The sequence below is a fragment of the Nocardiopsis sp. NRRL B-16309 genome (genome assembly GCF_001279585.1).
In the GTDB taxonomy this organism is placed as follows: Bacteria; Actinomycetota; Actinomycetes; order Streptosporangiales; family Streptosporangiaceae; genus Nocardiopsis.
The window spans coordinates 172602-230028 of sequence record NZ_LGEC01000080.1 but is presented as its reverse complement, the minus strand read 5'-3'; the positions used below and the strand labels follow the sequence as shown (position 1 = coordinate 230028).

The following is a 57427-nucleotide window of genomic DNA, read 5'->3' as shown; positions in this document are numbered from 1 at the left end:
CAGCGCGCCGGAGGCCGCGAAGCCGACGGACGGTCCGGTCAGGGCGAGGGGCCGCCGCGGGTGCTCGCCGTCCTGACCGGAGTCACCAGTGTGGCCGCCGCTTAGGAGATCCAGGTCGCCCTGGCCGAGGTCGGACCCATCGGTCCGGTCGCCCGGTCCGACCCGCGACATGGGTCCGAACGACGGAGAGGGGCGGGGTGACGGCCCGGACGACGCCGACGACTCGTCGAGCGGGTCCACGGAGCCCCTCGGGTCCGACCGTGGCGCGTGCTCCGGCTGTGGGTCCGGTTGTGGCGCCGCGTTCGACTGCGGTGCCGGGGCCGGGTCCGATGGTTCGGGCCCGGACGGCTCGGGCGGCCCAGAGGACACCGGCGACCGCGGAGGCTCGGACGGCTCCGGCGCTTCGGGAGCCCCTAGGGACCCCGACGACTCAGGTCGCACAGGCGATTCAGGCGGCTCGGACGTCCCGGAGGCCCCCGGCTTCTCCGACTCCCCCGCGGTGCGCGGTTCCGTGCCGTCGCAGACCACGCTGTGCGTGACGGTGTACGTGTCGCCCCGCCCGGTCAGCGTCACGTCCACGGGCAGCGGCTCGTCGACCTTCTCCCCGTTGGCCTCGGTCAGGCGCGCGGTGGTGACCACACACCCCTCGTGACCCTCGTGGCCGACGGGCACCGACGCGTCGATGGTCACCGTGTCACCGTGTTCGTAACCCTCGCGGTCCGAATCCGAGTCCGCGTCCCCGTCCTGGTCCGCGGCACCCGCGCCACCGGGACCGGTGAGCGTCAGCCGCACGTCGAGGCCGCCCCTCGGCGACCCGGGTACGGCCTCCTCGCCCTCTTTGCCCAGAGGAACGACCTCCTGGACGATCGTCAGAGAACCCGTGTCCGGCCGGTCCGCACCCGTGGCGCTCGCGGCGCCGGGGAGCGAGAGCGCGGCCACGGCCGTCAGCGTGGCCGCCGATGCCCCGGACACGAGTGCCCGCCATCGGGGACGCACAGGACCCGCGCGTTCGCGCATGCGGCTGATCGAAGACATGTCCACCTTCATGTCACTCATAGTAGTTATCGACTACCAAAAGTGATGGAAGTGGACGTTGGCGGGGTGTGGGACGGCCGAAGGCGACTCCGTCAGTCGAGTTCGCGGAGCAGGGCGGCGACCGGGGCCGGGTCCTCCAGCGGTCCGAGATGCCCCAAGCCCTCCATGGTGTGGACCTCGGCGCCCAGCAGCCGGTAGGCGGGACCGTGCAGCCGGGCGGGCGAGAACAGCGTGTCCTCGGAACCGGTCGCGACGGTGATCGGGGTCTCGCGCCAGGGGCGCAGGCACTCCATCGGCAGCGGCGCCGGAGCCAGACTGGTGCGACAGTAGCGACCCACCAGCGTCATCCAGGGGGCCAGCGGATGCACACCCTGGGCGATGTGGGCACGGCCGCTCATCGCGTTGAGCAGCCGGGTGCTCTTGCTGTCACGCGGCCCGATCATCCACGGCAGCGCCGCGCGCAGCAGCTCAGGAGTCGTCCCGGCCGCGGTCAGTCCGGCCGGGGACACCAGCACCAGCGCCTTGACCAGCGGTGACGGGTGGGCCGCCAGGGCGACCATGGCACCGAGGGAGTGGCCGAGCACGAGGGAGGGCCGGTCGGTCACCTGCGGCAGGACCTGGTCGAGCCAGGCGCCGTAGGCCTTGACGCGCGCCCCGCGCGGACGCACATCGCAGCTCAGGCCGGGCTGGCCGGGCAGGTCGAGCGAGATGACGGGGCGGTCGACGGCCAGGGCACGGATCAGCTCGACGGAGGTGGCGGTGTTGAAGTTGGTACCGCTGAGCAGCACCACCGGGTCTCCGTCACCCCCTGGAGCACGGAACGCCCGGGTCGTGCCGAGTTCGGTCTCCAGGGCCGCCAGGGCGGTGAGCTCCGGGCAGGCGGCGATCTCCCGCTCGCACCACTCGCGCACCACCCGCGCACCGTCCCGTGAACGGTAGACGTGCGCACCGCGCACTTGGGAGTCGAGCATCAGCAGCCTTGTTTCCGGTAGGGGAAGCCAGTGTCGACCATTCTCCCTCCCGCCACCCACCATCGCCGACGGGGAGGCGGTGAACCGCCAAGATCGGCTACCACCCTCAACCGAGACACTCCGCGCCCAGCCCCACTCCCCGCCACCCACCATCGCCGACGGGGAGGCGGCCAACCGCCAGAGTCGGCCACCACCCTCAACCGAGACACTCCGCGCCCAGCCCCACTCCCCGCCACCCACCATCGCCGACGGGGAGGCGGCAAACCGCCAGAGTCGGCCACCACCCCAAGACCTCCGCGCCCCACCCGCTCAACCGACCGTCCGGAGTCCCAGAGGCCACTCGGGCCACTCGGCTCGACGGCCAGGATGGGGCGGATGTGTCCCGTGTGTCGGATGGGCGGCCACCCGGCACCGCGCGCCGGGGTTTCGCAGTCCGGACATCCCATTCCAGGACCCGAACATGAACGCCGAACTTTCAGGGTAGGAGACGGCTTGTGTCAGGGCCGATCCCCGACACACCGCCGCGAATCAGACGACAGTGAGACATGTCACGCGCACGCGCCAACACAGCGTGACCGTTTCATTGACTTAATATGTGCTTTGCCCGTTTTCACGGGGGGCACTGTCCGTCCTACGAGCACACACACGCTCCTACGTCACCAGCCGTCGTCACGCGGCACGCCCGTTGGCATGGGCACAACGCGCCACTTCCACCCGCTCCGCAGCGGTAAACATCGCATCTGGGTGACGGCGGCGCCGACAGGGTTCCAGCACCGCGTCCAGCGCGGGTCCCGCATGGGACACAAGCCCTCTGGACTGGACATTTCTCCATGCGTCCGTGACCATGGGCGAGGCGCGAGCGCCTGAGGTGTGCCGGGAAGACTGGTCGGCGAGGTCCCTGACGTCTCACGCCCTGGAAAGTTCATATGAGTATCGACCCGCTCGAGCACCCCGCGCATCCGGGGCCCATCGCGAAGTTCGCCGACTCCCTGCGCAGCGACACAGTGGGGGGCTTCCTCCTCATCGGTGCCGCCGTTCTGGCACTCGTGTGGATCAACTCGCCCCTCGGCCACATCTACGAGTCGATACGGTCGTTCAGCTTCGGCCCGGAGTCCCTCCACCTGAACCTGTCGCTGGAGACCTGGGCCGCGGACGGTCTTCTCGCCGTCTTCTTCTTCGTGGTCGGCAACGAGCTCAAGCAGGAGTTCGTCCACGGTGAACTCCGCAACCCCCGGCGCGCGATGCTCCCGATCATCGCCGCGATCTGCGGCATGGTGGTCCCCGCCGCCTTCTACGCCGCCATCAACTTCACCTCCCCGGAGACCCTGGGCGGCTGGGGCATCCCGATGGCCACGGACATCGCGTTCGCGCTCGCCATCCTCGCCGTCGTCGGCCGCGGCCTGCCGCCCGCGCTGCGCACCTTCCTGCTGACCCTCGCGATCGTCGACGACCTCGGCGCGGTCATCGTCATCGCCGTCTTCTACACCGCCGACATCAACTTCGTCGCCCTGGGCGTCGCCGTCCTCGGCCTGGCGGTCTTCGGCTACCTGCAGCGCGGTCGCGGTCTGGCGGCCAAGCTCAACTCCTCCCCGGTCCCGAACTGGCTGGTCTACCTGCCGCTGGCGGTCGTGATCTGGGTCCTCGTGCACGAGAGCGGCGTGCACGCCACCATCGCCGGTGTGGCCATGGGTCTGCTCATGCGCACCCACAAGCACGAGGGCGAGCACCACGACCCCAGCCACGGCGTGGAGCAGCTGCTGCGCCCCTGGTCGGCCGGGCTGGCGCTGCCGATCTTCGCGTTCTTCTCCGCCGGCGTCGTCTTCGACGGCTTCGGCGAGGTCATCACCGACACGGCGGCGCTCGGCATCATCGCCGGCCTGGTCCTGGGCAAGGTGGTCGGCATCGTGGGCGGTTCGTGGCTCACCACGAAGCTCACCCGCGCCGAGCTCAACCCCAGCCTCCAGTGGATCGACCTGGTCGGGATGTCGCAGCTGGCGGGCATCGGCTTCACGGTGTCGCTGCTGATCACCGAACTGTCCTTCGTCGGCGCCGAGCACCACCTGGCGCACGCCAAGACCGGTGTCCTCGTCGCGTCGCTGATCGCCGCACTGCTGTCCGTCTTCATCCTGGGCGCCCGCTCCCGGCACTACCGCCGCCTGGCCGCCGCCGGCCAGGGCCCCACGGCTCCGTCCGACGACAGCCCGGCCCGCTGAGGGCCCCAGGCCACGGACACCCCCGCACACCGGCTCCGCGCCGGAGACCGACCAGTGAACGACGGCCCCCTCCCCACCGTGGGAGGGGGCCGTCGCCGTTCCGTACGTTCCGCTCTCGGGGCGCCCCTTCCTCAGCCTCCGTGCCCGGCAACTCCGCGCAGGGTCAGGCACAGGGCTTCCAGCGCCCCCGAGAAGGCGTGCTCGGACGGCGTTCCGTACCCGATGACCAGCCCGTCCCGTCGGGGCATGCCGCTGTCGGGGTGCCGGTAGGCGCCGAGCCCGTCCAGGGCCAGCCCGTGGCGCCGGGCGGCGCGCAACGCGACCGGTTCGCTCCCGGGAGGCAGGTCGAGAACGGCGTGCAGTCCCGCGGCGATCCCCCGCACCCGGACACGGGGCGCGCGCCCGGCCAGCGTGGCGGTGAGCCGGTCCCGCCGCCGGCGGTAGACCCTCCGCATCCGGCGCAGGTGCCGGTCGTAGGAACCGCGGGCGACGAAGTCGGCGAGTGTCAATTGGTCGACGACCCCCGACCAGGTCTCCCGCTCGCCCTTGGCCCGGAGGACGTCGTCGAGGAGCCATCCGGGCAGGACCATCCAGCCCACCCTCAGCGCCGGGGACAGGCTCTTGCTGACCGAGCCGAGATAGACCACCCGCTCCGGGTCCAGCCCCTGGACGGCTCCCACCGGTTCGCGGTCGTAGCGGAACTCCCCGTCATAGTCGTCCTCCAGCAGCACGCCTCCGGTCGACCGCGCCCAGTCCACGACCGCGCTCCGCCGGTCGCGGTGCAACGGCCCGCCGGTGGGGAACTGGTGGGCAGGGGTCAACAGGACGCTTCCGGCGTCGAGGGCGGAGAGCTCGCCGACCCTCGCCCCGTGCCCGTCGACGGCCAGTGGGACGGTGCCGCCCCCGGAGCGGGTCAGGACGTCCCGGTGGAACGCCAGGCCGTAGGACTCGACCGCCACCGGTCCGCGCGTCAGCCCGCCCAGCAGGCCCAGTCCGTGGGCGACACCGGAGCACACGACGATCCGGTCGGGCGTCGTGCGCACTCCCCTGGCACGCGCCAGGTACTCCGCGAGCGCCCTGCGCAGCTCGATCCGCCCCCGCGGGTCCCCCACACCGAAGGCGTCGTTGGGCGCCACCGCCAGGGCGCGGCGGGCCGAGGCCAGCCAGGGCGCGCGCGGGAAGGCGGCGGCGTCCGGAGAACTGGGCTTGAGGTCGTACGAGGGCGGCCGGGGTTCTGGGCGGATCGGCGACCGCGCCCGGTCGGTCTCCAGCGGACGGGCACGTCGGGCGACGCGGGTCCCGGAACCCTGGCGAGCCGTCAGCCACCCCTCCTCCACCAGCTCCGCGTAGGCGTCGGCGACGGTGTTGCGGGCGATGCCGAGATCGGCCGCCAGGACGCGGTGGGAGGGGAGCCGGGTGTCGGGCGCCAGGCGGCCCGAGTCGATCGCCTCCCTCAGCGCCCGCATCAGCCGTACCCGGATGCCCCCCGGCCCCACGAGCGGGAGGTGGAGGTCGGTCCCCGCGCCCGGTTCGTCAGCCGTCTCCGCCGAAGTGCCCCATGAATCCGTCACGGAAATGCACCATACCTTGGGGCAGTTCGGCTTCTAGCGTCGTCGGTATGACAACTTTCCAGGTTCCCGAACGCATGGACTTCGCCCGGGTCTCCCCCAGGGTCTTCAAGGCCGTCCTGGCCCTGGACGCCGCCGCCCGCGACGGCGTCGACCCGGTGGTCCTCGAACTCGTCCAGATCCGTGTCTCGCAGGTCAACGGGTGCGCGTACTGCGTCGACTACCACGTCGGCGACGCCCGCAAGGCCGGGGAGGGCGACGACCGCCTCCATCAGCTCTCCGTCTGGCGGGAGTCGAGCCTCTACACCGCGCGGGAGCGGGCCGCGCTCGCGCTGGCCGAAGCGGTGACCCTGCTCCCCCACGGTGTGTCGGACGAGGTGTACGCCGCTGCCGAGCGGCACTTCGGGGAGCGGGAGCTGGCCCAGCTCATCGCGGTGGTCCTCACGGTCAACGCGTGGAACCGCATGAACGCCACCACCCGCAAGACCCCCGGCACGGCGTAGTCGCGCTCTCCCCGTCCCCCGTCCTCCCTCCGCCACGTGTGCGGGGCGGTGGCCGCCCGCCACCGCCCCGCCCATCCGATCTCCCGAAGGGTCCGTGTCATGACCAGCCTCGACCCGTCCGCCCCCGTCTCCGGAACCGCTCCCTCCCCCGTCAGGGGCTGGCTCGCCGTCCTGGCCGTGACGCTCGGCATCTTCGCCCTGATGACCTCCGAACTGCTGCCCGTGGGCCTGCTCACCCCCATCGGCACCGGCCTGGACGTCTCCGAGGGCGCCGTCGGCCTGATGGTGACCGTGCCCGGCATCGTCGCGGCCGTCTCCGCACCGCTGGTGACCGTGGCCACCGGGAGGGTGGACCGGCGCCTGGTGCTCATCGTGCTGATCGGCCTGGTCGGTGCGGCCAACCTCGCTTCGGCCTTCGCGACGTCCTTCGCGGTCGTGCTCGTGGCCCGGTTCCTGATCGGTGTCAGCGTGGGCGGCTTCTGGTCCCTGGCCGGGGGGATCGCCCTGCGGCTGGTACCGGAACGGCACGTGGTCGGCGCCACCGCCGTCATCTTCGGCGGCGTCGAGACCGCCTCCGTCCTCGGGGTGCCCGCGGGCACCCTGCTGGGGGACGCCGGAGGCTGGCGGTCCGCGTTCGCCGCCGTGGGCGTCCTCGGGCTGGTCTCCATGGTGTGCATGGTCCTGCTGATGCCGAAGGTGGAGCCTCGACGGACGATCACACTCGGCGCTCTTCCGGAGGTCCTCAGGACCAGTGCCGGAGTGCGGATGGGCATCGCCATGACCGTCCTGGTCATCACGGGCCACTTCGCGGCCTACACCTTCGTCCGGCCGATCCTCCTGGCCGACGGTGTCGACGGCGGGATGGTCGGGACGCTGCTGCTCGTCTTCGGCGCGGCCGGCCTCTGCGGAAACTTCGCCGCGGGCGCGCTGATCGCCAAGCGCCTACGACTGACCGCGGTCGGCGTGATCGTGATCCTCAGCGGGTCCATGGTGCTTCTCGCCGTGAGCGACGGAACGCCCGTGTCGGCCGGCGCGATCCTCGCCCTGTGGGGGCTCGGCTACGGAGCCGTCCCCGTCACCTTCATGACCTGGGTCATCGACGCCGCGGGCGACGCGACCGACGCCGCCTCCTCGCTGTACGTCTCGGCCTTCAACCTGTCCATCGCGCTCGGCGCCCTCCTCGGCGGCCTGGCGGTCGACGGCATCGCCACCGGCAGTGTCCTGTGGATCGGCGGCGGCCTGGTCCTGCTGGCGCTCCTCTTCCTCGGCGGCGCACGGCGATCCGCGCCCACGGGAACGACCTGACCTGTCGCGGGTCCCGCGGCGGGCCCGCCGGGTCAGCCGCGGGCGAAGGCGGCGAGCGCCGCGGTGAGTTCGGCGGGCGCGTCCTCCTGGACCAGGTGGCCCGCGCCCTCGATGAGCCGGACCTCGGCGCCCGGGATCAGCGACCCGAGCTCGTGCGCCTTGGCGGCCGGGATCCAGCTGTCCTCCGTGCCCCAGCACACGAGCACCGGCATGTCGATCGTGCCGAGCCGGTCGTGGAACGCGTCGGTGTCCTCCGGGGTCGCCTGCGCGATCTGGCGGTAGAAGGCGGCCTGCCCGGCGGCCCCGGTCCACGGCGCCACCACCTCGCGCAGCACCTCCGGGTGCAGCCCGCGCGGGCTCACCGAGGAGACGTACTCCTGGACCAGCGCGCGGTGCAGCCCCTCGGGCAGGGCCGCGAACACCTCGGCGTGCTCGCCCAGGTGCCGGAACGACGGCGAGCCCCACGGGCGCAGCGCCACCACGTCCACGAGCGCGAGCCGCCGGTACGGCACGCCGTGCAGCAGGTGGGCGCGCAGGGAGACCGCGCCGCCGAAGTCGTGGGCGAACACGGTGGGCCGGTCCAGGCCCCAGTGCGCGAGGAGTTCGGTGAACACGCGGCCCTGGGCGGCGAGCGAGACGTCCTGGCCCTCGAACTTGTCCGAGGTCCCGTAGCCCGGCATGTCCCAGACGTAGACCTCGTGCGTCTGGGCGAGGGCCCGCGCCACCGACCGCCACACGTACGACGAGAACGGCGTGCCGTGGCAGAGCACGATCGGTGCGCCGACGCCGAGCCGGTCCCAGCGCACCCGGCCGGACGACGACTCGAACGACTCCGCCGGCTTCCAGTCCGTCAACGGCTCTTCCCCTCCGTCGGTCCCACCGGTCTCGTCCCGCCATCCTCCCGGGTGCCGGTGACACTTCGCGAGCACCGGGCCCCGACCGGTGTCCACGGTGCCCGCCTACGCGGCGCGGCCCCTCGTGGCGCCCGCGCCCTCGCCCACGGCGCGCCATTCGGAGGCCAGCACCGACCAGATCTGCTTGTCGTAGCGCCTTCCCCCATAGGGCCAGACCTCGCGCAGCACGCCCTCCAGGGTCATGCCGAGCCGTTCGGCCACCGCGCCGCTGCGCGCGTTGTCCGCACGGCACTGCCATTCGGCCCGGTGCAGGCCCCGATCGACGAGCGCCCAGTCCAGGAGCGCGCGGCACGCCCCGGTGACCAGGCCGCGGCCCTCGGCGTCCGGCTGCAACCAGCAACCGACCTCGCACGAGCCCGCCTCGGCGTCGAAGGCCGCGAACAGTACGCCACCGACCAGCACACCGTCGAGCCAGATGCCGTGGAGGCGGGCGCCGTCGGCGGCCTGGCGGTCGGCGTACCGGCGCAGCGTGGCCCGCGCCCCGTCGAGGTCGTCGGTCACGAACGCCGGTCCGACCCACGGCCGGATGTGCTCGCGCGCCCGGTCCATGTGCGCGGCGAACTCCTCGGCGTGCCGGACCTCCAGCGGTCGGAGGTCGGCGTCGTCCGCCAACGGGAGAGAGAACACGAGGGCCCCACATTCACATAACGAGTGTTACGTCAATGTACCGTCATGGCATGCCACGCACCAAGGGGGACCACGAGGCCCGCCGCCGCGACGTCTCCGAGGCGGTCTGGCGGGTACTGGCCGCGCGGGGCTTCGGCGGGCTGAGCCTGCGCGCCGTCGCGGCCGAGCTCGACGCGACCACCGGCCTGCTCACGCACTACTTCCCCACCAAGCGCGACCTCGTCAAACACGCCCTCGACCTGCTCGAGGAGCGCAGCGCCGCCCGCCCCCGGCGGGCGGCCGCGGAAGGGCTGCCCGCCGTCCGTGCCGCCCTGCTCGACATCCTGCCGATCACGGACGCGGCCGCCGACGGCAACCGGGTCTGGGTGTCGTCCTGGGACGCCGCCCTCGCCGATCCGGAACTGCGCGGCGACCACGCCCGCCGGTACGGCCGCAGCCGCGAGCGGCTGCGCGACCTGGTCGCCACGGCCCAACGGCTCGGCGACCTGCCCGCCGCGGACCCGGCGCGCATGGCGGCCGGGGCGCAGTCCTTCGTCCTCGGCCTCGTGGTGCAGGCCCTGTTCGACCCCGCGGCGTTCCCGCCCCGATACCAGGTCGAACTGCTCGACGACTACCTCTCCGCCCTGGCCTGCCCTCCTCCGGTAGGCGGCGGACCACCGACGCCCTCACGGGACTCCAGGTAGGCCGACCAGCCGCCGTGCTCGGTGATGTCCTCGGCGCCCTCGGCGGCGGAGGCCTGGCAGCCGAACCCGACCACCGTGCGGCCGTCGGCGAGCGTCACCGGACCCAGCATCATCGGCGCTGGCAGGTGGACCAGGAACGTGCCCAGCTCCGCCCGTGAGATCGCCCAGACCTCGCAGCGCAGCGCCCGTCCCCCGTGCTCGACCCGGAGCACACCCGGCTTCGGCGGCGTGGTGGGCAGCGCCACCATCCGGTAGTCGGCGGTGGTCGTCGTCGCCTCCTCGAAGCGCGCTCCCAACCGGGTGAGCTGGCCGTTGAGCGGCTGCCCGCGCAGGTGCGCGCCGAACACCGCCAGCCGCACCCCCTGCTCCGCGTCCATCCCCTGCTCCGAGACGGGCTCGCCCGGGGCCTCCCCGGTCAGGGTCGCCGCCAGGTCCAGGAGCACCTGGTCCTCGAAGGCCTCGCCGATGAGGCTGACCCCGAACGTGTGCCCGTCCGCCTCGCCCGCGGGCACCGCCACGGCCGCCATGTCCAACAGGTTCACGAAGTTCGTGTACGTGCCCAGGCGCGAGTTCTCCCCCACCGGGTCGGCCGCGACCTCCGCCAGCGTCGGATGCCCGACCGTCGTGGGCAGCAGGAGGGCGTCGAACCCGGTGAGCAGCGAGCGCGCGTCGGCCCTGTACCGCGCCAACCGGTGCTGGTCGGCGGCCAGTGCGTGGGCGGGAATCCTGCCGGCGGGCACGATGATCCCGCTGACCGTCGGGTCCGCCGACTCCGCGCCGCTCTCCAGGAACTCCCCCACGGCGGCGTAGCGCTCGGCCACCAGGGCCCCGTCGTACAGCAGCCGCGCCGCCTCCAGCAGCGGGGCCACGTCCACTTCCATGGTCCGCGCCCCGGCGTCCCGGAGAAGGTCGGCGGCCGCGTGGAACGCGGCCCGCTCCGCAGCGCTGAGCGGTTCCAGCCCCGCCGCCGTCGGCACGGCCACCGTGGCCGGGAAACGGGGCCCCAGCCGCACGTCGGCGGGCCAGTCCCGGCTGTAGGCGTCCTTGCGGTCGGGACCGATCATCTCCGCCAGCGCCTCGCGGCCGGTCTCCAGATCCGCCGCGAACACCGTCACGCAGTCGTAGGGGCGCGCCGCCGGAACCACGCCGGTCGCCGGGACCAGCCCCAGCGTGGGCTTGAGCCCGACGATGCCGTGCAGGGCGGCCGGGACCCGGCCCGACCCGGCGGTGTCGGTCCCGACGCCGATGTCGGCGATGCCCAGCGCCACCGCGACCGCCGACCCCGCGCTGGAGCCGCCGGAGATCCGCTCCGGGTCCAGGGCGTTGCGGACGGCGCCGTACGGGCTGCGCGTGCCCACGAGACCGGTGGCGAACTGGTCGAGGTTGGTCTTGCCCAGGACGAGCGCGCCGGCGTCCACGAGCCGTTGGACGGCCGTCGCGGTGGTGTCGGGGGTGTAGGCGAACTCCGGGCACCCAGCCGTGGTGGGCAGTCCGGCCACGTCGATGTTGTCCTTGACCGCCACGAGGGTTCCGGCGAGCGGCATGTTCGACCCGGCGGCGATCCAGCCCTCCATGGCCTTGGCCTCGTTGGCCAGCTCCTGTTCGGGGCGCAGGTGGGTCCACACCTCGGGGCGGTCGACTTCGGCGATCCTCCGGTAGGCGGCCCGGACGCGGTCGGTGGGGGTGGGCATCAGGCGGACTCTCCTTGCGTGATGACGGCCAGGGCGCGCCCCGGTTCGAGGTGCTGTCCCGGCGCGACGAGGATGTCGGAGACCGTACCCGCGACGGGCGCGCGGACCACGACCTCCAGCTTCATGGCTTCCAGCCGGACCACCGGCTGCCCCTCCTCCACCGTGTCGCCCGGCGCCACGTCCACCTTCCACACGGAGGCGGACAACGGGGCCTCGACCAGGCTCGCACCCGGCGGGAGGTCGAGTGCGCCGGTGTCGGGCGCGGGCTCGGGCTCGGGCTCGGGCTTGTCGTCGAACTCGCCCGCGGCCTCCCACGCCTGGCGCTCGGTCTCGAACGCCGCCGCCTGGCGCTCGCGGAAGGCTTCGATGGACTGGGCGTTCTCCGCGAGGAAGCGCTCGTGGTCGGCGAGCACGAACTCGCCCTCGCCGATGGCCGGTGCGTACCGGCCGGCCAGGAGGTCGGCCCGGATGTCGAGCAGTTCCTCGTGCTCGACGGGGTACCAGCTGATGCGGTCGAAGAACCGGAGCAGCCACGGGGTCCCGGGTTCGAAGGGCCCGTACTGGCGCAGGCCCGACCAGATCGGCACCGTCCGGCCGATGAGCTGGTAGCCGCCGGGGCTCTCCATGCCGTACACGCACAGGTAGGCGCCGCCGATGCCCACCCCGGCCTCCGGGGTCCAGGTGCGGGCGGGGCTGTACTTGGTGGTAACCAGCCGGTGCCGGGGGTCGAGCGGCGTCGCGGCGGGCGCCCCCAGGTAGACGTCGCCCAGCCCCAGCACCAGGTAGGAGGCGTCGAAGACGATGTCGCGCACCTGCTCGACCGAGTCCAGGCCGTTGATCCGGCGGATGAACTCGATGTTGTCCGGGTTCCAGGGGGCGTCGTCGCGCACGGCGACCCCGTAGCGGGCGATGGCCTCGTGGATGGAGGGGTCGTCGAAGGACATCGGCAGGTGCAGCGTCCGGCTCGGCACGCTCAGCCGGGAGGTGGGCGGCAGCTGCGCCTCGATCTCCTGGAGCAGGCCGAGCAGGGTGCGCAGAGGCAGGACGTCCGGATCGATGTGCAGGTGCAGCGACCGCACGCCGGGTGTGGTGTCGACGATGCCCGCGGGCGCCGCCTCGTCCAGCGCCGCCATGAGGGCGTGGACGCGCATGCGCAGTCCCAGGTCGAGCACCATCGGACCGTACTCGACCAGGACGTTGTCGTGTCCGCTGCGCCGGTAGGTGACCTCGGGGGTGCCATCGCCCGCGAGGATCCGGGCGAGCACGCCGTCGTCGCCGTCGGACCCGGTGCCGCGCAGCAGCGGGGCGGCGGTGGGGTTCGCGTGCAGCTTCTCGGCGGCGGCCTCGGTGACCGGGTGGAACCGGACGGTGTCGCCGGGCCTGAGCTGGCCGACCTTCCACCGTGAGCCGGTGACGACCGTGACGGGGCAGACGAACCCGCCCAGGCTGGGGCCGTCGGGGCCGAGGAGCACGGGGGTGTCGCCGGAGAGGTTGACCGCGCCGATGGAGTAGGCGGTGTCGTGGACGTTGGAGGGGTGCAGCCCGGCCTGGCCGCCGTCCGGGCGGGCCCAGGTCTGCTTGGGCCCGGACAGGCGGACGCCGTTGCGGGCGGACTGGGGGTGCACCTTCCACGCGGTGGCGTAGAAGTCGGCCAGGCCCTCACGGGTGAGGAACTCCGGGGCCGCGTGCGGGCCCTCGGACACCTCGATGTCCCAGTGAACCGCGGCCGAAGGCCGTCCGTCGAGGGTGTCCCCACTCCCACTCTGTGCCCCAGGGGCGGTGGCGGGCGACGGGACGGCTGCCGCGCCCGCCTCGACGGGGGCGCCGAAGTCGGGCCGGTCCGCCTCCGGCACGGGCCCCGCCCCGGGCGCGGGCGCGTCGGCGTTCGCCGCGCCAGGGCGCAGCACGTCGCCCAGGCGCAGGGCGCGGCCGCTGTGGCCCCCGTACTCGCCCGCGGTGAACGTGGCCGCGCTCCCCAGGTACTCCGGAACGTCCAGGCCCCCGCGCACCAGCACGTACGTGCGCATACCGGGGCCGAGGGCGGCGCCGACGTCGAGCAGGCCGCCCGCCGGCACCTCGACCGGCTCCCACTGGGGCACGGCCGCGCCGTCCACGGTGACGTCGGCCGGGGCACCGGTGACGCACACCGTCATGGCGGCGGAGAACCGCAGCGCGGGACCCTCCATCGTGCACTCCAGGCCGGGGGCGCCCTCGGGGTTGCCCAGGGCCCGGTTGCCCAGCCGCAGGGACAGGTCGTCCATGGCGCCCGACGGCGGCACGCCCACCTGCCAGTAGCCTGTGCGCCCGGGCCAGTCCTGGACGGTGGTGAGCGTTCCGGCGCGCTCCACCTCCACGCGCGGCTCCGGGTCGCCCACCCCCGCGCAGGTCGCGGTGGTGTGGGCGACCGCGCGCACGTCGTCGTGCGCGGCCAGCGCCCGCAGCAGTCCCAGGTTGGTCTGGAGGCCGTCCACCCGGACCTCGGACAGGGCGCGGCCGAGCCGGTCGAGGGCGTCGTCGCGGTCCTCGCCGCGCACGATCACCTTGGCCAGCATGGGGTCGTAGTCGCTGGTGACGCGCTGGCCGGTCTCCACCCAGGCGTCGACGCGCGCGTCGGAGGGGAACTCGACCCGGGTGAGCAGGCCGGAGCTGGGCCGGAAGTCGTGCGCGGGGTCCTCGGCGTACACGCGGGCCTCGACGGCGTGGCCGGTGAGCGCGGGGCCCTCCGGAGGCACGTCGGCCAGCACGTCCTCGCCGCGGGCCAGGCGCAGCATCCAGGCGACCAGGTCGATCCCCGTGACCTCCTCCGTCACCGGGTGCTCCACCTGCAGGCGGGTGTTGACCTCCAGGAACGAGGCCTCACCGCGGTCGGCGTCGAAGACGAACTCCACCGTGCCCGCGCTGCGGTAGGACACACCGGCGCACAGTTCGCGGGCGGTGCGGTGGAGTTCGGCGCGCAGCGCGTCGGGCAGGCCGGGGGCGGGCGCCTCCTCCACGACCTTCTGGTTGCGGCGCTGGAGGGAGCAGTCGCGGTCGCCGACGGTGACCACGCCGCCCCGGCCGTCGCCGAAGACCTGGACCTCCACGTGGCGCGCCCGGGACACGAAGCGCTCGACGAAGACGCCGCCCCCGCCGAAGTGGGTCTGCGCCATCCGGCTGACCTGGTCGAAGGCGGCACGCAGCTCGTCGGGATCAGCACAGGCGCGCAGCCCGATCCCGCCCCCGCCGGACGTGGACTTCACGATCACCGGATAGCCGATGGCCTCGGCGGCGGCCACGGCCGCGTCGGCGTCGGGCAGGGTCTCGCTGCCCGCGACCATGGGGAGCCCGGCCGCCGCCGCGGCCTTGCGCGCGGTGTGCTTGTCGCCGAACTGCTCCAGGTGACGGGGTTCGGGGCCGACGAACACCATCCCGGCGTCCTCGACCGCGCGGGCGAAGGCCGCGCTCTCGGACAGGAACCCGTAGCCGGGGTGGACGGCGCCCGCGCCGGAGGCCGCGGCCGCGGCCAGCACGCGTTCGATGTGCAGGTAGCTCTCGGCGGCGGGCGCGGGCCCGAGCCGGACCGCCGCGTCGGCGAGCCGGGTGTGCGGGGCTCCCGCGTCGGCGTCGGAGTAGACCGCGACGGTGCGCAGACCGAGTTCTCGGGCGGAGCGGATGACGCGGCAGGCGATCTCGCCGCGGTTGGCGATGAGCACGGTGTCGAACACGGTGGCTCTCCTTCTGTCCCAGGACGGAGCCCCGGGGGCAGGGCGGCGGTCAGGTCAGTGGGTGTCGGAGTGCAGGGCCATCTGGGTGAGGGCGCGTTGCGCGCGTTCCAGGACGACCTCCATGGACGCTCCGACGTGCTCGTGCATGGCGCGGTAGGCGGAGTCGAGTTCGCCGTCGAGGAGGTGCTCGACGATCTGGATGTGCTCGTCGATGGTGGAGGTGATCCGGTCCCCGGTGAGGAAGTCGTACATGCGCACGCGCCGGATGCGCTGGTTGACGGAGACGAGGGAGTCGGTCAGCGCGCGGTTGCCGGACGCGGTGGACAGGGCCGCGTGGAACTCCTCGTCCAGGAGGACGAAGGAGGGGTCGGGCTCCGGGGGCTGGGCGCGCAGCTTCTCCCAGCGGTCGAGTTCACCGAGGAGGATCCGGCGGTCGTGGCGGATGGAGGGGTCCTCGATGGCGCGGGCGATTCCGCGCAGTTCGAGGGCCACGCGCAGCTCGTAGAGGTCGCGCAGCTCGGGGAGGTTGGGGACGGTGACGTAGAAGCCGTTCTCCCGCCGTTCGACGAGGCCGTCGGAGTGCAGGCGGGCGAGGGCCTCGCGCACGGGCGTGCGCGAGACGCCGAAGCGTTCGGCGAGTCTGACCTCGCCCAGGCGGGTGCGGGGAGTGACCCGTCCGCTGAGGACCTCCTCGCGCAGCAGGCCGTAGACCCGGTCCCGGCGGGAGGTGGCCGTGGGGTCGGAGGCCGGGCCAGGACGTGTATACATCGGTGTGTCCATGACCCAAGACGCTAGGAAGCGCGTGTTTCCAGGGCCCTGTCAGTCCGTGAAGCCGGTGTTTCCCCGTGTTTCGCCGCGTTAAATGATGTGCCGCCTCTGGTTCCGTTCTGATAGGAAACGTGGATGCTGAGAGGTGGAAGGGTCGGGCTTCGGGCCCGGCATACGGAAGACGTCCCGGTGCTGCGGGCGGAGCTCTACGACGACGTGGTGACCGGTTCCCGGGCCGAGGGGCGGCCGTGGCGGCCGATGCGGCCCGGGGCGGAGGACTCTCGGCTGCTGGTGGACGACACCGTGGAGAGTGTCGTCTCCTTCTCCGTGGTGGAACTGGACGGCGGCACGCTGGTCGGCACCGCGAACCTGTGGGGCATCGACAACCACAGCCGTTCCGCGCACATCGGGCTGGGGGTGCTGCCGTCCTGCCGCGGCCGGGGCTACGGGACCGATGTGGTCGCGGTGCTGTGCCACTACGGATTCATCGTGCGCGGGCTGCGGCGGCTCCAGATCGAGACACTGGCGGACAACGCCGGGATGCTGCGCGCCGCCGAACGCAACGGATTCGTCCGCGAGGGCGTCACGCGCTCCTCTGCGTGGGTGCTGGGCGAGTTCATGGACGAGGTGGTGCTCGGCCTGCTCGCCGAGGAATGGCAGCCGGAGAGCGGGGCGTAGCCCGGCGGCCGAGGGCGGTGGTACCGGGGCCGCCGTGCCCCGGGCCGACTCGGGGCGTGGCGGCACCGAGGCCCGTCCGGGAGCGGGGACGTCGATGCCGGGGCCGCGCGGGGCGCGGGAGTGCCAGAGTGTGCCTAAGCTGCGTCTATGCGAGTGAGTGGACCGGGTCGGCGCGCCGTTCTCCTGGGCGCGGCGGCCGCCGCGCTCGGCGGCCCCGTGGTCGGCTGCGACCGGGGCGGCATCCGCGGCCTGCCCGAACTCGTGGTGGCGACGGGGCCGCCGGGCGCGGTCTACCGCCAGATCGGCGGGAAGATCGCCGAGATCCTGGACGAACGGTTCCCGGACACCGACGTGCGTGCCGTCGAGACCGGCGCCTCGCACGCGAACCTGGCCCTGCTGGCCTCCGGTGAGGCCCACCTGGGGCTGGCGGCGCTCGACTCGATCCTCGCCTCCGACACGGGCGGCGACGGCGACGCCCTCGTGGCGATCGGCCGCCTCTACGACGCGTTCGTGCACCTGGTCGTGCTGGTCGGCTCCCCCGTGTGGCGGGCGTCCGACCTGGAGGGCCTGCGCGTCTCGGTCGGCGCGGCCGACTCCGGGACGGAGTTCACGGTGGCGCAGATCGTCGCCGAGACCGGCCTGGACTTCGAGGCGGTCCGCCTCAACCAGTCCGAGTCCGCCACGGCCCTGGCCGACGGCGAGATCGACGCGATGTTCTCGCTGACGGGGCTGCCCACTCCGGCGATCGCCGACCTCGCCGAGGAGCGCTCCGTGCGGCTCATCGACCTGTCGGACACCGCCGACGCGCTGGCCGACGCGCACCCCGACTCCTATCTTCCGGCGAACATCCCCGCCACCACGTACGAGGACGTGCCGTCCACGCCGACGGCGGCCATCCCGAACCTGCTGCTGTGCCGGGAGGATCTGCCCCGCGACGCCGCCTACGCGGTGACCGACTCCGTGTTCACCAGCGCAGCGCGGCTGGCCGCCGGGAGCCCCGTGGCGGCGCAGATCAACGTGCGGACCGGCATCTCCACGGGGGTCGTTCCGCTCCATCCGGGCGCGACCGCCTGGTACCGGGAGAACAAGCCGACCTGAGCCCGGCCGGTGGCGCGGTGGGGGCGCGGTGGGGGTGCTGGGGCCTCCCAGAGCGGCCAGGGTCAGCTGGGCAGCGGGACGGCTGGTCGGTGGGACAGCGGGTCGGCGGGTCGGCGGGTCGGTGGGTCCACACTCTCACCGCTGTGTGCCGCGTTCTCCGGACCCGTCGTCGAATCCGTCGCGCTCCTCCTCGCGCCGATCGCCGCCCGCATCCGCGCCCTCGTCCCCACCGTGCCCGCCGTCGTGTCCCACCGGGTCATCGTCACGGGACTCGGCCCGCGGCAGGGTGATCACCACGCCGAATCCCGGTCGGTTCCCGGACCTCAGCCCCTCCTCCAGCTCCAGCCGGCCCCCCGCCTGGCGGACCAGGTCGGCGACGATCGCCAGCCCCAGACCGGTCCCCTCGGTGTTCTGGTGCCGCGAGGACCGCCAGAACCGGGCCAGCGCCGCCTCCCGCTCCTCCTCGGGCAGTCCCTCGCCGTCGTCGAGGACCATGAGCCTGACGCGCTCCGCCCCCTCCGGCCGCAGCCGGACCTCGACGCGGGAGCCGCGCGACAGCCGGAGGGCGTTGCTGAACAGCTCGTCCAGGATGCTGCCCAAGCCGCCCGCGGGGGCCTGCGCCCACACCCCGGCGGGGACGTCGGTCGCCACGGTGAAGCCGCGCGTGCCGCCCAGGGCGCGCCAGCGCGACACCCGGGTGTCGACGACGGCCGCCACCTCCACCGCGTCCGTGCCGGTGATGCTCTCCAGGCGCGTGGCCGCCAGGAGCGAGTTCAGCATCCGGTGCATCACCATGGTCTCGTCGACGGCGATGGCGTGCGCCTCCCGGGCCGAGTCCGTCGTCAGGTGCGGCGCGAGGTTCTCCACGGCCAGCCGCAGGCTCGCCAGCGGGTTGCGCAGCTGGTGGGAGGCCTCCGACACGAACGACCTCTGGCGTTCGAGGGCGCCGCGCACGACCTCGACCATCGTGTTGAACGAGTCCGTGAGCCGCCGCAGCTCCGGCGGGCCGCGCTCGGCGTCCACGTGGACCTCCAGGTCACCGGAGGTCACCGCGGTGGTCGCCGCGTCCAGGCGGCCGATGGGGCGCAGCACCCACCGGGACAGCGGCATGGCGGCAGCGGTCAGCAGCACGAGCGGCGCCAGGCTGATGAGCGCGAGCCACCCCCACGAGCGCAGGACGGACGCGCCTAGGCCGTCCGGGGGGACGGCCACCACGATCGCGCCCTCGACCTCGCTGTCCCGGCCGATGGGCTCGGCGACCACGAGCGCCTCGGTCGTCCACGGCCACACGGTCGCGGGCGCCCCGGGCCGCTCCCCGGCCAGGGCGAGCCGCACGGCGCTGATCTCCCCGGCCGACTCCACGATCTCCCGCAGCCGCCCGGGCGGCTCGGACCCGACGACCAGTTCCTCGGCGGGCGAGACCACCGCGACCGGGGTGTCGTAGAGCTCCCGGTAGCGTTCGAGCTCCTGGGCGAGGGTGTCCTCGCGCCCGGTCTCCAGGGCGGTGCGGGCCAGCGAGGCGAAGCGGCTCGCGTCGGCCAGGCGGTCGACGTACACGTCCTGGGTGCGCTGGTGCGCGATGACGGTACCGATCGGCACCGCGACCGCCGCCACCAGGACGAAAGCCACGGGCAGCAGGAGGGCGAGCAGCCGCCGGATCACGGGCTACACCCGATCCAGGACATAGCCGACCCCGCGCACGGTCCGGATCCGCACGTCCTGGCCGATCTTGGCCCGCAGCGACGCGACGTGCGTGTCGAGTGTCCGCGAGGACGCCTCCCAGGCCGCGCCCCAGACCTGGTCGAGGATCTGGTCGCGTGCCACCACGGCGGGCGACCGCTGGGCGAGCAGCACCAGCAGGTCGAACTCCTTGCGGGTCAGCCTGAGCGCCCGGTCCCCCACCCGCGCCTCGCGCGCGTCGACCTCCAGGGTGAGCGGTCCCACCGTCACCGGGGGCTCGCCCTCGTCCACTTCGGCCCGCGCGGACCGCGTCCGCCGCAGGACGGCGTCGATCCGGGCCAGGAGTTCGGCCACGCCGAACGGCTTGACGACGTAGTCGTCGGCCCCGGCGCGCAGCCCGCGCACCCGCTCGCGCTCCTCACCCCGCGCGGTGACCGCGATGATCGCGGTCTGCGGGCGGTCGCGGAGCCTGCGCAGGAGGTCGATCCCGTCCAGGTCGGGCAGCCCCAGGTCGAGGAGGACGACGTCCGCCGGAGGCGCCTCCAGGGCCCGCTCGGCGGTGGCCACCCGCTGCACGTCGTAGGACGCCGACCGCAGCGCGGTCACCAGCCCGCGCGCGACCCGGTCATCGTCCTCGACCACGAGTATCCGCATGCCAAGCATCGTAGGCAGAGTTCACCCGCGCCCGCGCCCCCACCTCCCGCCACGTCCTGCCGGGCGTCCCGGGCAGGCTCGGGCCGACCCTTCTGGAAGGGGCTGCCCTGCACCGGGCGGGCGGCGGGTGGAGCGGGTCGCGCCCGGAGGTCAGGAGACCCGGGCGGGCGCGGCCTCGGCGGTGGCGCGGGTGCGGCCCCAGGGCAGGAGGCGGTCCACGGAGAAGCGCCCGCCGGCGAAGCCGAGGGCCAGGGCGGTGGCGCCGAGGACCAGCGGAAGCTCGTAGCCGCCCACGAAGGGCTGGCCGACGTGGACGAACGCGATGGCGACCACCATCTGTGCGGCGAGGACCGGGCCGACTGCGGGCAGTCCGAGGCCGATGACGAGCAGCGCGCCCCCGACGACCTCGACTCCCGTGCCGAGCAGGGCACTGTACTCGGGGAAGGGGATCCCGGCCGAGCCGAAGAACCCGGCGGTTCCCTCCAGGTCGGCGGCCTTCTCCAGACCGTGGAGGACGAAGGTGACGCCGACGACGACCCTGGCGAGCAGGGCCGTGACGTCGCTGATCCTGAGTGACCGGTCGGCCATCGTGGTTTCCGTTCCATGAGCGGGGTGTCGTGGGTCGGCCCTCAGATTTGATTGAGAGCGAAATCGTTTCCTAGGAAACTACACACCGAAGCGGATGTCACGGACACTCAGCGTGTTCCTCGCCACGATGGACACCCCGCGCCCCGCCTCACGAGTCAGGCGTCAGGCGTTCCACGGCGTGCTGGACTCCGCGCCGAGTGCGCCGAGCATGGCCGCCGAGATCTCCCGCAGCCGGTCCACCTGCTCTTCGGTGAGCGGATCGAACACCACCCGCCGCACCTCGTCCACGTGCCCGGGCGCCGCCTCGCGCAGGGCCGCCAGCCCGGCCTCGGTCAGCGCGGCGATGGTGGTCCGCCGGTCGCCCGGGCGCTTGTACCGGCGGACCAGCCCGTCGGACTCCATCCGGGAGACCGCGTGCGAGAGCCGACTCGGCGAGGACAGCAGCCGCTCCGCCAGCGCGCTCATCGTCATCTCGCGGTCCGGTGCCTCCGACAGCACCACGAGCGCGTGGAAGTAGGCGTGCGGCAGCCCCGAATCCCGCCTGAGCTGGCGATCCAGCGCGCTCTCCATCAGTCGGACGGCGGCCATGAAGGTGCGCCAGGTCTCCTGCTCGCTGTCGCTGAGCCACCTCGTGTCGGCCATCGGGCCCGGCTCCTCCGAAATAATTGAGCGTTCAATAATGTTCTGGTCAGACATCAAGCGATCCTCGTCCTGGAGGCTCCCATGGAGACCCGTCCACGGCTCATGCCGACCCTCTACCTCAGCCATGGCGCGCCGCCGTTGGCCGACGACGCCCAGTGGACCCGCGAACTCGCCGCCTGGGCCGCCGACCTGCCGCGGCCCCGCGCGATCCTCATGGTCTCTGCGCACTGGGAGGACGCCCCGCTCACGGTGGGGGCCACGGCGGACGCGACCCCGCTGACCTACGACTTCTGGGGCTTTCCGCAACGTTACTACGCGGTCACCTACGCCCACCCCGGAGCGCCGGAACTCGCCCGGCGTGTCAGCGCCCTCGTCTCCGGGCCGGGTCGGCACGTCCGCCAGGACCCGTCCCGCGGCCTGGACCACGGCGCGTACGTCCCGCTCAAGGAGATGTACCCGGACGCCGACGTCCCGGTCCTCCAGGTCTCCATGCCGACCCTGGACCCCGCCGCGCTGCTCGACCTGGGCCGTCGCCTGGCGCCGCTGCGCGAGGAGGGCGTCCTCATCGTCGGCAGCGGGTTCACCACGCACAACCTGCGCGAGATGTCGCCCGTGACGCACGGGGACGTGCCCGCGTGGTCGTCGGAGTTCGACGACTGGACGCACCGCACGGTCCTCGACCACGACGTGGACGCGCTCCTGGACTTCGAGCACAAGGCGCCCGCCGCCTCGCTCGCACACCCGCGCAGCGACCACTTCGCCCCGCTGTTCGTCGCGCTCGGGGCGAGCCTGGACGCGCACGACCGCTCCACCTCCACCGTGGACGGGTACTGGCACGGCATGGCCAAGCGCTCGTTCCAGTTCGACTGACCGCGCCCGAGAACCCGTGTCGTAACGTCGGGGCCTCCTGCCAGGATCGCGGCATGTCCTCCAGCATCCATCCCACAGACGCCCGGTCGGTGGCCGACCTCCTGCTGGCGCGCGAGCGCCCCAAGTTCCTGCTCTTCTGGGGCCACCGGCCCCCGGCGTCCGGCGGTGTGTCGGCCTCCTGCCTCTCCCAGTGGTGGCCCGCCGGTTTCACCGTGGACGGGGTCGACTACGCCACGGCGGAGCACTACATGATGGCGGGCAAGGCCCGCCTGTTCGGCGACGCCGAGACGGCCGAGCGGATCGTCGCGGCGGGCCATCCCCGCGACGCCAAGACCCTCGGCCGCCAGGTCCGCGGCTTCGACCAGCGGACCTGGGAGGACGCCCGGTTCGAGATCGTGGTGCGCGGCAGTGTCGCCAAGTTCGGTCAGAACCCGGAGCTGTGCGACTTCCTGCTCGGCACCGCACGGCGGGTCCTGGTCGAGGCCAGCCCACGCGACAGGGTGTGGGGGATCGGCCTGAGCGCGCGCGACGAGAACGCCGAGAAGCCCGAGGCGTGGCGGGGGTCGAACCTGCTCGGCTTCGCCCTCATGGAGGCCCGCCGACGCCTCGCCAAGGCCTGACCGGGGCCCCGAACGAGGCGTCGGATTTCCGCCAGCACGGGGATTCCGGCTCCGCCAATCTGGAGCACATGAACGAACTGGAAAGCAAGACGGCACTGGTCACCGGCGGCAGCCGCGGCATCGGAGCGGCGGTCGCCCTGCGGCTCGCCGAGGCCGGAGCCGACGTCGCCCTCACCTACGTCAGCAACGAAGCGGCCGCGAACGAGGTCGTGGAGAAGATCCGGGCGACCGGGCGGCGGGCCCTCGCCCTGCGGGCCGACAACGGGGACGCCGCCGAGGCGGCCGGCGCGGTCGACCGCGTGGTGCAGGAGTTCGGCCGACTGGACGTCCTGGTCAACAACGCCGCCTCCTTCCCCTTCGTGGCCACCGACGACGTCACTCCCGAGCAGCTCGACCAGGTCCTGGCCGTGAACGTCCAGGGGCCCTTCCTCACCACCCGGGCCGCGCTACGCCACATGGGAGAGGGCGCCAGCGTGGTCACCATCGGCAGCAACGTCATCGAGCACGTGCCCTTCCCGGGGCTCACCCTGTACGCGACGAGCAAGGCGGCCCTGGTGGGCATGACGCGCGGTCTGGCGCGTGAACTGGGCCCGCGGGGCATCACCGTCACCCTCCTCAGCCCGGGGCCGATCGACACCGACGCCAACCCGGCCGACGGACCGAACGCCGACGGCATCCGCTCCCTGATCCCGCTCGGCCGATTCGGACGCGCCGAGGAGATCGCCGACACCGTGGTCCACCTGGCCGGTCCGGGCGGCCGTTTCGTCACCGGCACGGAGATCCACGTCGACGGCGGTATCAACGCCTGACCGAGCACGGGCGGCCCTGACCGCGTGTGCAGTGCCCCCGCGGCGGTACCGCCGCGGGGGCACTGCCCTACGGGAGCACTGCGGGGGCACTGTGCACGGAATCAAGGGCGTGTTCCGTGCACACTCGCGCTAGAGGCAGGAACCGGGGACCGGCCGGTCCGACATCCCGTCCACGACGCGTCGGAGCAGGGCGCGGAACTGCCGCCGCTCGTCCGGCGCGAGGTCGGCGAGGAGGTCGTGCCCGACCTCGGCGACCGTCTGGCCGTACGCGGACCGGCCTCCGCTTCGGGTGCTTCCCGACCCGATCACACGGGAAAGTCCCAGAGAAACTCGAAATCACCCGACTCGCGTGGAACGGCAACAGAATTCCCGTGACGTACACCCGGATTTCGCACCCGGCGACCCCCTGGCAGGAGTAGAGTCCGAATTCGCGGACAGCACGGTGCCCCAGCACCACAGGCACTCGCGCGCCCCGACCGACGGCAGCGCGCGTCCCGGAAAACCGTTCCTTCGAGCGCGGAATTCACGCTGATCGACGTGCCGGGCACCGTCCTTCCTTTCGACAGGACGAGACCACCAGGGGATTCCCATGGCCTATTACCGCATTCAGCTCAGCGACGGTTCCTCCCACACTCTCCAGGCAGTGCGCATGCGCACCGACGCACGCAGCCTCTACCTGGAGGAGCACAGCGCCGGGCAGTGGCAGGAGGTGTTCGCCAACCCGCTGACGGACGTCGAGCGCGTGCAGCGGCGCTTCACCGAGAACGACGGCACCTGGACCTGGCTCAACGAGCGCCTGCCCGCCCCCATCGGCGGTGTGCGCGCCTGGTGACCGGGTCCTCGTGACCCCGGCGCTCCCGGGCCCTGACCCGGACAGGGCGCGAGAAGGACTCCGGCGGCCCGCGCGCCGCCCATGACGGAGCGGGAGCCCGCGCCCACGCGCGTGCCCCCGCTCGACCGACGGCCCCGATCGGGCCGGGACTGTCCTACCAGGCCAGGACCCCGTGCTCGTCCGGCTCCTCGGCCAGGGCGAGGTGGCCCCACAGCACGCCGGACGGCCCGTCCTCCCCCAGCGTGGCCAGGTGCAGGCTCACCCTGGCGCCCTGCTCGGCCGACCGGGGACCGGAGTGGTCGTTCATGTCCGTGGCGCAGTACCCCGGGTTGGCCGCGTTCACCTTGGCCGGCGTACCGGCGAGCGCCTTCGCGTACAGGGCGGTCACCATGTTCAGCGCGGCCTTGGACGCGGGGTAGGCGGCGTCCATGTCCACCCCCTGGAACGGGTCAGAGGGATCGGTCAGCGACGTGATCGAGCCGAGTTCGCTCGACACGTTCACCACCCGCGCGGCCTCGGACCGGCGGAGCAGCGGCAGGAAGGCGTCGGTCACCCGCACCACCGACACCACGTTCACCTCCAGCACCTCACGGAACTGGTCGGTGTCCGACCGGCCCATCGCGCCCCAGCCCAGTGCGACGCCCGCGTTGTTCACCAGGACGTCGAGACGTCCGAACTCCTCCTCCACCCGGGCGGCCGCCGCCTTGACGCTCGTGGCGTCGGTGATGTCGATCGGCAGCACGCGGGCGTCGACGCCCTCCTCCCGCAGCACGCGCTCGGCCTCCGCCCCGCGCTGGGCGTCCCGGGCGCCCACCAGCACCGTCATGCCCTCCAGACCCAGCAGTCGGGCCGTCTGGAATCCGATTCCCCTGTTCGCCCCCGTGACGAGGGCGATCTTCGTCTGATCGCTCATGGACCTCATCGTGGGCGCCGCCGCCGCACGGCGGGAGAGACCTGTCGAGGCTGGTATCGGCTGTACCAGTGTCAGGCGGTCGCCGGTACGGCACTCTGGAGATGACCGACGGACAGGAGGACCCGACCGTGGACCGCACCGAACTCGCGGCGTTCCTGCGCGACCGCCGAGCGCGCATCGGCCCCGCCGACGCGGGACTGCCCGAGACCGCGCGCCGCCGGACACCCGGCCTGCGCCGCCAGGAGGTCGCCCAGCTCGCCGGGATGTCCGTGGAGTACTACGTGCGCCTGGAGCAGGCGCGCGGCCCCAACCCCTCCCGCCAGGTGCTCACCGCGCTCGCGCGCGCCCTGATGCTCAGCGCCGACGAACGCGCCTACCTGTTCCGGGTGGCGGGAACGGAGCCGCCCGTCGTCCGCTCCCCCGACCGGAACATCACCGAGGGGGTGCACCACCTGCTGGCCAACCTCACCACCACGCCCGCCTACGTCCTCGACGCCAAGTACGACGTGCTGGCCTGGAACCGCCTGGCGCCACACTTCATCGGCGACATGTCGGCCCTGCCGGAGGATCGCCGCAACATCATCGAGTGGCTGTTCTCGCTGCCCGAGGACGACCCCCAGTGGACCGAGGCGAGCACCGACCACTTCAGCCGCTACTCCGTGGCCGACCTGCGCGCGGCCTACGCCCGCTACCCGGGCGACCGGGACATCGCCCGCATGGTGACCACCCTGCTGGGATCCTCGCCCCGGTTCGCGCGGCTGTGGGCGTCGATGGACGTCCACGAGCGGCGCGGCTTCGCCAAGCGGATCCACCATCCGCACCTGGGCGCCCTGGAGTTCGCGTGTCAGGTGCTGCTCGTACCCGACACCGACCAGCGGGTGATGATGTACTGCCCCGCACCGGGATCGCCGACGGAGGAGGCCATGCGCCGCCTGTACGCCCAGTCGGCCGACCCGGCCCCTGACCGGCCGGCCGACGGCCCGCAGCCGGGCTTCCGGGCGCCGTGCGGTCCCGGCGGCTTGATGCACGCGCAACGGCTCCGGACGGTGACCGAGGCGCTCTGACGGCGCCGTGGACCACGCGTCACCGCCGTGGATCGCGCCGGTGGACGCTCTCACGCCCGTGGACCGGCCCGGCGGCCGGGGTCCCTACGGCCTCGGGCCGAGCCGGTGGTCGGGGCCCGGCCGGGACGGTGGGACGACGGGCCGTCGACTCAGGACCGCCCGTACGGTCAGGGGTCCGCCCACGCTCCCGGCCCAGGCCCACTCCAGAGGCCCCACAGGCCCCGGAAGCTCCAGACCGCAGGGCTCCAGAGGCTCTGGGGCTCCAGGGAGCCTGGGGATCCGGGCACACGTCCATCCCGGCCCGTCGCCGTCCAACACCTGGAGAGGGCCTGCGTGGAGCGGCGGCCGGTCGGGGAACGACAGGGGCGCCGGGAACCTCGCGGTTCCCGGCGCCCCTCGCGCGTGTGGTCGGCGACCTACTCGGTCTCGCCCACTACTCGGTCTCGCCGAAGACGGAGCCGGGGGTGCCGGAGCCATCGGTGGTCTGCGGCTCACCGGTGACGCTGCCCTCCAGCCACTCGTCCCACGACTTCTCCCAGTAGCCCCAGCCGTTGTTCCACTCGATCTGCCGGTCGGTGCCGGTGGTGTCGAGGATGTCGCCCATCAGGATGTTCTCGAACATCCACCGGGCGTCCTCCGACCGCATGTTGGTGCAGCCGTGGGAGGTGTTGGCGGAGCCGATGTTGGGGTTGTAGTCGGCCTCGTGGACGAACTCGCCGCTGTTGGAGGTGCGGATGGCGTACTGCACGTCCACCCGGTAGCCATTCGGGGAGTCGGCGGGGACGCCGAGCGTCGCCGAGTCCATCGTCAGGTGCTCGTAGCGCTCCATGAACACGTGGGTGCCGGAGGTGGTGGTGTAGGCGCGGGTGGTGCCCATGCCGTTGCTCACCTCCAGGGTCCGCTCGTGCTCCCCGTCGATGGTGATCTCCATCTCGTGGTCGGGCACGTGCTGGGTCGCGATCAGCTCACGGCCGACCTCGAAGTCGATCTGGTAGTTGCGCGCGCCGTAGACGCCCTCGGAGGCCTCGACACCGGCGAGGTGGAGGTCGACGGTGACGTTCTGGTACGGCTCCCAGTACTCCTCGGTGCGGAACACGGCCATCTGGTCGGAGAGCCAGTTCCAGGCTCCGTCGACCTCCTGCTCGGCCGTGACCTCCATGGAGTTCTCGACCTGCTCCTTGTTGGTCACCGGGAGGTCGAAGTTGATGACCACGGGCATGCCGACGCCGACCGTGTCACCGGAGGTGGGGTAGTTCGAGGCCAGTTCGAGCATCATGCCGGGCGTGGCGGGCAGCGTGGTGAACTCGTGGACCAGCTCGGTCTCCTCGCCGGCCGCGTTGGCGGCGGTGGCGGTGACCACGACCTCGGCACCCGGGGTCAGGGCCCAGTCGCTCGTCCACTCGGTCTCGTCCTCGCTGAGGCGACCGGTCATGTCGAGGGGGTCCTCGGCGGCCTCGCCGGCCTCGGTCCCGGCCTCGGAGGGGACCACCTGGTCGACCTGGACGTCGGTGATGACGCCGTGCTCCGCGGTGACCTGGATGGGGGAGTTCGGTTCGAGCTGCTCGGTTCCGTCATCCGGGGTGATGACCAGCTCGGCGGGTTCGGTGTCCTCGGGCGCGGCGGTGTTGCCCTGCGTCTCCGCTTCGCCCCCGGACGAAGTGCAGGCGGTGGTGGCGAGCGCGAGCGCGGCCAGCGCGACGCCGAACCGGCGCACCGTCGTCGGGTGGGTCATGCCCCTCACGTCTGGACCTCCGTGTTTTCCGTTGAGCCGTATTCCGACGCCATGCGTCCACAGCAGTTAGGACGCTCGAAACCGGAAATGGTTCTGAACTTTCCGCGCATCGGTATCAAGCGGTTATCCCGGGCGCCGCCGGCTCATGGTGGGGGAGCCGAACCGCCGACGATACAACCCGGGGGCGGGCGTTCCGACCCCTGGGTCCGGGAATGTGCGTGTTCGTACTCCGCTCGGTCCGTGTGGCCGGCCTCACCTGGGGCGAGGCGGCCCGTCTCTGTCGCGCACCTCTCCCGACCCGACCGCAGGACGGCGCGGATGGGGACACGATGCGAGGAGGGGACGACCGCGGGCGGTCGGGACCAAGCGTCGAGGAGGGGCCGTGCTGTGGCTTCATCCGCCGGAGCCGCGCCGCCGCGCGATGGTCGCGACGATGGCTTCGCGCTGCTCCGAGGGCTTGGGCCCGGTGCGTCCCCTTGGATCCTCGGGGTCGTGGGGTACGTCCGACCATTCTACGCTCAACCACGGGCCGGACGGAGAACGTTTCGTTCGTCCGAAACCCCTGTTCCTGCCGCTTCGGTGCCAGAACGCGAAGGTCTCGGAGCCAGGACCCCGGGGCTTCGAACCGAGGACTCGCCGGTCCCCGTTCCCAGGGCTGGCGGCTTCGACCTGAGCGCTCACGGGTCCTCGTGCCCGGGACCGGCGGCTCCGGCCTGCGGACCCCAGGCTTGGGAGTCAGGCCCCGGGGGTCGGCCGGTCCGACGCCCCGGCACCGCTGCGCGCCGCGTAGGCGGCTGGCGGAACCCCGATGATCGAGGTGAACTCCCGGGTGAGGTGCGACTGGTCGCTGAATCCGAGTTCGGCCGCCACGGCGCTCCAGTCCGTCGCGCCGCCCCGGCGGGCGCGTTCGGCCGCCTCGTAGAGCCGGTAGCGGCGGATCACCGTCTTGGGCCCCAGCCCGACGTGGTCGGCGAAGCGGCGCTGGAGCAGGCGCACCCCCAGGCCCTCGCGCCGGGCCAGCGGCGCCACGCCGACGACGGTCGGGTCGGCCGCGACGCGTTCCACGACGGCCGTGGTGTCCTCGGCCGGATGGCGGTCGGCGGGCACGCGTGCGGCCAGGAACCGGTCCACGTCGGCGATCAGCCGCGTCGGATCCTCCCGCGGGAACTCCGCACCGTCGAACACCTCGCCCAGAGGCAGCGCGGCGTCCACGATCCCGTTCATCGGACGGCCGAGGAAGGGCCGGAAACCGGCGGGCCGGAACATGACCCCGAGCGCCCACCCGGAACCCCACAGGCGCCGTGAGGTGACGTGCGTGGTCGGTCCGTGCACGGCGGCCTCACCGCCGACGAACACGACGTTCACGACGGGGTGGGCCAGCACCCGCTGGGTGAACGACTCCCCCTCGGGCAGGTCCCAGGAGGCCACCCAGTAGCGGTCCACGAACCGGGCGACGGCTTCCGAGGGCGCGGATCGGTCCAGCCGGAACCGGGTCAGCCCCGCCCCGGGGTCGATGATGCCCCGCGCGTCCTTGTCCACCGGAAGGGGTTGCACAGCCCCATCCTAGGCCGGGTGCCGCGAACGCCCCCTGCTGCGGAAGAGCCCGACGGCGCGCCGGCGGCGCTCGTGGACCACGGACCTGACCGTGCCCGCGGGTGCGTTCAGAGCACGCGCCGACCGGACTGCGGCCTGCCGCCCCTGAGCAGGCCGGAGCACGCGTTGCGAACAGACGTTCCCGTGTCGCGTTTGTTCAAGACGGCACGTGGCGGGATCGGTGACTCTGGACCTCCCTATCCGGTGAACACGACCAGGAGAGCGCGATGAGCGACACCGCCACCCGCTACGCCCGTCTGTCCGACGACCTCGCCGCCGTCGTGGCGGCCGTCCCCGAGGACCGCTGGTCGGCCGACTCCCCCTGTGAGGGATGGACGGCACGCGACGTGGTCGCCCACGTCGTGGACACACAGGGCATGTTCCTCCAGTTGGTCGGCCGCGACCTCGGCGACGTCCCCTCGGTCGCCGACGACCCCGTGGCCGCCTGGGACGCGGCCCGTGGTGTGGTCCAGGCCGACCTGGGCGACCCCGAGCGCGCCGGGACCGAGTTCGACGGCTTCTTCGGCCGGACGTCGTTCGCCCAGGCCGCCGACCGCTTCCTCAACTTCGACCTGATCATCCACCGCTGGGACCTGGCACGCGCCACCGGCCAGGACGAGCGGATCGATCCCGCCGACATCGCCTGGGCGCTGGAGGCGACCGCGGTGTTCGGCCCGTACCTGCGCGGAGAGGGCGTGTGCGGCCCCGAGCTCACTCCTCCGGACGGAGCCGACGAGCAGACCCGGTTCCTCGCCTTCCTCGGCCGCCGCTCCTGGTAGCGCGCACCGGTCGGGTTCAGGGACGGCGGGTGCGTCTGCGTCTGCCCTCCTTGGCCACACCGACCAGCAACCGCAGGATCATCAGCCCCGAGGACGCCAACAGCAGCCAGGCCGCCAGGGTGAGGACCCGAGCCGGTGCCGAGAGCGAGAACCACTCCGCGTCCGGACCGCCGAGGACGTTGAACAGGCCCACGGACATCAGGCCGGTGGCCACCGCCAGGACGGTGAGAACGGCGCGCTGCACCACACCGTGCACGAGTCTGCGGTCGTCGGGATGCGCGAACGTACGGATCCGAACGGTGAACCGGCCCTTGTGCAACTGGTCGGAGATCCGGTCCAGCTTGCGCGGCATCCGGCGCAGGGCGGGCAGCATGGCCGCGAACTCGGCCAGGGCGGCGTCACGCAGGTGGTCGGCGTCCAGTTGTCCGGCCATGCGCTGCTCGGCGAACCGGCGGGCCTCGCTGACGGTGTCGAACCCCGGGGAGAGGTGGACCAGCGTGCCCTCCAGGGTGGCCAGGGCACGGAAGACCGCGGCCAGTTCAGCCGGAAGCGACAGCCCGAACCGGGTGACGATGAGCATCAGCTCGGTGAACATCCGCATACTGGCCGCGGCGGACCCGTGCATGTACCGCGCCATGAACTGCCCCAGCGCGCGGCGCAGCCGCTCCTCGTCCACCTCGGTGGCGTCGTCCACCACGTCCAGCAGGGTGTCCGTGAGCAGGAGCGCGTCGGTGCGGTCGATGGCCAGCAGCATCATCCGCAGGGACTCGCGGATCTGCCCGTCCAGGCGGCCCACCGACCCGTAGTCGAGCAGGCCCACGCCGTCCTCCAGCAGCATGATGTTGCCCGGGTGGGGGTCGGCGTGGAAGATGCCGCTCATCATCACCTGCTCCAGCAGGCAGTCGAGCAGGGTACGGGCGACGGCCGCACCGTCGACGCCGCTCAGGTCCGCGCTGCCGAGCGGCGTGCCGTGCAGCCGTTCCATGACCAGCACCCGGCGCGTGGTGTACGCCTCGTGCACCTGGGGGATGCGGACGGCGGAGTCCGCGGTGGCCTCGGCGACCGCGGCGATGTTGGCCGCCTCCACCTCGAAGTCCAGTTCCTCCAGCAGCGCCTCCGCGAACCCCTCGGCGAGGTCCACCACACCGATGGCCGGTCCCCAGTCGGTGGTCTGCTCGAACTTGCGCGCCAGCCGCCGGATGATGTCGAGGTCGCGCCGTACCACCGAGGAGATCCCCGGCCGCTGGACCTTGACGACCACCTCGCCGCCGTCCTTCAGGGTGGCCAGGTGGGCTTGGGCGATGGAGGCGGCGGCCAGCGGCTCGGCGGTGAAGTCCGCGAAGACCTCCTCCACCGGCTGGCCCAGCTCGCGTTCGAGGGTGTCGCGCACCTGCTCGAAGGGCACGGGGCTGGCCTCGCTGTGCAGTCGGCCCAGCTCCTCGACGAACACCGGGGACAGCAGGTCGCGCCGGGTGGCCAGGACCTGGCCGAGCTTGACGAAGACCACCCCCGCCTCCTCCATGGACCGGGACAGCGACCGGGCGAGCCGACGCTGGGTGGAGGCGTCCTCACCGCCGTCGCGGCGCCCGGTGACGTAGCCCCACAGGCCGTGCCGGGCGAGGATCCACACGATCCGCCGGTATCGCCCCATCCGCCCGAACAGGTTGAGCACGGCGCGCGCGGCCGTCACCGGCCGCAGCCGCGTGCCCTGGGGCACGGCGAGCTCGAAGGCGACGAACACGAGCAGGGCCGCGGCCGCCATCGAGCCGAACAGCAGGACGAGGACCACCGGGTCGGTGTGGTCGGGTGAGGTGGAGGTGGCGGCCGCCTGGAAGCTGTCGAAGGCGAGCAGGATCCCGACGGCTCCACCGGCGCCCATGCCCACCAGCCCGGCGACGGCGAGCCGGGGCAGGTTGAACGGCACGCCCATCATCCGGCTGGCCAGCAGGCCCAGTCCGACGAGGAAGACCATGAAGACGGCGAACGAGACGAGCTGCGCCGTCAGGGCGCCCACGGCCGATCCCGTCGCACCGACGAGGGCCGTCGGCGCCTGCGCGAAGGAGGGTGGGAGGAGGGTGAGCATGCTCACGGAGCCTTTCAGGGCTAGGTCGCGCCCACGCGGGCACTGGTCGAACCTGGGCACGGGGTCGGCTCAGAGGTGACCGCAGGGGGGTCGGGCGTAGCCGTGATCCAAGACTGCCACGTTCGCGGCGTTCGCGCCGAAGCCGTCCACAGGCCTGTGGACAAGGGAGGCGACACCCCGCCGCCGGTCCACGGAAAGGCCAGGTGGAAGCAGCCCTGGCCCCGCCCCACCCGGCACACCCGAACGACTGGCGGCCTCGGACCGCAGGAGTGATCGCAGGCCCCACACCCCCGCAGGTCCACGGACGAGCCGGACCGGGCGCACGACGGCCTCGCACGTCCGGACCACCACGACGACCGCACCCCCCGTGTCCCGCCCCGCCGTCATGTCCACAGCCTGTGGACAGGAAAGGGCCGCGCGAGGACGTCCTCGCGCGGCCCTTCGGCCCACCCGGCCGACCGGCCGACCGGTCAGCAGGTCAGCAGGTCAGCAGGTCAGCGAACCAGCATCAGCAGGCTTCCACCCACGTGCACTCCAGGTCACCGCTGACGGCCGGAGCCGTGCTGGAGACGTCGGCCCCGCCGCGCGCGAGCGGGCGCACCGGCCCCGCGTGGCCCGCGTACTCGGCCAGCCGCGTCGCCACCGCGTCCTGCACGCCCCACGGCGCCGCACCCGCGTGTCCGTTGTTGATGACGCTGAACACCAGGTCGTCACCGTCGACACCGTGCACGTACCCGGACAGCGCGCTCACGCCCGACAGCGTCCCGGTCTTCGCGCTCACCACACCCTCGGCCGCCGTGCCGCCCATGCGCCCGGCCAACGTGCCCCCGACGAACGGGTCGGAGTCACCCGCCACCGGCAGGGAGTCGTGCCACGCCTCGAACCAGGGCTCGTCCCGCACCTGCGTGTAGAGGTCGACCACGCTCGACGCGGTGGCGAGGTTGCCGCGCGACAGGCCGGAGCCGTCGTGCATGCGCATGTCGCCCATGTCCACGCCCAGCTCGGTCAGCGCCTCCTCGGTCCCGGCCAGCCCGGCCTCCCACGAGCCCTTGCCAGCGACCTCCCGGCCGATGCCCTTGACCAGCATCTCCGTGTGCATGTTGTTGCTGAACTTCAGCAGCGGGACCAGGGTCTCCTCCAGCGTCGGGGACTCGTGGTCGCCCAGGACGACCGGTCCCTCGCCCTCGGGCAGAGCGCCCATGTCGACGTCTCCCTCGACCTCGACCCCGTGCCGCTCCAGCGCCTCCTCGAAGACGTGCGCCGTGAACGCGGCGGGCTCGTCCACCGTACGGACCCGCGTCATCGGCTGGGAGCCCTCGGGCAGCGAACCGGTGACGGAGATCGTGTTGGTGTCCAGGGGCCGGGTGATCGACAGCGTGTTGGTGCTGTCGGCGGCACCGGTCACGGCCTGGTTGTCCAGCTCCATGTACCCGTCGGCCAGGCCCAGGTCGACCTCGACCGGCTCGCCCTCGGCGCCCGCCGTCACCTCGACCTCGGTCACCCCGGTGTCGTAGCGCTCCCCGTGCGCCAGCGTCAGCGCGGAGATCTGCGCCGCGTACGCGTACGGCTCGTCGGTGGGGTCCCAGTCGTCCACCTGGCGCTGGTCGTCGAACCAGGTGTCGTCGGCGTACAGGTCGCCGGTCACCGTGGTGACGCCCGACTCCGCGACGTCGGCGGCCAGGGCGTCCAGGTCGGCCTCGGTGAGCATGGGGTCGCCGTTGCCGACGAGGTAGAGGTCGGTCACCGAGCCCTTGCGGTTCGGACCCTCCTCCACCGCCACCTCGGTGCCGAAGGTGTGGTCGGTCCCCAGCACCTCCAGAGCCGCAACGGTGGTGAACAGCTTCAGGTTCGAGGCGGGCAGCAGCTGGGTGTCCGCGTCGCGCGAGTACAGCCGTTCGCCCGTGTCGGGGTCGGCGACCACCACACCGGAGACGGCCCCTTCGAGCGAGGGGTCCTCCAGCAGCGCGTCGATGTCCGCGCGGAGCTCGTCCAGCCGGGCGGTGTCGTCGTTCTCGACGGTGTCGGCGAGAACGGGCCCGGCCGCCAGCGTCGAGACGGGCAGGATCGGAGCGGTGACGAGTGCCGCGGCGGAGAGCCATGCCCAGCCTCGCCTCCTCTCACCACGTCTCCTCCGGGCTGCGGGGGTGGGTCGGGGAGTGGCAGACATTGATCTCCTCAAGGGATCAGGCACGGACTCGCGGCAAGAACCTACACGAATCCCATCGGAGGAGGGCCTTTCCCACGTTCACCCGGCGCCCCGTGATCTGGATCACATCGAAACGCGGCCGATCGAACCGCTGGTGAGGGCACCGGCCGCCGATTCGCCGCCGCTGCCCCGGCCCGGCCCTCCGCCCTCGCCGCTCCCCCGGCCCCGCACACGACGGCGCCGGGGGAGCGGGTCTCCCGACCCGCTCCCCCGGCGCGCTCATCGTCCCTCACCGCATCCGACGGTCCGCACGAGCCGATCCGGCCGCACGGCATGCACGTCCACTCGGCAGACCGGCCCGCATGGACCAGCCCAGCCGCACGGCGCACAAGCCGACCCGGCCGTAGGGACCGACCGGCCCGCACGGGCCGCCCGGGTCAGATCAGCTCGACCACCTGCGAGTAGTGGCAGGCGTCGGGGTGGCCGGTCCCCCGGTCCATCAGCTCTGGCGGCTCCTCCACACACCGCACGCGCTCGGCCTCGCTCAACTGCCCCGCGAACTTCGGGCAGCGGGTCCGGAACCGGCATCCCGACGGCGGATCGGACGGGCTCGGCACGTCGCCGGTCACGATGATCCGCTCCCTCGTGCGCTCCTTCACCGGGTCCGGGAAGGGAATCGCCGAGATCAGCGCCTGCGTGTACGGGTGCGCGGGCGACCGGAACATCTGCTCCGTCGTCCCCGTCTCCACGATCTTGCCGAGGTACATCACGGCCACCCGGTCGGCGATGTGCCGGACCACCGACAGGTCGTGCGAGACGAACAGGTACGACAGCCCCAGCTCCTCCTGGAGGTCCTCCAGCAGGTTGATCACACCCGCCTGGATCGACACGTCCAGAGCCGAGACCGGCTCGTCCAGGATCAGCACCTTGGGGTTGAGCGCCAGGGCGCGCGCGACACCGATCCGCTGCCGCTGCCCACCCGAGAACTCGTGCGGATAGCGCGAGCTGTGCTCGGCGTTCAGTCCCACCAGTGACAGCAGGTCCTTCACGCGCTTGCGCGCGTCCGTCCCCCGCTGACCGTGGATGCGCATCGGCTCGGCGATGATGTCGGCCACCGTCATCCTCGGGTCCAGCGAGGCGAACGGGTCCTGGAAGACGAGTTGGAGATCGCGGCGGAGCGGTCGCATCTGGCGCGCGGACAGCGTGTGCAGCGGCTTGCCCATGTAGTGGACCTCGCCGGAGCTCTGCTTGATCAGCTGCAGGATCAGCCGCGCCGTCGTGGACTTGCCGCAGCCGGACTCGCCCACCAGGGCCAGGGTCTCGCGCTCACGCAGGTCCAGGGAGATCCCCGAGACGGCCTGCACCTCGCCGATCCGCCGCCTGAGCAGCCCCTTGGAGTGGATCGGGAAGTTCTTCACCAGGTTGGTGACGGAGACGATCGCCTCGCCCCCGCCCCGTTCCTTGGGAGCGGCCGCCGGCGGCTCGTCCCCTTCCGTCTCCTGCGGCCCGGAGGTCCGGAACAGGTCGTCCGGAGCGGACTCCCCCAGCTCGTCGCTGAAGTGGCACGCCGCGGTGTGCGCGGTGGTGTCGCCCACCGGTACCGGGACGCGCCCCCCGTGCTCGTCGGTGGCCAGCAGCAGGGGCTCCTCCTGATGGCAGATCTCCTTGGCCATGGGGCAGCGCGGGGAGAAGGCACAGCCCTTCGGCATCGCCAGCAGGGCGGGCGGGGTGCCCATGATGGGCGTGAGCCGATCGCTGCGGTCCTCGTCCATCCGGGGCAGCGAGCCGAGCAGGCCCAGGGCGTAGGGCATCCGCGGCCGGTAGAACACCTCCTCCACCGGCCCCATCTCCACCATGCGGCCGCCGTACATCACACCGACGCGTTCGACCTGCCCGGCCACGACGCCCAGGTCGTGGGTGATCAGGACCAGGGCCGCCCCGGTCTCCTGACGTGCCCGGTCCAGCGCCTCCAGGACCTGCGCCTGCACGGTGACGTCGAGCGCGGTCGTCGGCTCGTCGGCGATGATGACGTCCGGTTCGTTGGCCATCGCGATGGCGATGACCACCCGCTGGCGCATGCCGCCCGACAGCTCGTGCGGGTACTGCTTCAGGCGCTGCTGCGGACTGGGGATCCCGACGATCTCCAGCAGTTCCAGGGCCCGGTCCATCGCGGCCTGCTTGGTCACCTTGCGGTGGGCGAGCACGGCTTCGGCGATCTGGTAGCCCACCGTGTACACGGGGTTGAGCGAGGTGAGCGGGTCCTGGAAGATCATCGCGATCCGGTTGCCGCGCACCTTGCTGATCTGGGCGTCGGTGAGACCGACGATCTCCTCCCCCAGCACGCTGGCCGAGCCCGACACCTTCGCGTTCGGGGGCAGCAGCCCCATGATCGCCATGGAGGTCACGGACTTGCCGGAACCCGACTCCCCGACGATGCCCAGGGCCTCACCCCTGCGCACGACGTAGGAGACGTCGCGCACGGCGTGCAGCGGCCCGTCCTCGGAGGGGAAGGTGACACTGAGGTCCCGGACCTCCAGCACCACGTCGTCGTGTGCCACGGTGACCGCTCTCTCGTCTTTCTCGTCGCTCGTGTGGTCGGTCGTGCTCATCGCCGCCCCATCGTCTGTCGCGGGTCCAGGGCGTCACGGAGTCCGTCGCCGATGAAGTTGATCGTCAGACAGATGATCACCAGCAGGACGCCCGGCGGATAGAAGAGCCAGGGGCGCGTGGAGGCGGCGGTCCGCGCCTCGCCGATCATCTGCCCCAGCGAGATGTCGGGGAGCTGGATGCCGAAGTTGAGGAAGGACATGCCCGCCTCCAGCAGGATCGCCACGGCGACCAGCAGCGTGGCGGCGACGATGATCGGACCGGCGGCGTTGGGCAGCAGGTGGCGGACGATGATCCAGCCGGGTGAGGCCCCCGCCGCGCGGGCGGCCTCCACGAACTCCTGTTCGCGCAGGGACAGGACGACGCCGCGCACCACGCGGGCGATCTGCGCCCACGAGAACATCGCGATGATCAGCGCGACCGCGTACCAGGTGGTGCCGCCGCGGACGCTGCCCGCGATGGCCGCGACCATGACCAGCAGCGGCACGATCATGAACACGTCCACCACGCGCATCATGAGGGCGTCGACCCGGCCGCCGTAGTAGCCGGCGGTGGCGCCCCACAGGGAGCCGATCACCGTGCCGAGGACGGAGACCGTGAACGCGACCTTCAACGTCTGCTGGGTACCGCGCATGAGCTGGCCCAGCACGTCGTGTCCGGCCGTCGTCGTACCGAAGGGGTGGTCCGCGTGGGGCGGGACGCTCGGCGGGATCTCCCGGTGGACCAGGTGGTCCCAGGTCCACACGTAGGGCCCGAGGAAGGCGACGAGCGTGATGACGGCGAGCAGGACGAGGCTGATCATCGCCGGCCGGTGCCGCAGGAACCGGCGGGTGATCATCTGCAGCTGCGTGCGCTCGGCACCGCCGACACTCTCGGCGTCGGTGCGGGGATGGGCGATGGGCGCCTTGTTCTCACTCAAAGCGGATCCTCGGGTCGAGCACGCCGTACAACAGGTCGGCGATGAGGTTGGCGACGATGACTGCGGTGCCACTGAGCATCAGCCACGCCATGAGCGCGAACGAGTCGTTGGCCTCCACCGCGGCGATGAAGAACTCTCCGAGTCCGCGCCACTGGAAGACGCGTTCGGTGAGCACCGTGCCGTCGATGATCCCGGCCATGCCCACCGCGACCACGGTCGTCAGGGGGATGAGGGCCGTGCGCAGGGCGTGCCGCCGGATGACGACGCGGTTGGGCAGCCCCTTGGCGCGGGCCAGGCGCACGTAGTCGCTGTTGAGCACCTCCAGCATCGAGGTCCTCTGGTAGCGGCTCCACGCGGCGAAGCTGGTCAGCATGAGCACGATCGTGGGCAGCGTCATGTAGGCGAGCGCGTTGGTGAACCGCCCCCAGGCGTCGAGTCCCTGGGCCTGGTAGGTCCCGTCGCCGATGGTCGCGAAGATCTGGGCTCCGACGAGTTCGTTGAAGCCCACCCCGGCCTGCTGCATGATCCCGGCGAACCAGAAGGTCGGCATGGCCAGGGCCAGGAAGCCCACGAAGGTCAGGGTGTAGTCGAGCTTGGAGTACTGGCGCATGGCGCTGATCACGCCGGACAGGACCGCCAGCCCGAGGGCGAAGACCATGGCCGCCGTCACGAGCCGCAGCGTGACGCCCAGGCGGTCGGCGATGTTCTCGCCGATGTCGTAGGTGGCGCTCTGCGTGGAGGGGCCGAACTCGCCCTGGAGCAGGCCGATGTCGCCGTTGCCTCCGATTCCGGTCATCCAGAGCCAGTAGCGCTCGGGCATCGACCGGTCGAGGTAGAGGCGTTCCTCCTGGAGTTCGATGACCGAGGGGTCGGGGGGCGGTTGCTGCATCCGCAGGTCGGAGAGCGGGTCCCCCGATACGTCGATGAGGACGAAGGTGAGAACGGAGGCGAGGAGCAGGACGGGTATCGCGCCCAGGACGCGCCGCACCGTGTAAACGAGCATGGTGTGATCCTTCAGGGGTGAACGAGGACCGGCCCGGACACGGGAGGATGTCCTGTGCCCGGGCCCGGGGCCTGCGCCGAGTTACTCGGCGAGGGCCCACTCACCGATGTTGTAGGTGGCGCGGTAGCTGGACTGGAGGTTGTCCTCGATGTTGGCGACCCGGTCGTTCACGAAGAAGTAGTTCGGCTCGGCCAGGATCGGGAGGACGTAGGCCTCCTCGACCACCAGCGCGGCGGCCTCGTTCGCGAACTCCGCGGCCTCCTCCTGGCTCGCCGAGCTGCCGACGGCCTCGACGAGCTCGTCGATCTCCTCGTTCGAGAGCTTGCCGAAGTTGCTGCCGCTGTCGCTGTGCCAGTACTGCTCGGGAGCGGTGGTGAAGTACGGGGTACCGCTCCAGCCGAACTGGACGATGTCGTAGTCCTGCTCGGACAGGACTCCGCCCAGGTCGTCGATGACCTCGATCTCGGCCTGGATGCCGATCTCGGCGAGGTGGGCCTGGATGAGCTGCAGGGAGGTGCTGCGGGTCTGGGTGTCGGTGGCGCGCAGACGGAGCGGGCCGACCTGCTCGCCGTCCAGCATGAGGGTGTCGCCGTCCAGCTCGTAGCCGGCGTCCTCGAGGATCTCGATCGCGGCGTCGGCGTCGCCGGAGCCCTGGCCGGAGTCGGTGATGACGTCGGTGAAGTAGGGGCTGTCGCTGCCGAAGACGTGGTTGTTCTTCAGCTCGTACTCGGGGTAGCCGGCACCGAAGTTGCGGTTGGCGATGTCGTCGCGGTCGATCGCGGTGAAGATCGCGCGGCGCAGCTCGACGTCCTCCAGCCACTCGTTCTCGGTGTTGAGGTCGACGTGCTCCCAGATGTTGCCCTCGCCCACGGAGAGGGAGACCTGCGGGAGCCCTTCGAGCTCCTGCATGACGTCCTCGGAGTACTGGGCCGGGTTGGCGCCGTCGATCTCACCGTTGTTGATGGCGTTGACGAAGGTGCTCTCGTCGGTGTTGAACGGCATGATGATGCGGTCGAGCTGGGGCTCCTCGCCCCACCACTCCGGGTTGGGCTCCTTGACGACCTGGTTCTCCAGGTCGCCGTCGGTGATCATGTACGGACCGCCGGACCACTCGGGCCGGGTCTCGTGCAGCCAGGTGAAGAACTCGCCCAGCTGGTCGGGGTCGTCGACGTCCCAGCCGTTCTCCTCGGCCAGGTGGGCCGGGTAGAAGCCGCCGCCGGTGCTGTGGGCGTCGACCTGGCTCATCCACTCGGCGTCGGCCAGGCCCTCCTTGAGGGTGAAGGTGATGGTCTTGCCGTCGACCTCCATCTCCTCGACCATGTCGGCCGTGGTGCCGCCCCTGGAGTCACAGGTGGTGCAGTAGCCCGAGTCCGGGGAGGCGGACATCATCACGCTGACGCGGATGTCCTCGCCGGTCATCGGCTCACCGTCGCTCCACACCGCGTCGTCGGCGAGCGTGAAGCTGTACTGGAACGGCCCCTCGTCGAGGTCGTCGTTGATGAGCGTGGGCTCCTCGGCGAGGACGTCCATGTTGTACTCGTAGGTGCCGTCCGGCTGCCACTGACCGGTGTAGGGCAGTACACCGGAGAGCGTCTGGATGGTGTAGACGCTGCCTCCGGCGGAGCTGATGCTCGCCCACGCGGCGGGAAGGCTGTTGATCACCCACGTGACCTCCCGCTCGCCCTCCGTCTCCTCGCCGCCGCCGCCCGCGCATGCGGTCAGCACCATCATCGCGGAGGCACCCGCCGCGCCGAGCGCCAGGATCTTCCTTCGTTTGTGCATCAGTTACACCCTTGATCACTTATCGCAGCCAACGCGCGCAGATTGCCTGGTTCGCGCATACCCGCCGAACTTAGGCGATTAGTGCACTAGAAGACCAGTGAGTGAAATGTCTGTATAGCCCTACTGCCAGATTCGTGACCGAGCCGCAACCGGTTCGCCGCCATCGGAGCCCGAACACTTCACACGTCGCACACACATTCGTCATACGAAGGGAGACCGGGCGTCTGCCCAGGTCACGGAGGGCGCGAAAGACCCGTGCGCTGATCCTGGATTCGGTCTCGCCAGAATTAGCAGGCATACCCGCACGCGCCCCCGGAAGAACATCCGAAAATGTAAACGACGTTTAACTACAAAGGACGTCCGCATCGCTACACACTGCGAAACAGACATATAGGTACATACAGCCTCTTATGCAGACGAACAGGGCGCATGGTGGTTGTGCGCGGCGGGCCGCCCGGACGCCGCCGGAGGACGCGCCGGGGAACACCCCGAGGGCGCCCCGAAGGTGGGCGAATACGTAGGATCTCCGGATGATAATCAGATTTTTGCGACGATCACGACATAGGACTTAAATCAGCACACACCACGCACAGCCCTGCGTGCATCGACCTGTCCGAAACCACGCAGCCGCTCCCCCAGAGCCGATAGGGTTTCCAACGGCGACAGCCGCCGCCCCCGTGAGACCTCCACGAGAGAGGCATGTTCTGTGTCCGATACAGTCCGCCTGGTCTGCCCCGCGGGCCGCAAGCACGTGGAGTTGTGGGCTGGCTACGCACTGGTGGTCCTGGGGATCGTGGCCATCACGGTCGATCCCACGCACTGGGCCAACATCACGCTCGGAGTACTGATCGCCGCCATCGGCGCCGCCCTCGCGGTCCACGGCCACCTGATCAGGGTCCCCGTGCTGGAGGTATCCGACGGCGAGTTCCGCTACGAGCGCGGCCGGTACGTCGTGAGCGTCCCCTTCCACGACATCGGCTCCTACTACGTGCTGCCCGGCCGCATCCGCTCCCTGGGGCTCTGTGACACCGCGGGCCGCCCCAAGCGCTTCCCCTCGCTGCAGAGCCGCCGCTCCTCGCGCACCTACCTCCCGCTGACCGGCATGACCAAGCCCGCCAAGGTCGAGTCCTTCATGGCGATGGCCGGCATCCCCCCGCGCAAGCGCTCACTGTCCGCCTGAGGGGCGGGACGGGCGCCTCACGCCCGACCGGCGTGCGGACCTCGCTCGCGCCCGAGTCGTCCGTGACCGGTTCGTCGGTGCCCGGCGCGGCCTCCGGCGGAGGCGTCCCGACGTCCGTTCCGAGCGTGGATCGAGGATCGCCGACCCGGGCGTCGGCGAGCGGCGCGGACGCTCCCGCGGAGGCGTCCTGTCCTGCCACAGTCGCGGATTCGGCCCGTGCGACCGGGGCTGTGAGAACGCCGGAACACCCCGGCTGTCGGCCGGGACCACCGTCTGGAAGACCGATCCCTACCCGTACACCCTGACTTCGGCGCCTCATCACGCGCACACGCTGGTACCGAGACCCACAGCGAGGCCGCGACCGGCCAGACCGACGACCGCGGAACCGCACCCCGCCCGGTATTTCGGTCGCCGGTGAGCCGACACGAGCACGTCCGAAACCCGGCGTCCGAAGAGCGGGTCATCCCCAGCCAGTCCCCCGCACACGCATCACATCGGACAAATCCGCCCCACACGCCCCATGCACATACCGCCACAAGGTCGGGTCCTCTACCCTCGAAGTCGTGAACCGCTCCAGAATCACCGCCATCCTCACCGTCGCGGCGATGCTCGCGGCCATGTGGGTCTTCGAGATCGTCGACAGCCTCGTGCTGCGCGGCGACCTCGACCGTGAGTTCGGCCTTCGCTCCTGGGACGTCGACGCGCCCTGGACCCTGCTCACCGCGCCCCTGATGCACGGCAACCTCGCCCACCTGATCGGCAACTCGCTGCCGTTCCTGGTCCTCGGGTCGCTCGTGGCCTTCAGCGGCCTCAGCCGGTTCCTGCTGACCACCCTGATCGTGGCCGTCGTCAGCGGCGTGGGCGTGTGGCTGTTCACCGCGCCCCCGTCGATCACGGTCGGCGCCAGCGGCCTGGTCTTCGGCTACTTCGGCTACACGGTCCTGCGCGGCATCATCGAGCGCAAGACCGTCGACATCGTCATCATGATCTGCGTGATCATCTTCTACGGCACGATGATCTGGGGGGTCCTGCCCCAGTACCCCGGCGTCTCGTGGCAGGCGCACCTGTTCGGGTTCATGGGCGGTCTGCTCGCGGCCTACCTGCTGCCCCGACGCGAGAAGCCGCGCCAGATCAACCAGTGGAACAACGGCGCCCAGGGCGGCTACTACGCCCCGTGAGCCGCAGGTTCCCCGGACATGACGGACGGGCCGTCTCCCCGCGGGGAGACGGCCCGTCCACGTCGGTCACGACACGGGGCCGGAGACTCTAGAACTCCACGCCCTCGGCGTCGTCGCCCAGGGTGCGCTCGACGAACTCCGGGTTCTCGGACAGCCACACGCGGGCGCCCTCCTCCGGGTCGTCCTCGTACTCCTGCAGCGTCTGGACCTCCAGGGCACCGAGCTCGTCGTCGGTCATGGTGAAGTCGCCCAGCCACTCGGCGACCTCGGGGAAGTCCTCGGCGAAGCCCTCACGGCCGATCGAGTGGATGCTCTCCGTACCGCCCATGAGGCCCTCGGGGTCCTCCAGGTCCTTGAGGTCGAACTGGGCGTAGGCGATGTGCGGACGCCACAGGGTGACGACGATCGGCTCCTCCTCCTGGTAGGCGGAGTCGAGCTCGGCGAGCATCGCGGACGTGGAGGACTCGATGAGCTCGAAGTCCTCCTCCAGCCCGTAGCCCGGCATCGCCTCCTCCTTGGTGACGCGCACCAGGCCGGAGCCGGACTCGATGCCGACGATGCGGTTGTCGAGGTCCCCGGCCGCGTCGGGGAGGTCCTCGATGCTGTTGACGTCCTCCATGTAGGTGGGCACCGTCAGCGTGAGCTTGGCGTTGTCGTACCAGGCCCCGAGGTCCTCCAGCTGGTCCCCGTAGTCCTCCCAGTAGTCGGCGTGCGTCACCGGCAGCCAGGTGTCCAGGAACAGGTCGACGTCGCCGTTGGCCGCGCCCTGGAAGACCGGGGCCACGTCCAGGTCGGTGACCGTGACGTCGTAGCCCTTCTCCTCCAGGAGGACCTTCCACATGTTCGTGGCGGCGATGTCCTCCTCCCACGGGATGAGGGCGATGTTGATCTCCCCGCCGCCGGCGCCCTCTTCGTCCTCGGGACCGTCGGCCAGGCCGCTACCCCCGTCGTTGCCGCAGGCGGTCAGCATCAGCACGCTGCTCAGGCCGAGGGCCGCGAAACTCGCGAAACGCTTGTTCATGGTTCCTCACTCTTCCGTCGGGGAATCTGCTTCGGTCACGTTGGGCCGTGTCACGAACTGGACTGTCCGGCACGGGCTTGTGGGGAGTTGCGGCTGACCGCCGCGGTCAGCCGGTCCAGGAAGATCGCCAGGATGACCACCGCGATGCCGGCCTCGAAGCCCAGGGCGCCGTCGTTGCGGGCGATGCCCTGGTAGACCTCGTTACCCAGGCCCCCGGCACCGACCATGCCCGCGATGACGACCATCGACAGGCCCAGCATGATCACCTGGTTGACGCCGGCCATGATCGTGGGCAGGGCGAGGGGCAGCTGGATACCGGTGAGGATCCTCCGCGTCGACGCCCCGAAGGCCTCACCCGCCTCCACCAGCTCCTTGTCGACCTGCCGGATGCCGAGCTCGGTCAGGCGGACGCCGGGCGGCATGGCGAACACGATGGTGGCGACGACACCGGGCACGGCGCCGATCGAGAAGAAGAAGATCGCCGGGATCAGGTAGACGAAGGCCGGCATCGTCTGCATGAGGTCCAGGACCGGCTTGGCGATCTTGCTGACCGTGGAGTTGTAGGCGGCCAGGACGCCGATCGGGATCGCGACGACCACCGCCACGAGGCTGGCGACGAGCACCAGGCCCAGGGTGTCCATGGCGTTGGCCCACTGGTTCACCGAGGCGACCACGGTCAGCGCGATGAGCGCGAACAGCCCCATCCGCCAGCCGGCGACGGTGTACGCGAGCAGGCTGAGCAGCAGGATCATGACCAGCGACAGCGGCGCGACGACCAGCGCGGGCAGGACGAGCCAGCCCAGCAGGACCGTGACGAGCCAACCGCCGGCGACCGCCGCCGTGCGCACACGGGTCCGGGGCTCCATCGCGCCGAGCACCGTCACCGCGATCAGGAACAGCAGCGAGATGCAGAAGTAGGCGTCGACCCCGTCCTGGTCGAACAGGGCCATGGCCCACAGGAACAGCTGCGGCGGCAGGCTGTTGATGATCACGTTGCCGAAGAAGAACAGCCACTGGAGCACGTAGAGCAGTGAGACCGCTCCCACGATCGACACCAGCGGGAGCCGGCGCACGCGCGACAGCGGGGCGGCGATGATCACCGCGGCGATGAACGCCAGCTGACCGGCCGCGGGCTCGACGAAGAAGCCCGACAGCGCCTCCACGGCCCAGCTGATGAACGCGCCGACCGCGTCGAAGAACCAGCCGAAGCCGGACTTCAGCCACTGGTTGAACGCCTCGAAACCGGCGCCGAGCGGCAGGGTGGGCGGAAAGTCGATCGGTGTCACGAGGTCTCCTTCCCGGCCGAGAGGGCCGCGAGCACGGAGGCGCGCGTCACCGCCCCCAGCACGGTGCCGTCCGCGTCGACCACCCGCAGGCGGTCGGCCGTGGTCATCTCGGCGTACAGGTCGGCGATCGGTGTGTCGGCGCTGACCTGCGCGAGACCGGCGTCGGAGGCGGCCTCGGGATCCACGGCCGAGGCGGCGGTCAGCACACGTGTGCGGTCCACGTCCTCGGTGAAGCGCTCGACGTAGTCGTTCGCGGGATCGCTGAGGATCTCCTGCGCGGTCCCGACCTGGGCGACCCGGCCGTCGCGCAGCACGCAGATGCGGTCGCCGAGGCGCATGGCCTCGTTGAGATCGTGCGTGATGAAGACGATGGTCTTGCCCAGGCTCGCCTGGAGCTCCAGGAGCTGGGTCTGCATGTCGCGGCGGATCAGCGGGTCCAGCGCGCTGAAGGCCTCGTCCATGAGGATGATCTCGGTGTCGGCGGCGAGCGCGCGGGCCAGGCCGACGCGCTGCTGCATACCGCCGGAGAGCTGTTCGGGGAGCTTGTCCTCCCAACCGCCGAGGCCCACGAGCTCCAGGGTCTCCCGCGCCTTGGCCTCGCGGTCGGCGCGCGTCAGGCCGCGCAGCTCCAGACCGTAGGCGGCGTTCTCCAGCACCGTCCGGTGCGGCAGGAGCGCGAAGTGCTGGAAGACCATGCTGACCTTCTCACCGCGGAGTTTGAGCAGGTCCTTCTTGCTCAGGTCGGTGATGTTGACGCCGTCGACCTCGACCGTCCCCGCGGTGGGGTCCAGGAGGCCGTTGAGCATGCGAATCAGGGTGGACTTACCCGAGCCGGAGAGGCCCATGACGACGAAGATCTCGCCTGGTTCGACCTCGAACGAAACGTCGATGACGGCGGCCGTCACACCGAGGTCGGCGATGGTGTCCCGGTGGCTGCCATCGGCGAGGCGCTCGACGGCGGCAGCCGATTGTCGTCCGAACACCTTGTACAGGTTGTCTGCGCGTACTGCTGGCACGGTCTCCTCTATGGGGCTGTCCCGGCCGCGGGACACAGCAGGACGACCTTTAGCCCCATTGCTACCCGCGGATGTCTCAGGTGAGCGGCGTGCGCAGAGCCCCCTGGCGCGCCCCGGTTCGGGGCGGGACCGCTACCTGGTTCACGTCGGGGCGCCACCTTACCGATGTGAGAACCCACAGGTCAGACGCAATGTCACTAGCAGATAACATGTTTACTTGCCGTAAGAAGCGTCCGCCGACTTGTGACACGGGATGCCGGGACTCGAAAGCGCCGTTTTGTGATCTATACCACAGGCCATTTTAGGGTTATCCCGGTCACAATTGTGAAACAGGCGCGCGGGGAGACAGAACGTGTCAAGGCATGACCATACCGTAAGGGCCCTCGGGGCTCCAGACCTCAGTCCGCCTGCGCGGCGACGCGCGTCCGGCTGAAGTTCAGATGCGACCGCGAGGGCGTCGGCCCGCGTTGTCCCTGGTAGCGGGACCCGTAGCCGGCGGAGCCGTAGGGGTGCTCGGCCGGGGAGGACAGCCGGAACATGCACAGCTGGCCGATCTTCATACCGGGGTAGAGCTTGATCGGGAGCGTGGCCACGTTCGACAGCTCCAGGGTCACGTGCCCGGAGAAGCCGGGGTCGATGAACCCGGCGGTGGAGTGCGTGAGCAGACCGAGCCGCCCGAGGGAGCTCTTGCCCTCCAGACGGCTGGCGATGTCGTCGGGAAGGCTGACCACCTCGTAGGTGGACGCCAGGACGAACTCCCCGGGATGGAGGATGAAGGCCTCGTCCCCGTCGGTCTCGACCAGCCGCGTCAGATCGGGCTGTTCGACCGAGGGGTCGATGTGGGGGTACTTGTGGTTCTCGAACACCCGGAAGAAGCGGTCCAGTCGAACGTCGATGCTCGACGGCTGGACCAACCCGGGGTCGAAGGGGTCGATCCGGACGCGTCCGGAGTCGATGTGGGACCTGATGTCGCGATCGGAGAGCAGCACGCTCCGAACTTACCGCCTGCGAGAACACCCCGTCGTGGCCCGGTCGCGCATTCCGGCGGGCGCGGCGCACGAGCGGACCCCCGCGCCGACTTGCCCAGCAGGCCCGGAGTTGGGCTAGGATGACATGCGTTGCCAGCCGCACCGTCGGCGGGCCGCGCGGATGTAGTTCAATGGTAGAACTTCAGCTTCCCAAGCTGATAACGCGGGTTCGATTCCCGTCATCCGCTCCGTTCGAAAAACGGCCCCTGACCTGCGAACATCGTTCGCACGCCAGGGGCCGTTTTCGCGTTCCGGGTGCACCAGCGGGTGCACGGGGGGCGCGGATGACGCGCCGGGCTCCCGTCATACACCCCCGTTTGCGGGTGCACGCGGGTGCACCCGGCCCCGCCGGACTCGGCGCCAAGCACACGAGGCGTTCGTCGGCGCCCCCACCGCGTGGGGACGGAGACCGCCCCAAGGTCCGTGGGACAACCCCTCCTGCCTGACATCATCCCGACTCTTGGCGGGCCGGCGTGGTGTCAGGGCTGCATAGAGAGCATCCGTCGAGGACTGGCGAACCTGGACACCTGTGCGTGTCTGGTCGCCGCAATGAGCAACGGGTGCCGCACTCGCGGCGACGAATCCAATCGGGTCCGAACCTCTGTGGTCAGTACACCGCCCGCATCTCGCCCTCGAGCGGTTTCACAGTCAGTCACTCCGGCGCGGAACCAGTGGAGGGCACAACGGGGGCGGGTCAAATCCGAAGGTCGCCGCGCGGCGGCCGAGCGGCTGCGCCAGCTCGCCGGACCTAGCTAGGTCCGAGTCGTGATCGACGCCCATGAGATGGGCCGCGAGAGCAGTACGCCCGAGGTCGTGCGCGTGCGCGGACGTGGTGACTTCCCGGGACACAACCGTCATCCAAACGGTGCCGCTCCTGCGCTGCACCTCCCAAACCAGAGTCGGACTACCGACGTCTGTCCTGGCTGGGCCGTGACGGCCCTCACCCTTGTTCCTCGGAGGTCTCCCCGTTACGTTTGTTATTGTTCAATCACTAACAGAGGAGTATTCATGAGCGTCAACCCGACCCGCGAGCTCACCCCCGCACAGCACGCCCTGGCAGAGCACCTTCGGCTGGTGTCGTCCGGCCAGATCGACGAGTGGATCGAGCTGTACGCCGCGGACGGCACGGTCGAGTTCCCCTTCGCCCCCGCCGGTGTGCCTACCCTGGTGCAGGGACGCGAGGCGCTGATCGCCCACATGCGCGGCTTCCCGCAGACCTTCGACGTGAAGTTCGTCGACGTGAAGTTCATCGAGACGGCCAACCCCCGGACTGCGGTCGCCGAATACCGCTCGGAGGGAATCGCCCTCAGCACCGGCAAGCCGTACGAGCAGACAGTCATCACGGTGATCCGCCTCGACGAGGCGGGCCTGGTCAAGCGGTTCGTCGACTACTGGAATCCTCTCGTGGTCATCGAGGCCATGACCCCCGACGAGGCGGCCAGTAGCCAAGACGTGTCGTGGCCCTCGGAGCGTTGATCCCGGTTCGACGGGGTGAGACGGGTCACCCACCCGTCTTGCCCCGTCGCACCCTGTCCCACTCCGCAGTGAGAGACTGGGAGACATGCCCGCCCCTGGCTCCAGAGTGAAGAGCGATCAACGCCGTCGAGTCGTGCTGGACGCTGCCGTGGCCTGCTTTGCGCGCAAGGGTTACTACGGCACGACCACTGGTGAGATCGCCGAACGGGCCGAAATCTCTCAGCCCTACGTCTACCGCCTGTTCGCCAGCAAGGAGGCGTTGTTCGCCGGTGCCATCCTCCACGTGTCCGAGCTGATCTCGGATGCTCTGACCGGCGCCGAAGCCGGCGCCGATGAGGCCGGGCCGCACCGGCAGCCGGAGGCGGTGATGCGTGCGATCCGGTCCGCCTACAGCACCCTGATCGAGGACCGGGACGTCATGCGGTTCCTCATGCAGGCCAGTTGCGCAGCCGATGAGCCGCTCGTGGCTGAGGCGTTGCGCACGTGCTATGCCAGGCAGGTCGAACTCGTCAGTGAGCTCCTGAACCACGACGACGCTGCGGTCCGGCACTGGTTCGGCGCCGGGATGCTCGAAAATGTCACGCTAACCCTCGGCCTGGCCGACGTCGACGAGCCCTGGGCGCGGACCCTCAGCGGACAACGGTCTCGTTCGGACGGCGGTAGCTTCGCCCACCGGGAGTCGCCGTAGCTTCCGCCGAAAAAAGGCGGCTATGCAGGCGGCCGGCCAGGCCGTCCCACTTCCTTGGAACTGGGACGCCGTCCGACGGTGTCGACGTCGATCGACACTGCCCAGGTCAGGACCGTCCCAGAAGTTGTGCCACAAGTGCGTCCCGGATTAGCTAGTAGGGCCGCCCCCGCCTGGCGCTGGTCTCGGGTCGATGCTGGCGGCGGTGTAGTCGAGGGTGTACTCGCTCAGGCGCCCCCGCAGGCGTCCGGCAGCCTCGACGTAGGAGTCGTAGTCGTTGTGGACGTCCTCAAGCCGATCAGCGATCAAGGTGTACCTGTCGACGGCGTCCGGGGCGCCCTCGGACTCTCCGAAGAGGGACCCGTTGGCGCTGCGGGAGCCGCTGTCGTCGAGAACGAACCGGTCCGCGATGTCACGCGGGATCCGCTCCTCATCGCGCAGCAGGGTAGCGAATCCGTTCCCGTATCCCTCGGCTACGATCAGCGGTTTGCCATGGGCGGCGTACTCGCTGGCCGCCAGACCGTAGGCCTCGCTCTCCGTGGCCATGACCATGACATGGGACTCCCGGATGGATCGTTCCTTCTCCACCTGGTTGGCGGTGAACTCCTCGAACGCCACGAACGACTGCCACGCTCCTACACCGAGTCGCCGGTCCAGCAGCCCGACAAGAGCAGAGGAGTTCTCCTGATCGACGCCGCGAAGCGTGAGGCGAACGTCCTCGTATCCGCCTTCACGCAAGTCGTGCACGGCCAGTGCGACGTCGGTTGCTCCCTTGTTCAGGTCGTGCATGCGCCCGAGCATCAGCACGTTGAAGGGCTCCCCCGGCTGACGGCGTGCGGGGGTGTCATGGGCGGTCTCCACACCGGGCACGAACTCGTGGGTCGGCGGCAGCGACTGCGCCTGAGACCACCCCGCCGCCAACCTCCGGGCGTCCACCGCCGACTTGGGGCCGTGCGCCAGGATGAGGTCGGACCTGGCCAGGACCTCCCGGTGGCTCTCGGTCCGGTGCTCGCCGAGTTCAGGAAGGTCGAGGGCCTTGAAAAGCCCTTGGGGGTCCATGGTGATGACCGCGGACACCTTCGCATGCGGGTAGTACGTGTCTCTGAGGTGCAGGGCCGCGGGACCGGTGACGTCGCCGTAGCCGACGATCACGTCGAACGCACCCGCATCAGCCGACAATCCTGCTCGCGTCGGCCCCTGCTCGGCCAGAACGGCCCGGATGGTCTTGGAGAACCGGTCCACGAAATGCCGGGTCTGCTGGATGTCAGCGGTAGCCTCCGGCGACAGGAGGGTCTCGTCCAGCTCGACGACGTGGACCCCTTCTCGCCTCTGCTCGCAGGGGCCGATGGTGGCCAGGTGGACGTCATTGCCACGGGCGAGGGCTTCCGAGAGCTACCGGTTGAGAACCAGACCCCCATCATCAAGTTTCCCGGAGCTGGCCAGGAAGAGATAGCGCGTCATGCTCCAGCGGCCTCACGTGTGGTTGTTTCGGAGAGGAGACGTGGTTTCGGGGCGAGCCGGAGCATCACAGGTTGAACAGGTGGGTCGTGATCTCGTCGGCCAGGGAGGAGAAGGTCTGGGCGTCGTAGCCGATCATGGCCGTGGCCCGGCCGGGTACAAGCCGGGCAGCGGCCTCGTCGAGGATCTCCGCCATGACGAACGTGGTGTCTGCGGAGACGGCTTTCCACACCGGTCCACTGCTCCTGGGGGGTTCGGCGATCTCCCGCTCCTGCGGTACCCGCGGCAGAGGGGAGTCTTCCAGTACCTTCCTGCGGATCTCCGCGTCCTTGTCCGCGAAGGAGGGATCCTGGCTACCGGTCATCAGGTCGTGTGCGGCGTCCACGGAATCGCGTTCCCTCCAGGGGAAGTCCTCCTCCCCGGCCAGGACCCGACGCAGGATCTCCGCCGCTTGGGCAGTGTCCCTCTTCACAGAGCGGTCCCGTGTGGCGATGACCTGCTCCCGGGGCGGAATGTGGTCGGCGGCGGCCCGGGCGGCCCAACGCAACCGTTCCAACCGGGCGGCGTCCATACGGGTGGTGAACGGCTCAGGGGTCACGGCGATCCAAGGGAGACCACCGGGATGCGGTGTGGGCCCCTGGCCGGTGAACGCACTACGCAGGTGGTCGGCGATCTCGTGCAGGGTCGCCGAGAGCCCCGCCGAACCCTCGCCGATCACACACGCGGGGCGCCCAGGGGCCAGACGGCGCTCAAGATCGGTCAGGGCTTTCGTCACAGCCAGCACCCAGTGGTCGGTGACGATGACACACGACCCGGGCTCGAAGGCCACGTCCCCGTAGAGGTCGGGATAGTCCAACAGCGCGTATCCGGGATGCTTGACCTGACGACCCTCCTTGATCCGGGTCCACCAGTCACGGGCGGCCTCGGCCAGAGGAAGGGGCCGATCATCAGAACCGCGGCGCGTCAGCAGGTGTCGCGTGGGATCCGAGGGCTCACCGAGGTCGGCGGGGACCTGGGCGTCGGAGGCCAGGACCTCCTCCAGGGTCTTCCAAGCGGCGACACGCTCCTCCGACCAGCCCCGTTTCCTCAGCCATGGGTATTCCAGCCACATCATCCGCGCGGCGGCGGAATAGAGGCGCTCGTACTCCGCCACCACTTCTCCGCCAACTGGCATGAAAGAACTCCCCGAATATTCACAAGAGACATACTGAACCGGCCTGGATGAAAATCAGGAACCCCTGGCAATCCCACATATCGACCATCGACGCCGATGAGAATACCGAGTGGCCCCGATGCGGTGAAGCAACACCTTCAGGTACGCACCCAGCGCTGGCCGATCCCGTCGACGCGGGGTCTGGGTTTCTCTGGCTTCGGTAGGCAGGCTCAGACCGGAGCACCCGCCGAAGGCGAATCGTCGCCGTCGTCCACGCGGGGACTGGGGTGCCCCATCCTGTTCATCAGTTCCCGGAGGGACGCCCCCGCCTCAGCCGCGTAGGCCCGGGTTCTGGTCAGTCCGGCTGGTCAACACCACCGAGACCTGCAGAACGCCGGGGCCCCCGAACCCCTTCGCAGCCAGGCCGAGGCGCTCCTCCGACACGCCTGACACCGCCCCTGCTCAGCCGCGTAGCGGGCGCACCGTGCCCTCCGGCACGGTGCGCCCGTTTGAGGTGCCACTGTTCCTCAGCTCGCGCTCGCGCCCCTCTGGCCGCGCGTCGTTCCTCTGGTCGAACCATCGTGAGGATCACGGCATCTTCACCAGGGCTCCCGTACACAGGGGTCCCGCACCCCTGCCTGTCAGTGTCAGCCCCTGAACGGCGGCGCTAACGTGGCAGCCGAACGGCCGCGCTTCCCGGACACGCGTCCGGGACCGCCTGACCCTCACGGTCCGCGCTGCCCCGACCGGAGAAGGGACCCATCACCATGCTCCTGCCCGCGCTCGTGGCCCGCTCCTACGGAGACCTCACCTCCGACCAGGTGCCCCCGGACAGCGGGAAGCCCGTGCACGGCACGCAGGAGGCTCCATGCCCCCGACGGAGGCTGGCTCCCCCCGGCTCAGGGGGTACCAAGCCGTCCCCCGACGGCCATGGCCGACAACACCAGGGACAGGAGGAGGGCCCCGAGATGGAACGGTAGCGGTCTTGTCAGAGGGAACTCGGACCCGCCCGAACCAGGAATTCCGGCAGCGGCACCGCGGTCGCCCCCGAATCGGGCCCACTCCGCATCAGGTCGGAGGACACCTCGCACATGAGGGGCCCCTCTGCCCCCACAGCCCTACGCCGCCCCCGGACCGACCAAGAACCACGGAGGACACCATGCCCCGCGACCGCGTAGCCAGGACTCCCAGTCCGCGTTCACTCAACCTGCGCCGCCTCCTCGGTGCCTGTATCGCCGTGGCGATGGTCTGGGGGCTGTTCTGGCTACTCTTCCGCTCAGGCCTGACCGATCCACTGTTGGAGATGGCCGCACCGGGCTACGAACGCCTGGTCGCCATGATCAACGACCCGCTGGGCATCGACTGGGGCGGGCGCCTCGTGACCATCGCCGCAATCCTCATCCCGCACCTGGGGATCCTCCTCTTCGTCTTCGACGAGAACGCCTGAGAGGGCCGCTTGCCGGGGCACTGCGCGCGCAAAAAGAGCCCAGGAGGCGATGCTTTTTCTCCTGGGCTCTTCCTGATCCCTCGCATCGAAACCGGCTGTCATTCCGGCATCACCGAGGCCGTCCGATGCGCTGGTTGGTCTGGCGGGTCGCGCTGAACTTCAGCACGGAGTAGTCGTCGACCTTGTCATCACCGCCCTTGGTGAACCTCACCGGGTGACCTTTGTGCCATTGGCGCTCAAAGCTACCGAAACCGGTCAGGATAAGGCGGTCGCCCCGGCGCACCACGTCCATGAGTTCAGCAATGGCGGCATCGTAGATATCAGAGACGACTTTCTTCGGAAGCCCGACGCGGCGTGCCACCGCCGCGATGAACGCGCGTTTGGTCACGCGCTCCGGACCCTCAGAGGCCTGGGTCGCCGCCATGTCCGGTCCTCCGTTTCGGCCAGGGCACACCATCGTATTCACACTCGTAGACGAGTCTATTCTGCCCTCTCCCGAGGGTCAAAGCACCGCCCGGCGCGCCGGAGGGGTGCTCAGTCGAACTCGCGTTCGTCCGTGAACTCTGTCTGCTCCTCCACCTCCACGATCTTGCGCGTGCGTTTCGGTCGCGTTGCGCGGCCATCGTTGCGCAGATTGTGCTGGGCGGCATCCATCCGTGATTGGGCCGCCTTCTGCGCGAACCCCAATCCCGAATCGACCGCTTGCCCGGCAGCCTGCCCGATACCACCTCCCCGCTCGCGCCGCCTGGCTGCGTCCTCCTCCATTTCCTCCCACCGCTTGTGGTCCTCCGGCTCGATACCGAAGACCTTGAACCAGTCGACATCACCCATGGTCGCTCCTTTCTCTGCGCTTGTTCACTTTGCACCACCTGGCCGTTCAACCACCGAGTTCAGACCCTTTGTCCTGTTCCGGATCCGACCTCGCGGAAGTAATTCTCATCGCAGGGCGAACATATGACGGCGTATCGCTGGTCCTCTGCTCGGGGAACGCCCCGAGCCTCCTCGCCACCGCGCTCGACGACGGGCGGTCCCCGGAGGGACCCGGCGAGCGCATGTCGCCTCCCCGCCACTGTTGCGTGGCCGAGCCCGGACCCGTGTCCGCGTCGACGATGTCCTCCTCGTCCCGTCCGCGTTCAGGGCTCTGTTCCGGTTCGCCCCGGCCCCGCGGCCCTCGCTGCCCGCGATCGGTCCGCGCACGGTCGGCCTGCTCTCCGAACCCGCTGTTCTCGCTGATCAGATCGCGCATACGCTGTTCCCACGCGAGCCCCAGGCTCTGTCGCCACTGGGCCACCTTCTGCGGGTGGGTCTGCTCCATGGCCTGCAGTGACTCGACGAACCCGCCCACGTAGACCAACTTCTGGTCCCACTCACTGATCCCGTCGCCGCGCATGGACGCGAACATCGTCCGCGCCCTGCTCAGCCGCGCACGTGCCGAGGCATCCTCAGTCCGCTCGACCGCCTCGGGGTGGTGCAGGGTCGTGGAACCGACGACGTACTGCTCCATGACCGCCTTGAACTCGGCGGGGCTCCCCGTGCTGGTGAGTTCGGCGTACATGGTCCGTGCCACCTCGGCACGGTGCTCGTCGGTACCCATCGGCTCGCGCAGCGAGAACGTCCCGCCGGTGATCACGTCGCCGTTGCGGGCGTCGACGTAGTCACCCTCCCGGGCCTTCCCCGCCCGGTTGGTGTCCTCGGCGACCGTCGTCGCCGGTCCGGACCTGACGAACCGGCCGTGCCCCAGTTCGGCGAAGACCGCCGCCTGCTCGGGGTCACGTTCGACGAGCTGACCGACGATGTCCCGCATGTCGCGCGCGACCTCCTCTCGGTCCAGGCCGTCCTCGTCCACACAGTCGTAGAGCGCACCGAGGGTGCTCTGGTAGTTCTGCCTGACGAGGTCCCGGTCCGCGCCGGGCCTGCGCATCTCGTCGTAGGCGTTCTGGGCGATTCCCACGTGCGCCAGTGCGGCGCTGTGCTCGGTGAACGGGTCGCGTCCGCCGCGTTCCAGCCGCTCGAGGCGCTCCACGTGCCGGCGGTGCATCCACCCTGACGGGCCCCGCATACCCTCCCGTCGCTCGCCGGTCCGGTCGAAGTGCCGAGCCTCCTTCGCACGTGCCTTCTCGCCCTGGGCGGTGATCCTCGCCTCGCGCCGGGCCTGCCCGTCGATGGCGGTGGCCATCCGCTCGGCGTGCTGACCCATCACGGTGCGGAAGTTGGGCGAGAGGAGCCACATCGCCGTACCCATGCCCACTGTGGTGAGCACGCTCTGCGCGTTGAGCCCGCCTCTGAGCGGTTCCAGACACTGGATCACCATCTGCTGGACATAGGCCCGGTGCAGGTCGTTCAACTGTCGGCCCTGGTCCGGCTGGGACGCACCCGGCGAGGCGATGCGCGAGGTACGCAGGTGGCGGAGGAAATCGTCCTGCGCGCGCTGTGCCTCAAGCTTGAGCCCGGCCAGTGGATCACCGTCACGGCCGGCCCGGAGCTGCCTGTCGCCTGGTTCGCGGTCATACCGCTCGCGGCGGGCCCGTGGGGAGTCGGACCTGCGCCTCGCACGGCGCGGACGCCGAGTCTCCTCGCCGGCGCCGCGCGCCTCGGCGTCCGCGGCCTCCCCAGCGGCGTCGGGGGCCGGGTACGTCTCGGCGTTCAGAGTCCTCTTCCTACGCGTCGCCACGACCGCCTCCGTCCTCGCCCGTCCCGGTCACCCCACCTGGATACGCGCCGCTCGGCCCGCCGCGGTCATTCCGTCCGTCAGTCATGTCACCGTCCCCGACCTACCTCTGTCCCACGCCTCTGGCCTGCCTGCTAGCTGTCGTCGCGCATCGTGTCGGCCATCGCCCGGTCGAACTCGCCGCGGGCCAGGTCCAGCCAGTTCTCCCGCTCGGCGAGGAACTCGTAGAACGCTCCGTGCACCTGGAACCCGTGCAGGTCGGTCAGGTGCTCCGGGTCCTCGGCGAACACCCGCTCGGTCTCGCTCTCGCTGGCCTGCTGGAGCCGCCGCATCGCCTCGGACTCGTCCTGGCGGGAGATGTAGACCCTCGATCCGTCGGCACTGCGCAGGGCTCCGTCAGGGCTCACCGAGAAGTGGGCGCCGTCTCGCTCCAGCGCCGGCCGCACCGACTTGTACGCCTCGATGATCTGGGCGTCCAGCGGGCTGTCCAGCGCGCCCGCGTGCGGTCGCGCCGGATCGGACGAGAAGTGGACCAGCATGTCGCGGCTGATCAGGTTGTTGGCGTAGCGCAGCCGGCGGAACTCGGTCATCCTCGCCTGCTGGGAGTCGACCGCCTGCTGGGTCGCCGTGTCGAACTCCCAGGGCATGTCCAGATCGATGGCCTGGTCGAGGTCCTCCAGGTCGACGTCGTCGGAGCCGCCCAGGTCGTGTTCCTCGGCGTAGGCCTCACCACGGGCGGCGTCGACCAGCTCCATGA

General features: G+C 70.9%; 49 protein-coding genes and 1 tRNA gene (2 of these 50 only partly in view). 18 read left to right on the top strand and 32 right to left on the bottom strand.

The window, feature by feature from the left end; genetic code table 11:
- A protein-coding gene (locus ADL05_RS17625) for a hypothetical protein (RefSeq protein ID WP_156365888.1) crosses the window boundary here: on the bottom strand, window positions 1–1035 show its 5' portion. It extends 81 nt beyond the left edge of the window; 1035 of the gene's 1116 nt are visible here — the first part of the coding sequence; the start codon lies at window positions 1033–1035; its stop codon lies beyond the left edge, outside the window.
- 92 nt (window positions 1036–1127) lie between these two features.
- Window positions 1128–2006, bottom strand: coding sequence for an alpha/beta fold hydrolase (locus ADL05_RS17620; protein ID WP_053618057.1), 879 nt, complete (start codon window positions 2004–2006; stop codon window positions 1128–1130).
- Between the two features lie 926 nt (window positions 2007–2932).
- On the opposite strand from ADL05_RS17620, the gene nhaA reads away from it, so the two are divergent.
- Complete coding sequence (nhaA, locus tag ADL05_RS17615) at window positions 2933–4219, top strand: Na+/H+ antiporter NhaA (RefSeq protein ID WP_053618056.1); 1287 nt, start codon at window positions 2933–2935, stop codon at window positions 4217–4219.
- 131 nt (window positions 4220–4350) lie between these two features.
- Here nhaA and ADL05_RS17610 read toward each other — a convergent pair whose 3' ends face one another.
- Window positions 4351–5790, bottom strand: a complete 1440-nt coding sequence (locus ADL05_RS17610) for a PLP-dependent aminotransferase family protein (protein WP_053618055.1) — start codon at window positions 5788–5790, stop codon at window positions 4351–4353.
- A gap of 47 nt (window positions 5791–5837) precedes the next feature.
- On the opposite strand from ADL05_RS17610, the gene ADL05_RS17605 reads away from it, so the two are divergent.
- Both ADL05_RS17605 and ADL05_RS17600 read left to right on the top strand, forming a co-directional pair.
- Window positions 5838–6290, top strand: coding sequence for a carboxymuconolactone decarboxylase family protein (locus tag ADL05_RS17605; RefSeq protein ID WP_197285834.1), 453 nt, complete (start codon window positions 5838–5840; stop codon window positions 6288–6290).
- Between the two features lie 99 nt (window positions 6291–6389).
- A complete protein-coding gene (locus ADL05_RS17600) occupies window positions 6390–7595 on the top strand; it encodes an MFS transporter (RefSeq protein ID WP_053618053.1) in 1206 nt (401 codons plus the stop codon).
- A 32-nt stretch (window positions 7596–7627) separates the two neighbouring features.
- On the opposite strand, the gene ADL05_RS17595 is transcribed toward ADL05_RS17600, so the two are convergent.
- Together ADL05_RS17595 and ADL05_RS17590 are read right to left on the bottom strand one after the other, a co-directional pair.
- On the bottom strand, window positions 7628–8449 hold the full coding sequence (locus ADL05_RS17595) for an alpha/beta fold hydrolase (RefSeq protein WP_053618052.1): 822 nt from the start codon (window positions 8447–8449) through the stop codon (window positions 7628–7630).
- A gap of 105 nt (window positions 8450–8554) precedes the next feature.
- Window positions 8555–9136, bottom strand: coding sequence for a GNAT family N-acetyltransferase (locus tag ADL05_RS17590; protein WP_053618051.1), 582 nt, complete (start codon window positions 9134–9136; stop codon window positions 8555–8557).
- 50 nt (window positions 9137–9186) lie between these two features.
- Between ADL05_RS17590 and ADL05_RS17585 the strand changes: the two genes are divergently transcribed.
- Window positions 9187–9819, top strand: coding sequence for a TetR/AcrR family transcriptional regulator (locus ADL05_RS17585; protein ID WP_053618050.1), 633 nt, complete (start codon window positions 9187–9189; stop codon window positions 9817–9819).
- Here ADL05_RS17585 and atzF read toward each other — a convergent pair.
- The 3 genes from atzF to ADL05_RS17570 are packed head-to-tail and all read right to left on the bottom strand — an operon-like array spanning window position 9747 to window position 15982.
- Window positions 9747–11510: an allophanate hydrolase gene (atzF, locus tag ADL05_RS17580; protein ID WP_053618049.1), complete on the bottom strand. Its 1764-nt coding sequence runs from the start codon at window positions 11508–11510 to the stop codon at window positions 9747–9749. The genes ADL05_RS17585 and atzF overlap by 73 nt on opposite strands.
- Complete coding sequence (uca, locus tag ADL05_RS17575) at window positions 11510–15214, bottom strand: urea carboxylase (protein ID WP_053618048.1); 3705 nt, start codon at window positions 15212–15214, stop codon at window positions 11510–11512. The genes atzF and uca overlap by 1 nt, the downstream gene beginning before the upstream one ends.
- 54 nt (window positions 15215–15268) lie before the next feature.
- Complete coding sequence (locus ADL05_RS17570; protein WP_231640792.1) at window positions 15269–15982, bottom strand: GntR family transcriptional regulator; 714 nt, start codon at window positions 15980–15982, stop codon at window positions 15269–15271.
- A gap of 135 nt (window positions 15983–16117) precedes the next feature.
- Here ADL05_RS17570 and ADL05_RS17565 point away from each other — a divergent pair, with 135 nt between their 5' ends.
- Complete coding sequence (locus ADL05_RS17565; RefSeq protein WP_053618046.1) at window positions 16118–16660, top strand: GNAT family N-acetyltransferase; 543 nt, start codon at window positions 16118–16120, stop codon at window positions 16658–16660.
- 147 nt (window positions 16661–16807) lie between these two features.
- Window positions 16808–17758 carry a TAXI family TRAP transporter solute-binding subunit gene (locus tag ADL05_RS17560; RefSeq protein ID WP_053618045.1) on the top strand — a complete coding sequence of 317 codons (951 nt, stop codon included), beginning with the start codon at window positions 16808–16810 and terminating at the stop codon, window positions 17756–17758.
- Between the two features lie 135 nt (window positions 17759–17893).
- Here the strand turns inward: ADL05_RS17560 and ADL05_RS17555 are convergent, their stop codons facing one another.
- The 4 genes from ADL05_RS17555 to ADL05_RS17540 form a co-directional block, all read right to left on the bottom strand.
- Window positions 17894–19420 carry a HAMP domain-containing sensor histidine kinase gene (locus tag ADL05_RS17555; protein WP_082376503.1) on the bottom strand — a complete coding sequence of 509 codons (1527 nt, stop codon included), beginning with the start codon at window positions 19418–19420 and terminating at the stop codon, window positions 17894–17896.
- A gap of 3 nt (window positions 19421–19423) precedes the next feature.
- Window positions 19424–20101, bottom strand: a complete 678-nt coding sequence (locus tag ADL05_RS17550; RefSeq protein WP_053618044.1) for a response regulator transcription factor — start codon at window positions 20099–20101, stop codon at window positions 19424–19426.
- A gap of 141 nt (window positions 20102–20242) precedes the next feature.
- Window positions 20243–20680 (bottom strand): DoxX family protein, encoded by a 438-nt coding sequence (locus ADL05_RS17545; RefSeq protein ID WP_053618043.1) that lies wholly within the window; start codon window positions 20678–20680, stop codon window positions 20243–20245.
- A gap of 162 nt (window positions 20681–20842) precedes the next feature.
- Window positions 20843–21322 carry a MarR family winged helix-turn-helix transcriptional regulator gene (locus tag ADL05_RS17540; protein ID WP_053618042.1) on the bottom strand — a complete coding sequence of 160 codons (480 nt, stop codon included), beginning with the start codon at window positions 21320–21322 and terminating at the stop codon, window positions 20843–20845.
- An 81-nt stretch (window positions 21323–21403) separates the two neighbouring features.
- Here ADL05_RS17540 and ADL05_RS17535 point away from each other — a divergent pair, with 81 nt between their 5' ends.
- From ADL05_RS17535 to ADL05_RS17525, 3 genes are all read left to right on the top strand, one after another.
- Window positions 21404–22192: a dioxygenase gene (locus ADL05_RS17535; RefSeq protein ID WP_231640791.1), complete on the top strand. Its 789-nt coding sequence runs from the start codon at window positions 21404–21406 to the stop codon at window positions 22190–22192.
- A gap of 53 nt (window positions 22193–22245) precedes the next feature.
- Window positions 22246–22812 carry an NADAR family protein gene (locus tag ADL05_RS17530; RefSeq protein ID WP_053618041.1) on the top strand — a complete coding sequence of 189 codons (567 nt, stop codon included), beginning with the start codon at window positions 22246–22248 and terminating at the stop codon, window positions 22810–22812.
- Window positions 22813–22880: 68 nt separating this feature from the next.
- The gene (locus ADL05_RS17525) at window positions 22881–23621 is read left to right on the top strand and encodes an SDR family NAD(P)-dependent oxidoreductase (RefSeq protein WP_053618040.1); all 741 of its coding nucleotides are present in this window, start codon (window positions 22881–22883) and stop codon (window positions 23619–23621) included.
- A 129-nt stretch (window positions 23622–23750) separates the two neighbouring features.
- Here the strand turns inward: ADL05_RS17525 and ADL05_RS17520 are convergent, their stop codons facing one another.
- On the bottom strand, window positions 23751–23930 hold the full coding sequence (locus tag ADL05_RS17520) for a hypothetical protein (protein ID WP_053618039.1): 180 nt from the start codon (window positions 23928–23930) through the stop codon (window positions 23751–23753).
- A gap of 280 nt (window positions 23931–24210) precedes the next feature.
- On the opposite strand from ADL05_RS17520, the gene ADL05_RS17515 reads away from it, so the two are divergent.
- Complete coding sequence (locus ADL05_RS17515) at window positions 24211–24453, top strand: hypothetical protein (protein WP_053618038.1); 243 nt, start codon at window positions 24211–24213, stop codon at window positions 24451–24453.
- A gap of 154 nt (window positions 24454–24607) precedes the next feature.
- Here ADL05_RS17515 and ADL05_RS17510 read toward each other — a convergent pair whose 3' ends face one another.
- The gene (locus tag ADL05_RS17510; protein ID WP_053618037.1) at window positions 24608–25375 is read right to left on the bottom strand and encodes an SDR family NAD(P)-dependent oxidoreductase; all 768 of its coding nucleotides are present in this window, start codon (window positions 25373–25375) and stop codon (window positions 24608–24610) included.
- Window positions 25376–25467: 92 nt separating this feature from the next.
- Here ADL05_RS17510 and ADL05_RS17505 point away from each other — a divergent pair, with 92 nt between their 5' ends.
- Window positions 25468–26430, top strand: coding sequence for a helix-turn-helix transcriptional regulator (locus ADL05_RS17505; protein WP_082376499.1), 963 nt, complete (start codon window positions 25468–25470; stop codon window positions 26428–26430).
- Window positions 26431–26863: 433 nt separating this feature from the next.
- Here the strand turns inward: ADL05_RS17505 and ADL05_RS17500 are convergent, their stop codons facing one another.
- Complete coding sequence (locus ADL05_RS17500; protein ID WP_156365887.1) at window positions 26864–28162, bottom strand: Ig-like domain-containing protein; 1299 nt, start codon at window positions 28160–28162, stop codon at window positions 26864–26866.
- 735 nt (window positions 28163–28897) lie between these two features.
- Window positions 28898–29716 (bottom strand): helix-turn-helix transcriptional regulator, encoded by an 819-nt coding sequence (locus ADL05_RS17495; protein WP_231640790.1) that lies wholly within the window; start codon window positions 29714–29716, stop codon window positions 28898–28900.
- Between the two features lie 266 nt (window positions 29717–29982).
- On the opposite strand from ADL05_RS17495, the gene ADL05_RS17490 reads away from it, so the two are divergent.
- Complete coding sequence (locus tag ADL05_RS17490) at window positions 29983–30534, top strand: TIGR03086 family metal-binding protein (RefSeq protein ID WP_053618034.1); 552 nt, start codon at window positions 29983–29985, stop codon at window positions 30532–30534.
- A gap of 16 nt (window positions 30535–30550) precedes the next feature.
- On the opposite strand, the gene ADL05_RS17485 is transcribed toward ADL05_RS17490, so the two are convergent.
- From ADL05_RS17485 to ADL05_RS17460, 6 genes are all read right to left on the bottom strand, one after another.
- On the bottom strand, window positions 30551–32506 hold the full coding sequence (locus ADL05_RS17485; RefSeq protein WP_053618120.1) for an AarF/ABC1/UbiB kinase family protein: 1956 nt from the start codon (window positions 32504–32506) through the stop codon (window positions 30551–30553).
- A gap of 619 nt (window positions 32507–33125) precedes the next feature.
- Window positions 33126–34784: a D-alanyl-D-alanine carboxypeptidase/D-alanyl-D-alanine-endopeptidase gene (gene dacB, locus ADL05_RS17480; RefSeq protein WP_082376496.1), complete on the bottom strand. Its 1659-nt coding sequence runs from the start codon at window positions 34782–34784 to the stop codon at window positions 33126–33128.
- 416 nt (window positions 34785–35200) lie between these two features.
- The gene (locus ADL05_RS17475; RefSeq protein WP_053618033.1) at window positions 35201–37372 is read right to left on the bottom strand and encodes an ABC transporter ATP-binding protein; all 2172 of its coding nucleotides are present in this window, start codon (window positions 37370–37372) and stop codon (window positions 35201–35203) included.
- On the bottom strand, window positions 37369–38289 hold the full coding sequence (locus ADL05_RS17470) for an ABC transporter permease (protein WP_053618032.1): 921 nt from the start codon (window positions 38287–38289) through the stop codon (window positions 37369–37371). Before ADL05_RS17470 ends, ADL05_RS17475 begins: the two co-directional genes overlap by 4 nt.
- Window positions 38282–39292 carry an ABC transporter permease gene (locus tag ADL05_RS17465; protein ID WP_053618031.1) on the bottom strand — a complete coding sequence of 337 codons (1011 nt, stop codon included), beginning with the start codon at window positions 39290–39292 and terminating at the stop codon, window positions 38282–38284. Before ADL05_RS17465 ends, ADL05_RS17470 begins: the two co-directional genes overlap by 8 nt.
- A gap of 81 nt (window positions 39293–39373) precedes the next feature.
- Complete coding sequence (locus ADL05_RS17460; protein WP_053618030.1) at window positions 39374–41074, bottom strand: ABC transporter family substrate-binding protein; 1701 nt, start codon at window positions 41072–41074, stop codon at window positions 39374–39376.
- A gap of 706 nt (window positions 41075–41780) precedes the next feature.
- Here ADL05_RS17460 and ADL05_RS17455 point away from each other — a divergent pair.
- Together ADL05_RS17455 and ADL05_RS17450 are read left to right on the top strand one after the other, a co-directional pair.
- Window positions 41781–42254 carry a hypothetical protein gene (locus ADL05_RS17455; RefSeq protein ID WP_053618029.1) on the top strand — a complete coding sequence of 158 codons (474 nt, stop codon included), beginning with the start codon at window positions 41781–41783 and terminating at the stop codon, window positions 42252–42254.
- Window positions 42255–42817: 563 nt separating this feature from the next.
- Window positions 42818–43432: a rhomboid family intramembrane serine protease gene (locus ADL05_RS17450; RefSeq protein WP_156365886.1), complete on the top strand. Its 615-nt coding sequence runs from the start codon at window positions 42818–42820 to the stop codon at window positions 43430–43432.
- 88 nt (window positions 43433–43520) lie between these two features.
- Here the strand turns inward: ADL05_RS17450 and ADL05_RS17445 are convergent, their stop codons facing one another.
- The 4 genes from ADL05_RS17445 to dcd form a co-directional block, all read right to left on the bottom strand.
- Complete coding sequence (locus ADL05_RS17445; protein WP_053618028.1) at window positions 43521–44453, bottom strand: glycine betaine ABC transporter substrate-binding protein; 933 nt, start codon at window positions 44451–44453, stop codon at window positions 43521–43523.
- A gap of 50 nt (window positions 44454–44503) precedes the next feature.
- Complete coding sequence (locus tag ADL05_RS17440; protein WP_053618027.1) at window positions 44504–45739, bottom strand: proline/glycine betaine ABC transporter permease; 1236 nt, start codon at window positions 45737–45739, stop codon at window positions 44504–44506.
- Window positions 45736–46731, bottom strand: coding sequence for a glycine betaine/L-proline ABC transporter ATP-binding protein (locus ADL05_RS17435; RefSeq protein WP_053618117.1), 996 nt, complete (start codon window positions 46729–46731; stop codon window positions 45736–45738). Before ADL05_RS17435 ends, ADL05_RS17440 begins: the two co-directional genes overlap by 4 nt.
- A 422-nt stretch (window positions 46732–47153) precedes the next feature.
- Window positions 47154–47744 (bottom strand): dCTP deaminase, encoded by a 591-nt coding sequence (dcd, locus tag ADL05_RS17430; protein WP_053618026.1) that lies wholly within the window; start codon window positions 47742–47744, stop codon window positions 47154–47156.
- A 156-nt stretch (window positions 47745–47900) separates the two neighbouring features.
- Between dcd and ADL05_RS17425 the strand changes: the two genes are divergently transcribed.
- From ADL05_RS17425 to ADL05_RS17410, 3 genes are all read left to right on the top strand, one after another.
- Window positions 47901–47971, top strand: a tRNA-Gly gene (locus tag ADL05_RS17425).
- 820 nt (window positions 47972–48791) lie between these two features.
- On the top strand, window positions 48792–49259 hold the full coding sequence (locus tag ADL05_RS17415; protein ID WP_053618024.1) for a nuclear transport factor 2 family protein: 468 nt from the start codon (window positions 48792–48794) through the stop codon (window positions 49257–49259).
- 133 nt (window positions 49260–49392) lie between these two features.
- Window positions 49393–49947, top strand: coding sequence for a TetR/AcrR family transcriptional regulator (locus tag ADL05_RS17410; protein WP_019711140.1), 555 nt, complete (start codon window positions 49393–49395; stop codon window positions 49945–49947).
- Window positions 49948–50094: 147 nt separating this feature from the next.
- Here the strand turns inward: ADL05_RS17410 and ADL05_RS17405 are convergent, their stop codons facing one another.
- Both ADL05_RS17405 and ADL05_RS17400 read right to left on the bottom strand, forming a co-directional pair.
- Complete coding sequence (locus tag ADL05_RS17405; protein ID WP_231640789.1) at window positions 50095–51186, bottom strand: glycosyltransferase; 1092 nt, start codon at window positions 51184–51186, stop codon at window positions 50095–50097.
- A gap of 283 nt (window positions 51187–51469) precedes the next feature.
- Window positions 51470–52576 (bottom strand): hypothetical protein, encoded by a 1107-nt coding sequence (locus tag ADL05_RS17400; RefSeq protein WP_053618023.1) that lies wholly within the window; start codon window positions 52574–52576, stop codon window positions 51470–51472.
- Window positions 52577–53714: 1138 nt separating this feature from the next.
- Here ADL05_RS17400 and ADL05_RS17395 point away from each other — a divergent pair.
- On the top strand, window positions 53715–54002 hold the full coding sequence (locus ADL05_RS17395) for a hypothetical protein (protein ID WP_053618022.1): 288 nt from the start codon (window positions 53715–53717) through the stop codon (window positions 54000–54002).
- Window positions 54003–54111: 109 nt separating this feature from the next.
- Here the strand turns inward: ADL05_RS17395 and ADL05_RS17390 are convergent, their stop codons facing one another.
- The 4 genes from ADL05_RS17390 to ADL05_RS17375 form a co-directional block, all read right to left on the bottom strand.
- Entirely contained in the window at window positions 54112–54426 is a 315-nt protein-coding gene (locus ADL05_RS17390) for an HU family DNA-binding protein (RefSeq protein ID WP_053618021.1), read from the bottom strand.
- 110 nt (window positions 54427–54536) lie between these two features.
- Window positions 54537–54833 (bottom strand): hypothetical protein, encoded by a 297-nt coding sequence (locus ADL05_RS17385; RefSeq protein ID WP_053618020.1) that lies wholly within the window; start codon window positions 54831–54833, stop codon window positions 54537–54539.
- 46 nt (window positions 54834–54879) lie between these two features.
- Window positions 54880–56673 (bottom strand): hypothetical protein, encoded by a 1794-nt coding sequence (locus ADL05_RS17380; RefSeq protein WP_053618019.1) that lies wholly within the window; start codon window positions 56671–56673, stop codon window positions 54880–54882.
- Between the two features lie 131 nt (window positions 56674–56804).
- Window positions 56805–57427, bottom strand: the end of a protein-coding gene (locus ADL05_RS17375; protein ID WP_053618018.1) for a type IV secretory system conjugative DNA transfer family protein. Its footprint extends 3379 nt past the window's final position; the window shows 623 of its 4002 coding nt (coding positions 3380–4002); its start codon lies off the right edge, out of view; its stop codon occupies window positions 56805–56807.

What these genes read in the sequence shown, in the direction of transcription:
- ADL05_RS17585 (WP_053618050.1), top strand. Translation starts at nt 9,187, where the DNA reads ATGCCACGCACCAAGGGGGACCACGAGGCCCGCCGCCGCGACGTCTCC.
- ADL05_RS17415 (WP_053618024.1), top strand. Translation starts at nt 48,792, where the DNA reads ATGAGCGTCAACCCGACCCGCGAGCTCACCCCCGCACAGCACGCCCTG.
- ADL05_RS17525 (WP_053618040.1), top strand. Translation starts at nt 22,881, where the DNA reads ATGAACGAACTGGAAAGCAAGACGGCACTGGTCACCGGCGGCAGCCGC.
- ADL05_RS17485 (WP_053618120.1), bottom strand. Translation starts at nt 32,506, where the DNA reads ATGGTCTTCCTCGTCGGACTGGGCCTGCTGGCCAGCCGGATGATGGGC.
- nhaA (WP_053618056.1), top strand. Translation starts at nt 2,933, where the DNA reads ATGAGTATCGACCCGCTCGAGCACCCCGCGCATCCGGGGCCCATCGCG.
- ADL05_RS17530 (WP_053618041.1), top strand. Translation starts at nt 22,246, where the DNA reads ATGTCCTCCAGCATCCATCCCACAGACGCCCGGTCGGTGGCCGACCTC.
- ADL05_RS17565 (WP_053618046.1), top strand. Translation starts at nt 16,118, where the DNA reads ATGCTGAGAGGTGGAAGGGTCGGGCTTCGGGCCCGGCATACGGAAGAC.
- ADL05_RS17540 (WP_053618042.1), bottom strand. Translation starts at nt 21,322, where the DNA reads ATGGCCGACACGAGGTGGCTCAGCGACAGCGAGCAGGAGACCTGGCGC.
- ADL05_RS17490 (WP_053618034.1), top strand. Translation starts at nt 29,983, where the DNA reads ATGAGCGACACCGCCACCCGCTACGCCCGTCTGTCCGACGACCTCGCC.
- dacB (WP_082376496.1), bottom strand. Translation starts at nt 34,784, where the DNA reads ATGTCTGCCACTCCCCGACCCACCCCCGCAGCCCGGAGGAGACGTGGT.
- ADL05_RS17475 (WP_053618033.1), bottom strand. Translation starts at nt 37,372, where the DNA reads ATGAGCACGACCGACCACACGAGCGACGAGAAAGACGAGAGAGCGGTC.
- ADL05_RS17500 (WP_156365887.1), bottom strand. Translation starts at nt 28,162, where the DNA reads ATGACCCACCCGACGACGGTGCGCCGGTTCGGCGTCGCGCTGGCCGCG.
- ADL05_RS17535 (WP_231640791.1), top strand. Translation starts at nt 21,404, where the DNA reads ATGGAGACCCGTCCACGGCTCATGCCGACCCTCTACCTCAGCCATGGC.
- ADL05_RS17390 (WP_053618021.1), bottom strand. Translation starts at nt 54,426, where the DNA reads ATGGCGGCGACCCAGGCCTCTGAGGGTCCGGAGCGCGTGACCAAACGC.
- ADL05_RS17620 (WP_053618057.1), bottom strand. Translation starts at nt 2,006, where the DNA reads ATGCTCGACTCCCAAGTGCGCGGTGCGCACGTCTACCGTTCACGGGAC.
- ADL05_RS17505 (WP_082376499.1), top strand. Translation starts at nt 25,468, where the DNA reads ATGACCGACGGACAGGAGGACCCGACCGTGGACCGCACCGAACTCGCG.
- ADL05_RS17570 (WP_231640792.1), bottom strand. Translation starts at nt 15,982, where the DNA reads ATGTATACACGTCCTGGCCCGGCCTCCGACCCCACGGCCACCTCCCGC.
- ADL05_RS17460 (WP_053618030.1), bottom strand. Translation starts at nt 41,074, where the DNA reads ATGCACAAACGAAGGAAGATCCTGGCGCTCGGCGCGGCGGGTGCCTCC.
- ADL05_RS17400 (WP_053618023.1), bottom strand. Translation starts at nt 52,576, where the DNA reads ATGCCAGTTGGCGGAGAAGTGGTGGCGGAGTACGAGCGCCTCTATTCC.
- ADL05_RS17600 (WP_053618053.1), top strand. Translation starts at nt 6,390, where the DNA reads ATGACCAGCCTCGACCCGTCCGCCCCCGTCTCCGGAACCGCTCCCTCC.
- ADL05_RS17510 (WP_053618037.1), bottom strand. Translation starts at nt 25,375, where the DNA reads ATGAGGTCCATGAGCGATCAGACGAAGATCGCCCTCGTCACGGGGGCG.
- ADL05_RS17395 (WP_053618022.1), top strand. Translation starts at nt 53,715, where the DNA reads ATGCCCCGCGACCGCGTAGCCAGGACTCCCAGTCCGCGTTCACTCAAC.
- ADL05_RS17545 (WP_053618043.1), bottom strand. Translation starts at nt 20,680, where the DNA reads ATGGCCGACCGGTCACTCAGGATCAGCGACGTCACGGCCCTGCTCGCC.
- ADL05_RS17605 (WP_197285834.1), top strand. Translation starts at nt 5,838, where the DNA reads ATGACAACTTTCCAGGTTCCCGAACGCATGGACTTCGCCCGGGTCTCC.
- ADL05_RS17560 (WP_053618045.1), top strand. Translation starts at nt 16,808, where the DNA reads ATGCGAGTGAGTGGACCGGGTCGGCGCGCCGTTCTCCTGGGCGCGGCG.
- ADL05_RS17465 (WP_053618031.1), bottom strand. Translation starts at nt 39,292, where the DNA reads ATGCTCGTTTACACGGTGCGGCGCGTCCTGGGCGCGATACCCGTCCTG.
- ADL05_RS17550 (WP_053618044.1), bottom strand. Translation starts at nt 20,101, where the DNA reads ATGCTTGGCATGCGGATACTCGTGGTCGAGGACGATGACCGGGTCGCG.
- ADL05_RS17515 (WP_053618038.1), top strand. Translation starts at nt 24,211, where the DNA reads ATGGCCTATTACCGCATTCAGCTCAGCGACGGTTCCTCCCACACTCTC.
- ADL05_RS17445 (WP_053618028.1), bottom strand. Translation starts at nt 44,453, where the DNA reads ATGAACAAGCGTTTCGCGAGTTTCGCGGCCCTCGGCCTGAGCAGCGTG.
- atzF (WP_053618049.1), bottom strand. Translation starts at nt 11,510, where the DNA reads ATGCCCACCCCCACCGACCGCGTCCGGGCCGCCTACCGGAGGATCGCC.
- ADL05_RS17385 (WP_053618020.1), bottom strand. Translation starts at nt 54,833, where the DNA reads ATGGGTGATGTCGACTGGTTCAAGGTCTTCGGTATCGAGCCGGAGGAC.